The sequence below is a fragment of the Pantoea pleuroti genome (genome assembly GCF_014156615.1).
GTDB lineage: Bacteria > Pseudomonadota > Gammaproteobacteria > Enterobacterales > Enterobacteriaceae > Pantoea > Pantoea agglomerans.
On the sequence record NZ_SBFD01000001.1, the window covers coordinates 676099 to 733769 of the forward strand.

Genomic DNA, 57671 nt, shown 5'->3' on the forward strand with positions numbered 1-57671 from the left:
GGATTTCAGACCCTGATTAAAGATCTGAACATGCCCAGGACAGTTCATCGGTTTGATGCAATATTCACGGTTCTCAGATGAGGTGGTGAACATGGCTTCTTTATAGTTTTCCCAGTGCCCGGTTTTTTCCCACAGGACGCGATCCATCATGAATGGACCTTTAACTTCCTGGTACTGGTACTCTTTTAACTTGCTGCGGACAAACACTTCCAGCTCGCGGAAGATGGTCCAGCCGTCATTATGCCAGAAGACCATGCCTGGTGCTTCTTCCTGCATATGGTAGAGATCCAGCTGCTTACCAATCTTACGATGGTCACGCTTCGCCGCCTCTTCCAGACGCTGCAGATAGGCTGCCAGCTGCTTTTTATCTGCCCATGCGGTGCCATAAATACGCTGCAGCATTTTGTTGTTGCTGTCGCCGCGCCAGTAGGCACCGGAGATCTTCTGCAGTTTAAAATGATGGCAGAACCGCATGTTCGGCACGTGCGGACCGCGGCACATGTCGACATATTCTTCGTGATGATACAGGCCAGGCTTATCGTCATGGCTGATGTTTTCATCAAGAATGGTGGTCTTATAAATTTCGCCGCGCGCCGCAAAGACGTCACGAGCTTCCTGCCAGCTGACCTTCTTCTTCACCACATCGTAGTTGGTTTCAGCCAACTGATGCATGCGTTTTTCCAGCAGGTCGATATCTTCCTGGGTCAGGGTACGATCGATGTCGACATCATAATAGAAGCCGTTATCAATGACCGGGCCAATCGCCATTTTGGTATCCGGCCACAGCTGTTTAATCGCATGCCCTAACAGGTGCGCACAGGAGTGACGGATAATTTCCAGACCCGCTTCATCTTTAGCGGTAATGATCGCTACGGCGGCATCTTCGGTGATGGGATCAACAGCATCAACCAGTTCACCGTTAACACGACCGGCGATACAGGCTTTCGCCAGACCAGGACCGATGTCCAGCGCAATATCCATCACACTGACAGGGCGGTCAAACACGCGCTGGCTGCCATCAGGAAGCGTAATTACAGGCATTTCATATCCTTATTTGCAGTGGTAAGCCACACGAAAGCCTACATGCAACGTAATGTAAAATTAGTGACCTGGCGTGATATCAGACCCACATTGTCGGAATGTCGCCAGGATTTCAGTGCGGGGCCGATGATAGCAGTTTTCCCCGGCGAGAAAAACCCATCCCTTTTTCGCTAAGCCCTGGAGAAATCAAAAAAAAGCGGCCTGACATGCTGTCAGGCCGCTGTGAATGCTGCTGCAAAAATGCACTTACATTGCGTAAGAGAGCATGATTGAGGTTTTGGTATCGGTACGATCAGGTGCCGATTCCGGCGGATTGTTGTTCCAGCTGACGTTATAAGCCAGCTTCAGCGCGAAGTGGCTGTTGATAGCCACCTGCAGGCCGGTTTCGGAGTTCACCGTGGTGTCTTCTCCGAAGCTGCTCAGCACTGACACGCCCTGAATAAATTTAGTGGTGTCGGTGAGCTGCCACTGATAGCTGACTGCGCCATAGCCCAGCGCTTTAGTCTGATGACCGCCAGCGTGATAATCGTCATAACGTACACCCGGACCCAATTCCGCACGCAGCGAGTGCACCGGACCATTCAGAATCTGACGACCGTAACCGGCTGTCAGCACGTCGCGTGAATCGTAACCATTGAAACGATCGCTTAACCAGCTCGCCTGTCCAAACAGATAGTCATACGAGTTAAGGTTGTAACGTGAACGCCCCCCGATGTTGTACGTTTCAGAAGAGCGCTCATCGTTTGACGAGGTGTTGGCTGCGTTACCCCACAAGCTGTAAGCCATAGATGACTGATACCAGGTCATATTGGTCTGAGCCGTCATTGATGAACTGGTGGTGTTACCGGTTTGCGCCAGATATCCCGCAGCAGCAGACCCTTCAAACGGCTTTTTAGCTGTTGAAGGGTCATCCATTGACGTAAATACGGCGTTATCGGCCATTGCCTGGTGACAGAAAGCTCCGGCGGAGAGCAAAAGAACAGCAGACAGCTTGTTATAGGCTTTCATTAAATGTGATCCGTGCGACTGTTTAAAAAACGGAGAGTCTGAAGCGTTTTGCCGGGCATTCAATGCAATTTACGGTAAGTTTTGTAAAAAATTATTAACTTACACAAAATGCCTGGAATCACCCTGACAACCCCTGTTAATTGGGACTCATCTTATTAACGTCGCGCATTATAGTGCTGCCCAAACGAAAAGCCAGACGCAACGGCAGAAGATTTTTACGTTATGCTGCTGGCTCCTGACACGAATTTACGCTATGCATCACGTCACACACGCAGCATCTCCTTCATAATTCGCCTGATTTTTCACCATGGTCTACGCTCAGTTCAGTTTCCTTTCCCCGGAGGTGCCTCATGAGCAACACCTTAACCCGCTATATCGTGACCTTTCACTATCAGGAGTCGGGCTTAAGTGACATCCTGGAACTGACCAGCGCAATGACCGCCGCAGGTTTCACGACCACGATGACAGATGACGACGGCCATCCACATGAACTTGGTACAAACAGCTATGGCATCGTCAGCACGCTGGAGGCTGAGGAGCTGCGGCAGCAGGTCACTGCGGCCGGTGAAAGCGCGCTGGGTCAGGAACCCGAGGTGACCGTCACGACCTTCGAAGAGTATCTGCGCGATGCTGCCGATCATCGCCCTGCCACCTCAGCGCCAGAATAAAGGGTGCAATTGCGCGATTTTTGGTGAATATTTACGCAATACAATCGAACTTACGCAGCGAATAACGAGGATAGCCCAATGTGGTCAGCCATTAGTCGTCTGTTAAGCGAGCAGTTAGGCAACGCCGAAATCACTCAACGTCACGCCCTCGCGGGGGGTGATATCCATCCCACCTGGCAGATCCGCTACGGTGATCACGACGTCTTCGTCAAAAGTAACAGCCGCGATATGCTGTCGCTCTTTACCTGGGAAGCAGACCAGCTGGATTTGCTGGCGCGCACCGGCACGGTACGGGTGCCTAAAGTTTATGGTGTGGGTCATCATCGCGAGGAGAGCTTTCTGCTGCTGGAATATATCAGGCCACAGCCGCTTGATGAGCAGAGTGCGTATCAGCTCGGTCAGCAACTGGCGCATCTGCATCAGTGGAGCGAGCAGACGCAGTTCGGCCTCGATTTCGACAATAACATCACCACGACGCCCCAACCCAATAGCTGGCTGCGACGCTGGTCGGTTTTTTTTGCTGAACAGCGCATTGGCTGGCAGCTGCAGCTGGCGGCAGAAAAGGGAATTCAGTACGGGGATACAGAGCTGATCGTTGCCTGCGTGCAGCGGGTGCTCGCGTCACATCATCCGCAGCCGTCGCTGCTGCATGGCGATCTCTGGCCGGCTAACTGCGCCAGCAGTGAGAGTGGCCCCTGGCTGTTCGATCCTGCCTGCTACTGGGGCGACCGTGAGTGCGATTTAGCCATGCTGAGCTGGTACCCTGACCTGCCTCGCCAGATTTACGACGGTTATCAGGCGGTGTGGCCGTTACCGGATGGTTTTTCGCAGCGTCTGCCGGTCTACCAGCTCTACTATCTGCTCAACCGGGCTAACGTCTTTGGCGGGCACTGGCCTGGCGATGCACAGTTCGCCATTGGCCAGTTGCTGGATGAGGATGCGCTGGGCGCCAGTCAGGCCAGACCGGCCTGACAAAGCTCGCGGTCAGATAAAGCCCAGCAGCGACAGCGCAAAATAACCGGCTATCGCAATCACCACCGGCAGGACATAGAGCGGGAAGATCTGCAGGAAGATGGTGTGGCGAGGTACGCGCACCTTCTCTTCCAGTTGCTGACGGCTACGCCCTTCACTGCCTTTTGCCTGCTCCAGAATCATCTGATCCTCAATGCCCTCTTTGACGTGACGCGCCTGACGTCCCATCCGCGCGCCTGATGACTCCAGCGCCAGCCCGACAAAAATCAGAATGTAGATCAGCCAGAAACCCAGGTTCATCTGACCGTTAAATTCCGGTACCGGCGAGTTATGCCAGAAGACATTCAGGAATGGCGTGTTAAAGCGCAGCATATCGACGATGACGTGGACGAAATCGAGCATGACGGCATCAATGCCTGGCTGCTTTTCGCTATGCTTAAACATAAAGCTCAATACAGAAATAATGGTCGACAGCAGCGCCACTAAAAAGAGCACCCAGCCTGCCACTCGCTTGAGGATGGCAATACGGCCAGCCTGTTGATAGGTCATAATATCTCCTGAACCCGGAATCCAATTTGCCGTCAGTTTACCTGCCAACGGTGAAATTTCCCAAATAAAGCGTGGCCTGTCGGGCAGAGCGTGCGCCCGCAAAGAATGATGTTAAGGTAAAGCTGACTTTAAAAGGAGACCCCCTGATGCCTTATCACCGCCCTGTCCTTGCCGCCCTGTTTGATATGGATGGCTTACTCATCGATTCTGAGCCTCTGTGGGATCAGGCTGAGCTGGATATCTTTTCAACGCTGGATGTTGACCTGTCACGGCGCAGTGAAATGCCCGATACCCTGGGTCTGCGCATCGATCAGACTGTTCGGATGTGGTACGAAACGCTGCCGTGGCATGGCCCCTCTCAGCAGGAGGTCACTGAGCGGATTATTACGCGCGCCATGACGCTGGTGGATCAGACGCGGCCACTGCTGCCGGGCGTGGAAACGGCGCTGCAACTGTGCCGGGAACATGGGCTGAAAATCGGCCTTGCCTCCGCATCGCCGCGGAAGATGCTGGAACAGGTGCTGGAGATCTTCAATCTGCGCCCTTATTTCGACGTACTGGCTTCAGCAGAAGCGCTGCCCTACAGCAAGCCCCATCCCCAGGTCTATCTCAACGCCGCCGCCAGCCTTGCGATCGATCCGCTCAACTGCGTCACGCTGGAAGATTCGTTTAACGGCATGATCGCCACTAAAGCAGCGCGTATGCGATCGATTGTGGTGCCCGCCGCCGAACACCGTGACGATCCCCGCTGGGCACTGGCGGATGTCCGGCTGGACAATCTGACCCAGCTTAGCCTGCAGCATCTGCAGGGATAATATCAGCCCGCTTATGGCGGGCTTTTTATTGCCTGTTGCACCTGTCACTTGATCTGACCCGCAAAAAATAAAACAACGTTTCATTTTTATTGAATTCCCATCCCGCTCTGCCTAAGATGCCAAAAGCGTCCCCGTTTGGGGCATGAATAACCTGACCTGCAGAGAGGCCTGAGATGGACGTTCGTCAAAGCATTCACAGCGATCACGCTAAGCAACTCGACACTGAAGCACTGCGCCGCGAGTTCCTGATTGAGAAGATATTTACTGCCGATGATTACACCCTGACCTACAGCCATATCGACCGCATCATTATTGGCGGCGTCATGCCGGTGAATAATCCGGTCACTATCGGTGATGAGATGGGAAAGCAGCTGGGCGTCTCTTACTTCCTTGAACGCCGCGAGCTGGGCATGATCAATATTGGCGGCCCGGGTCTGGTAGAAGTTGACGGTAAAGCGTGGGAAATCGGTCACGAAGAGGCACTTTACATCGGCAAAGGTGCGCGCAACCTGCTGTTCCGCAGCCTGAACCCTGCGCAGCCGGCCAAATTCTATTACAACAGTGCGCCAGCACACAGCACCTACCCGGACAAGAAGATCACGCTGCAGGAAGCGGCCACCGCGACGCTGGGTGATGCCGCGACCTCCAATCGCCGCACCATTAACAAATTTATCGTGCCGGATGTGTTGCCCACCTGTCAGCTCACCATGGGCTTAACCAAACTGGATGAAGGCAGCCTGTGGAACACCATGCCCTGCCACACCCATGAACGCCGCATGGAAGTCTATTTCTACTTCGATATGAGCGAAGAGTGCGCCGTCTTCCACATGATGGGGCAACCGCAGCAAACCCGCCATCTGCTGGTACACAACGAGCAGGCGGTGATCTCACCCAGCTGGTCAATTCATGCCGGTGTCGGCACCCAGCGTTACACCTTTATCTGGGGCATGGTGGGTGAGAATCAGGTCTTTGATGACATGGACCACGTCAAAATCAGTGAACTGCGCTGAGCAGAGGAGAAATACCATGGTACTGAGTACGTTTAACCTGGAAGGTAAAGTCGCGCTGGTGACCGGCTGTAACACCGGTTTAGGGCAAGGTATGGCGCTGGGTCTGGCCCAGGCGGGTTGTGATATCGTCGGCGTTAACCGTGATGGCCCGGATGATACCCAAAGTAAAGTGGAGGCGCTGGGTCGCCGGTTCTGGCCGGTGCAGGCCGATCTGATGCAGACCAGCGTGGTGGCCTCAGTGGTTGAACAGGCGCTGGCCGCTGCCGGTAAAATTGACATTCTGGTCAACAATGCCGGCATTATCCGCCGTGAAGACGCACTGAATTTCAGTGAGCAGGACTGGGATGACGTGATGAATCTTAACAGCAAGAGCCTGTTTTTCCTGTCACAGCAGGTTGCCCGTCAGTTTATCGCGCAGGGTAATGGCGGCAAGATCATCAATATCGCCTCCATGCTCTCCTTCCAGGGCGGTATCCGGGTGCCCTCTTATACGGCGTCGAAAAGTGCCGTGATGGGGCTGACCCGTCTGATGGCGAACGAGTGGGCAAAACATGGCATTAACGTCAATGCCATCGCTCCCGGTTACATGGCCACCAACAATACGGAACAGCTTCGTAATGATGAGTCGCGCAGTGAAGAGATTCTGGGGCGTATTCCGGCAGGCCGCTGGGGCGTGCCGGATGACATGATGGGCCCGGTGGTTTTCCTGGCCTCTTCCGCATCTGACTACGTGAATGGCTATACCCTGGCAGTGGATGGCGGCTGGCTGGCGCGTTAATCTAAATGGCGGACAGTGTTTCATCGCTGTCCGCCTTGTTAATAATATTCATGCTTCGTTACAGCGTCACATGTTCTCATTTACTGGATAAATCCCTATACTGGATGCATCGACAGTTTTCTTTGCAACCAGGTTCTATCATGACGGGCGAAGGCCACATCATTTTTGCCATTGCCAGCGCTATCTTTGCGAAGCGTGCTGAGCTGACACCGGTGCTGGCGCAAGCCGACTGGTGGCATCTTGTTCCCTCAGCCCTGCTGACATGTCTGTTGCCCGATATCGATCACCCTAAATCTCTGCTGGGACAGCGACTGCGTTGGCTCTCTCATCCTATTGCGCGCGCGTTCGGCCATCGCGGCTTTACCCACAGTTTGCTGGCGATAGCCGCTGGTTTGTGGCTTTTTCAGATAAACCTGCCCCGGTCGTCGCCGATACCCCCTGATGTCCTGCAGGGTCTGACGCTGGGCTACCTTAGCCATATTGTGGCCGATATGCTGACGCCTGCCGGGGTTCCGCTGCTGTGGCCCTGCCGCTGGCGCTTCCGGCTGCCGATTCTGCGCAGCCAGAAAGGCAACCAGCTTGAGCGGGCATTGTGTCTGGGACTGGTGGGTTATGCGCTCTGGTTTCCGGTGGGCATGCCATCTTTTGGTGCAAACGGCTGGCCGTCACAGCTGTTCGATACGCTACAAAATGGCGTCGGACGGTTGATTTCCAGTCATACTGCGCAATAAATCAGCACAAAACAACTTAAAGTTATAAACCATGCCATTTGGATATAAGGCACCCTCTTCGCCTGCTGTTACCATTCCTGCTGTCTTAATTCGTGATTAACATTATGCGGCCTTTCCAGAGCGAAAGGCCGCATTACTCTGGAGTTTCAGTATGGACCTTCCTCTTACGCTTAATATCGTAGCCTTTGTGGTGCTGCTGGTATTGCTCTCTCGCTTCAGCCGTCAGAACTGGAGCCTGTCGAAAAAAGTGCTGACCGGTCTGGTGATCGGCGTGCTGTTCGGCCTGGTTTTGCAGTTGATCTACGGCGAAAACAGCGCAGTGGTCAAAGAGTCAATCAGCTGGTTTAACATCGTCGGTAATGGCTATGTCCAGTTGCTGCAGATGGTCGTAATGCCACTGGTGTTCGTTTCCATTCTGAGTGCGGTCGCCCGTCTGCATAACGCCTCGTCGCTGGGAAAAATCAGCGTACTGACAATTGGCGTACTGCTGTTTACCACTGCGATTTCGGCGCTGGTCGGCGTCTTTGTGACCGGCCTGTTTGGCCTGAGTGCAGAAGGTCTGGTTCAGGGCGTGCAGGAGACTGCGCGTCTCAGTGCGATCCAGAGCAACTATGTCGGCAAAGTGGCTGACCTGACCGTGCCGCAACTGGTGCTCTCCTTTATCCCGAAAAACCCGTTTGCCGATCTGACCGGCGCCAGTCCGACCTCGATTATCAGCGTCGTCATCTTCGCCGCCTTCCTGGGTGTAGCTGCACTGCAGTTGCTGAAAGATGATGAAGTTAAAGGTCAGCGCGTGCTGGTCGCGATCGATACGCTGCAGTCCTGGGTCATGAAGCTGGTGCGTTTAGTGATGAAGCTGACACCTTATGGTGTGCTGGCGCTGATGACCAAAGTGGTTGCCGGTTCTAACCTGCAGGACATCATTAAGCTGGGCAGCTTTGTGGTCGCCTCTTACCTCGGTCTGGCCATCATGTTTGGTGTCCACGCCCTGCTGCTGTCGGTAAATGGTATCAACCCGATGCGCTTCTTCCGTAAAGTGTGGCCGGTTATTACCTTCGCCTTCACCAGCCGCTCCAGCGCAGCAAGCATTCCGCTGAGCGTCGAGACCCAGACCCGTCGTCTTGGCGTGCCTGAGTCGATTGCCAGCTTTGCGGCCTCTTTTGGTGCCACTATCGGCCAGAACGGCTGTGCCGGTCTCTATCCAACCATGCTGGCAGTGATGGTTGCGCCAACCGTCGGGATCAACCCGTTTGACCCGCTGTGGATTGCGACGCTGGTCGGGATCGTGACGCTGAGCTCAGCAGGCGTTGCCGGTGTTGGCGGTGGTGCAACCTTCGCGGCGCTGATTGTCCTGCCTGCGATGGGTCTGCCGGTCACTCTGGTGGCGCTGCTGATCTCCATTGAGCCGCTGATCGATATGGGTCGTACAGCCCTGAACGTCAACGGTTCCATGACCGCCGGTTCTTTGACCAGTCGCTGGTTAGGTCTGACCGATAAGCGCGTCCTGGAAAGCGACGACAACGCCGAACTGGCGCATCGCTAATCTGCTTTGAACCTGGCGCGCCCGCGCCAGGTTATTCCCGCCCTTCTTCTCCATAATCTCCCCCATTAATGGCGACGCCGTTAAGAAAGCGTTAAGCGTGGTAAACAGGCGAAAAATCGCCGCTTTAGTGCTTGTCTTTACCGGGTAAAAAGCGAATTCTGCATCCAGTCTTATGAGGAGAACACCTGATGAAAAAGATAATCGCCTCGCTTCTGACGCTGACGCTTTTGACACCTGCTCTGGCTTTCGCCCATCCTGGCGACTGGGGCCCGCCGGGTGGATGGGGTCGACATGGCGGCCACGGGCCACGCTGGGGCGGACCCGGGCCGGTGCGCTTTTTGCCTGAAGCCGCAACCGCGGTGCTGATAGGTGGACTGACCTACTATCTGCTCAACGGCAATTATTATCAGCGTCACGGTGATGAGTATGTGGTGGCAGAGCCGCCTGCAGAGTCGCGGGTCAGCAGTGAAATGCGGGTACTCGACTTTAACGGCAAACGCTTCTATGTGCAGGCTGGCCACTTCTACCAGCGGCAGATAGATGGCGATTATGTTGAGGTGCCGCGCCCGGCAGGTTTGTAGTCAGCGCCACAACGAAAAACGGCCCGTCATAATGACGGGCCGTTTGCTATTCAGGGGTGCTAATAGTTACTGCTGAACCTGCGGATCGGTGTCATATTCCGCACAGCTCTGGAAGCCGTAGTTCATGACACGGCCGGTGTCGTTATAGCTCACGAAGTAAGTCTGAGCTTTACCGTCGCGCTGACCCAGTACATAAGTCTGGCAGGTGCCGCGCGCGTGAACCATGGTGATTTCAGTCGAAGGCGTACCGGCGATCTGACGAACCTGATCACGGGTCATACCCTTTTTAACATCCTTTACCACTGGCTTAGTCACGTAGCTTTCCGCACGATCGTAAGTCGTACAACCAGACAGTGCAGCCAGCGTCAGCGCCGCAGCGATACATCCCATCACTTTATTCATCTTGTTGTTCCTCATTTATTGTCCATGTGGAAACAAGCCTGGAACATAAATGCTGATTTATCAAGTTTATGACGAACAATTAGTGGCCTGTGAAATGTCAGGATTTCGTAAAGAAGGCTGTTTTGCTGTCAACGCAGACGTATACTGCCCGGCAAAACAGGTACCCGATAGCGCCCCGTTTTCCGAGACCGCACCGTCATCCGCGCAGTCGCAGACTGGCGTAAATGTCACGTTACCGGACGCTGTGTTTCACTGCCTTACCCGCTTTCTGTTTACCCCATCGCTGACAATCCCGAGGATAAATGACCCCTGTACACTCCAATCGCCTGGTTTATGCCATCACGCTGGGTCTGCTGGCCGCACTGGGCCCGCTCTGCATCGACCTCTATCTGCCTGCACTGCCACAAATGGCGCAGGATCTGCATACCGAAACCGCTACCGCGCAGCTGAGTCTGACTGCTGGCCTGCTAGGTCTCGGCTTCGGCCAGCTGCTCTTTGGCCCGATGAGCGATAAGTTCGGCCGCCTGCGCCCGCTGACCCTGTCACTGGTGTTGCTGTTTATCGCCTCAATGGGCTGTGCGCTGGCGCAGGATATTAACCAACTGCTGCTGGCGCGGCTGTTCGAAGGATTAGCGGGTGCGGGCGGCGCGGTGCTGTCACGGGCGATTGCACGCGATATGTATAGCGGCCACGAGCTGACGCGATTCTTCGCTCTGCTGATGCTGGTCAACGGTCTGGCACCGATCGGCGCACCGGTATTAGGCGGCGTGCTGATGACGATTTTAAACTGGCGCGGCATCTTCATGGTGCTGGGCGGCATTGCCATTCTGCTGATCCTGCTGGCGCGCTGGAAGCTGCATGAAACCCTGCCTGAGGCACGCCGCAGTAAAGGTTCGATATTCTCCGCCTACGCGGCATTGGGTCAGGTGATTACCCATCGCCCCTTTATGGGCTTCTGCCTGACCCAGGGGTTTATGATGTCCGGCATGTTCGCCTACATCGGTGCCTCGCCGTTCGTGCTGCAACAACTCTATGGTCTTTCGCCTCAGGCCTTTAGCTTCTGCTTTGCGGCCAATGGGTTTGGCCTGGTGATTGCTTCACAGACCAGCGCACGCCTCTGTCCATTGTGGGGCGAATATCGGGTGCTGAAAGGCGGACTGACGCTGGCCTTTGTCGCCTCCAGTCTGCTGCTGCTGGCCGCGCTGCTGCATGCCCCGTTAGCGCTGCTGCTGCTGGCACTGTTCTTTACCATTGCCAGCAACGGCGTTATCGCTACCACCGCTTCGTCCCTGGCGATGCAGAGTCAGGGCCATCGCGCTGGCAGCGCCTCCGCGGTGATTGGCGTCACGATGTTCACGCTGGGTGCGATTACCGTGCCGATTACCGGCATCGGCGGCACCTCGGTGCTGAGCATGTGCGCCACCATTTTTGGCTGTTTTATGACGGCGATTCTGATGTTTAGCGTGCTGGCGAAAAAACCGCTGCCGCAGGTAAAAACTCACTGATTTCGCAACGTTTCACGGCAATCAGTTACCGCTTTGGCTTGTTGTTTTCGCAAAGGCACGTTAGCTTTAATAAAACGTTCGCATCGAGCCGACAGGCCACTGACCTGAGGAGAAGTTCATGTCACTGCAGCAGGAAATTATTGAAGCCCTGGGTGTGAAGCCCACTATCGACGCCGACCAGGAAGTACGCGTCAGCATCGATTTTCTTAAAGCCTACCTGAAACGTCACAGCGGACTGAAAACGCTGGTGCTGGGGATCAGCGGCGGTCAGGATTCAACCCTGGCGGGCGCGCTGGCGCAGCGGGCGATCACCGAACTGCGTCAGGAGAGCGGTGATAACGACTACACCTTTATTGCCGTGCGTCTGCCCTATGGTGTGCAGGCGGATGAGCAGGATTGTCAGGACGCGCTGGCCTTTATCAAACCCGACCGTTCGCTGGTGGTAAACATCAAAGAGTCGGTGCTGGCCAGTGAGCGCGCGCTGAAAGAGGCGGGCATTACGCTTTCCGATTTTGTCCGCGGCAATGAAAAAGCCCGCGAGCGGATGAAAGCGCAATACAGCATCGCCGGCATGACCAAAGGCGTGGTGGTCGGCACCGATCACGCGGCTGAAGCCGTGACCGGTTTCTTCACCAAGTATGGCGATGGCGGCACGGACATCAATCCCCTGTTCCGCCTGAACAAGCGTCAGGGCAAGCAGTTGCTGAAACACCTTGGCTGCCCGGAGCATCTCTACCTGAAGAAACCGACTGCCGATCTGGAAGATGATCGTCCAGGCCTGCAGGATGAAGTGGCGCTGGGCGTCACCTATGAGATGATTGATGACTACCTGGAAGGCAAAAGCATCAATCCTGACAGCGCTCGCATTATCGAAGGCTGGTATCAGAAAACCGAGCACAAACGTCGCCCGCCGATCACGGTATTCGACGACTTCTGGAAGTAATCCTGCCCCTCCCTTGCCGCGGCAAGGGAGGCTTCTCTCACTGACTTTGTTGATCGCTGCATGCCTGCCACCGTTTCGCGCGCGACCCTCATCGGGCTTGTCGCCATTCTGCTCTGGAGTACGACCGTTGGCCTGCTGCGCAGCGTCAGTGAAGCCTTTGGCGCCACCGGTGGTGCGGCGCTGATCTACACCACCACGGCGTGTCTGCTCTGCCTGACCCGGGGCCTGCCCAGACCCGGCACACTGCCCGCCATCTACCTGTGGCTGGGCGGCGCACTCTTTGTCGGCTATGAAATCTGTCTGGCGCTGGCCATCGGGCTGGCCAGCGATCGCAGCCAGTCACTGGAGCTGGGGATGATTAACTATCTCTGGCCCTGTCTGACCATCGTGCTGGCCATTCCGTTTAATCAGCAGCGTTTCCGTGTCTGGCTGTGGCCAGGACTGCTGCTGTCGCTGCTGGGGATCGTCTGGGTAATGAAAGGCAGCGGCAGCGGATCGCCCGCGCTGTTGTGGCAGAATATGCTGCGCAACCCGGTCGCCTATGCGCTGGCCTTTATCGCCGCCCTGACCTGGGCGCTCTACAACAATCTCACCCGCCGCTTTGCCCGTGGTTCCAATGGCGTCACGCTGTTTTTTATCCTGACCGCCCTGGCGCTGTGGCTGAAATATGCTTTCAGCGATCACACTGCACCGATGACCTTTACGCTGGTGCCGCTGCTGGAGGTGCTGTTTGTCGGGCTCTCCACCGCCATCGCCTATTCCGCCTGGAATCACGGGATTCAGCAGGGCAATCTGACGCTGCTGGCCACCGCCTCCTACTTTACGCCGGTACTGTCGGCCCTGCTGGGATCGCTGTGGCTCGGCCTGACGCCACCGCTGGCCTTCTGGCAGGGCGTAGCGATGATCACGCTCGGCTCGCTGATCTGCTGGCGGGCAACACGGTCTCTGTAACCAGACGGCTGGCGATCATTTCACCTGCCTGTTATGCTGTATGGACAACCAGTAAATGGAGTCCATCTTGGTCAGACGTTCTGCCATACTTCGCCCCGAACCCGACGCGAATGCAATTTATCAATATCCCGAACACCTGCGTGAATGGCTGGAAGGCCTGCCAAATCATCCTGGCGTCTATACCTTTCATGGCGAAAGTGAGTCGCTGCCGCTCTATATCGGTAAAAGTGTGAATCTGCGTTCGCGGGTAATGTCCCATTTCCGCACCCCGGACGAGGCGAAAATGTTGCGCCAGTCGCGACGTGTGAGCTGGATCCCTACCGCGGGCGACCTCGGCGCGCTGCTGCTGGAAGCGCAGATGATCAAAACCCAGCAGCCGCTGTTCAATAAGCGACTGCGCAAAAACCGGCAGCTCTGTTCATTGCAGATTACCGATGGCAAACCGAATGTGGTCTACGCAAAAGACCTCGATTTCAGTCAGTCCCCCAACCTGTTTGGGCTCTATCGCAGTCGCTTCGCCGCGCTGGAACGGCTCAAGCAACTCGCGGATGAGTATCAGCTCTGTCATGGCCTGCTGGGTCTGGAAGCGCTGAGTGCGGGGCGAGGCTGCTTCCGCTCGGCACTGCGCCGTTGCGCCGGGGCCTGCTGTGGTAAAGAGCCGGTCAGCGATCATCAGGATCGACTGCTGGAGGCGCTGGAAAACGTGCGGGTGTTCTGCTGGCCGTGGCAGGGTGCCGTGGGGCTGGTGGAAGAAGGCAAAGAGATGACGCAGATCCACGTTATCGACCACTGGTTCTATCTCGGTTCGGTCAGCAGCATGGATGAGGCCAGAAAACTGCAGCGGCCCAAAGGCGGTTTTGATCATGACGGCTACAAAATCCTCTGCCGCCCGATTCTGTCAGGTGCCTACCCTATTCTGCCGCTATAAAAAAACCGCCGACGCTGCCCACTCACCTTCAGTGGACAGCGCCGGCGGTCTCAGAACGTTCGCTTAACGAGTGTTATTCAGCCGGTTCTGCTGGCGGTGCCATTTTGCCCTCGTGCGGGCCTTTCTCAGTCAGACGCTTTTCAAAGTTAGCGTTGTACTGTTTCTTCTGCTCCGGCGTCAGCACGTTATAGAGCTTGTTCTGGGTTTCCAGCATCTTCAGCGCATGCTCTTTGGCATTGGCGGACATCTTCTCTGCCTGCGCTTCTGCTTTGCTCTGGTCGAAGCTGTCAGAGGCAATAATGCTGTGGGCCGCACGACGCTCGTCCAGTGACGGGCGTTTCATATCTTTGTGGCTCTCTTTCATGATGTCGCGCATCTGAGTTTTCTGCGCGTCGGTCAGGTTCAGACCTTTAAACATCATCTCCATGCCGTGGCGCATTGGCGGCTTGTGCATCGCTTTTTCGCTGCCTGCTGGCGGTGGAGTCAGGTTGTCAGCGGCTGCATGGACGGCGCTGGCTGCACCAAACGCCAGCGAAGAAGCCAGTAAAAGGGAAGTCAGTTTGCGCATAATAGTGTCCTTATAATTCATGATAATGACGACAGCACTCTGTCGCGTCTTCGGAAACAAGCATACGACGCTGAACGTCAACTACTCAGAGTCTGAGTAAAGCCGTGAAAGCATAAAAGATAAAAATCGGGCAATCATGAAGAGAATAAGAAGAAAGGCGTGAGGAATTGAAAATGTTTATGAATTTAAAGCGAATTTGGCAGAAATCATGGAGGAGTGTAAGGGTTACGACAGGAAAGCGGAAGCCGATCTTCCACTTTTCCTGTCGGTTTTTTAGCGCCGATGGTCTGCGCTGTTAACAACCGTTATCAGACCGGCAGCGCCTGGGTCTGTTAGCTCTCTTCAATCAGCATCAGTCCGGCACGCAGCCCGGCGGCCACGTTGGGGTTAGGGAACAGCACATACTCCCGCGCCTGCTGCACGTAATAGCGGGTGCGACCATCTTCCGCCAGCAACGTCCCCTGTGGAAACGCGGTAAAGTTCAGCGTTTCCGGCGACATATGCAGCGTAAAGTGCTCACTCAGTCGGGTGATCTGCTGCGCGACCCGATAGTGACGCGGTTTAACCGCTGCCGCAGGCAACGCTTCGCCATAGAGTAAAGACGCCAGCGCCTGCTGTGCCGCACTGAACTGACTGAGGTCGTTTTCGCCAAACGGCAGCGCTTTGCCCAGCTCCAGGGTACAGCTGGCCGCACCGAAGTGCTCGCAGCTGAAGTGGGTAAAGGTGCCGCCCGGCGAGCGATGGAACACCAGCGCTTCCAGCCCGGCAGCGGCCAGCCAGTCAAGAAACGCGGGCGGCCAGGGGCGTTCATTGTGCGGCATTACGCCGAACTGAGGATGATAAGAGCCACGAATAGCCGTGTGCATGTCGAGATGCCAGCGCGTTTCATCGCACTCGCCCAGCTGCCAGAAGGTCTCCAGCGTCTGCTCCAGCCGCAGCACGCGGCGTGCCTCATCACCATCATCAATCTGCTGCCAGCGTCCGCCAAACAGCCGGTTAATGTCATAATGCACATAGCGCTTACCGGCGCGTAGCGCTGAGGGGTTACCCAGAATCACCAGCATGCGCTGCTGTAATGGCTTTTCGCCCCGCAGCAGCGGATTAACCAGCTGGTTTACCATTTCTACCGGGGCTGTTTCATTGCCGTGGATCCCGGCAGAGAGCACCAGCGCCTGTTTAACCGGCACCGTCGGCTCCATCAACAGTATGCCGTGATACAACCATTGCCAGCGAAGATGCGCCGTTTCACCACTACGCTTACGCGGCACCTCGCCGGAGAGCGTTTGCTGTAAAAAGTCCTGCATCGTTCCTCCTTTTCGCCCTGAGCAGGCGGCAGCCTGTGCTGCCCCCTCCTTCACTGCTGAAATGCATATACATTTCCTAAGTCTAGCAGCTTCGTCAGTTCATCCAGCGCGTCGCGTCCCTCACGCAGCAATTGTGGGTCGACCAGATCGGCCTGGGTCAGGCGATCGCGGTAATGACGGTCAACCCAGTTATTCAGCGTGCTGAAGAGCCGATCGTTCATCAGCACCGCCGGATTCACTGCCTGCTGCTCCTGTGGTGTCAGCACCACCCGCAAACGCAGGCAGGCTGGACCACCACCGTTATACATGCTTTCGCGCAGATCAAACACCTTCAGGGCTTTGAGTGGCGTGTCAGCCTCAACCTGTTCACACAGATAGCGCCAGACACCCGGATGCTGACGTGACTCCTCCGGCAGCACCAGCATCATGGTGCCGTCGGGACGGCTCAGCAACTGACTGTTAAACAGATAGGTCTCCACCGCATCTTTCACTGACACCCGATTTTCCGGCACTTCCAGCGCCACAAAACCGGGGACGCGCGACCGAAGCTGCGCCAGCAGTTCAGGCTGATTAACAAAGGCGTGCTGGTGACAGAAGAGCATCTGCTGGTTACTCACCGCAATCACATCGTTATGGAACACGCCCTGATCGATCACCGCAGGATTCTGCTGCGCATACAGCACGCTTTCCGGTGAGAGCTGATGCAGACGGGCGACCGCCTCGCTGGCTTCCCGGGTCTGACGTGCCGGATAGCGCTGCGGGGCTTTGCCCTCATGGCTGCTGTCGCGGCCATAGACAAACAGCTGCACGCCGCGCTCACCATAAGCGCCGCCCAGCCGGTTATGGTTCGCCGCCCCTTCATCGCCAAACATCGCCACCTGCGGCAAAGCATCATGCACCGCAAAATGGCGATCGTCGCGGAAGATGGAACGCAGCAGCCAGGCCGTTTCCGGCGCTTCTATCGCACGGTGGAATTTGTTGTTAAGGTTCGCCACCGTCAGGTGAACCCGGCCATCAAGGCTGTCCGCTGACGGCGAGACCGTGGCAGCATTGGCGACCCACATCGCCGAGGCTGAACTGACGGCGGAGAGTAATCCCGGCGCAGTTTTCCCGGCCGCAGCCAGCACCTGCTCATCGCTGCCACCAAAGCCGAGCTGGCGCAGCGCCGCAATATTGGGCCGCTCATGCGGCGGGATCACCCCCTGCACATAGCCCATATCGGCCAGCGCTTTCATCTTGAGCAACCCCTGCTTTGCCGCCAGACGGGGGTTCGACGGCTGCAGCTGATTGCGGGTCGAGGCTTCGTTGCCAAACGACAGCCCGGCATAGTGGTGTGTTAACCCCACCAGCCCATCAAAGTTGGCCTCGGTTGCCTTCATGACGTCGTCTCCTGGGTGGAGAAATCGAGGCCCGGCGACAGCGTGGCGGGCAGCGTCAGGTCAGGCGTCTCCAGCGAGGCCATTGGCCAGGCGCAGTAATCCGCCGCATACCAGGCGCTGGCGCGGTGGTTGCCCGAGGCACCAATGCCGCCAAACGGCGCGGTACTGGCTGCGCCGGTCAGCGGTTTGTTCCAGTTAACGATACCGGCACGTGCTTCAAGCAGCAGCTGATCAAACTGCTGACGTGACGGTGAGATCAACCCACACGACAGGCCGTAACGGGTCTGGTTCGCCAGCGCTATCGCCTCTTCAAATGTCTCATAGCGGACTACGCCTAACAGCGGACCAAAGACCTCTTCATCCGGAATGCCCTGCACGCCGGTTAAATCGATAATACCTGGCGTCAGGATGGCACTGTGGCGATCCGGCCAGCGCATTTCCAACAGCACCTCGCCGCCCGCCTCAACCCGCCGTTGCCACTCACCCATAATCTTCTCTGCCGCGCCGGTGGAGATCACGCTGCCCATAAACGGCTGCGGTTCAGTATTCCAGGCGGCGGGTTGCAGTCGCCCCGCCACCTCCACCAGCCGCCGCAGAAACGCATCCCCTGCATCGCCCCGTCGGACCAGCAGACGCCGCGCGCAGGTGCAGCGCTGACCGGCGGTAATAAAGGCTGACTGCAATGTGATGTTGACAGCCGCATCGGTGTCCGCCGGATCTTCAACAATCAGGGCATTGTTACCGCCCATCTCCAGCGCCAGCATCTTTTCAGGCTGACCGGCAAACTGGCGATGCAGCTGATAGCCGGTATGGGCGCTGCCGGTAAACAGTAGGCCATCAATCTGCTGACAGTTGGCCAGCGCCTGACCGGTCTCACGTCCGCCCTGTAACAGTGCCAGCACGCCGGCAGGCAGGCCCGCAGCCAGCCAGAGCTCAACGGTTTTTTCGGCGGTCAGCGGCGTCAGTTCACTGGGTTTAAATACCACGCAGTTGCCCGCCAGCAGCGCCGGAACGATATGGCCGTTTGGCAGATGTCCCGGGAAGTTATAGGGACCAAACACCGCCAGCACCCCATGCGGGCGGTGGCGCAGCGAGCTTTCGCCTTCATGCTGCTCACCGGTGCGGCTATGGTATGCCTTCACCGAAAAGCCGATTTTGTTGATCATCGCGCCCACTTCGGTCAGCGCTTCCCAGCGCGGCTTGCCGGTTTCACGGGCGATGGTTTCCGCCAGCGCCGTTTTATGCGCCTCAAGCCCGGCGGCAAATTTCTCAACGATCGCCTGCCGTTCCGCCAGCGGGTGTCTGGCCCAGGCTGGAAATGCGTCGCGCGCCGCCTCGCAGGCTGCGGTGACCTGAGCGGCTGAGGCCGCGTGGCCCTGCCATAACGTCTCGCCGCTGACCGGATCCGCTTTCGTCAGAATCTCAGCATCACCGTCCAGCCATTGTCCATTTATCAGATGTGTCATGCTGTTTTCTCCTCTTTGCAGAGCGTCACCACGCGCAGGCTGTCGCCCGGCTGGCAATGGAGCGCCTGCATCTGTTCATCCGTGAGTTGCACGCTGTCGCTGTCAGCCTTTGCCGGAATCAGCGCCACACGGAACTGGCGATAATCGCTATTGGCAACCAGACAGAGCGGGCCATCAGCCGGGTTTTCGCCCCGTTCTGCGCTGCGCAGCCGGCTTTTACGCACGGCGCGGATATGATCGATGTCGCACTCCAGTGTCGGGCCGCCATCAAAAATGTCGACATAATTGAGGTAGCGGAAGCCCTCTGCTTCCAGCACCGCCCGCGCAGGCGCGGTTTGCGGATGGACCTGTCCAATCACCGCCTGCGCTTCCGGTGTCAGATAGTCGATGTAGAGCGGATGTTTCGGCATCAGTTCAGCGATAAACGATTTCTGTCCGGTACCACTAAGGAAGTCCGCTTTGCTGAATTCCATAGAGAAGAAGCGGCTGCCAACGCTCTCCCAGAACGGCGAATGGCCCTGCTCATCGCTGACGCCACGCATCTCGGCCACCACCCGGTTCGTAAAACGTTCACGGAAATTGGCCATAAACAGGAAGCGTGACTTCGACAGCAGATAGCCGTTTTTGCCATCACGGTAATCGGGATCGAGAAACAGCGTGCAGAGCTCACTGCTGCCGGTATGGTCGTTACTCAGCGACAGGGTGGGCAGCGCGGCATAAACATTCAGCTCTTTTGAGGCGTGCACCTGGGTACCGACGCGAAAGTTGTACCAGGGATCCTGCAGCCCCACCGCCACCTCAATGGCGCAGATGCCGACGGCGCGGTTATCTTCGCTATCGGCCAGCACAAAGACATAGCCCTGCTCGGCACGTGGCAGAGAATCCTCCCAGGTCTGCAGCGATCGATCGATACGCGCCTGTAGCGTGGCGCTATCGACCGGCAGCGAGGTCAGCCCGCCACCGGTTTTGCCCGCCAGCGCCATCAACTGGCTTAAGTCATCGCGTTCAACCGGACGGATTACCATCATGATGTTGACCCTCGCACCAGGCTTTCACACACCTCGGCAAAGCGGGCCATGCCCAGCTTCACTTCCAGCTCACTGATATTCAGCGCCGGGGCAAAACGCACCACATTGGCACCCGCAATCAGCACCATGACGCCCATTTCCGCGGCGGCAAGGTTGATCGCTTTGGCTTTACCGGCAAAATCGTCGCTGAGCACCGCGCCAATCAGCAGGCCAAGACCGCGCACTTCTTTGAACAGATGCAGACGCTGGTTGATCTCATCCAGTGCCGCCACAATCCACTGGTGACGTTCTGTTACACCCGCCATCAGTTCAGGCTGGTTGATCAGCTCCATGACTTTACCTGCCACTGCGCCCGCCAGCGGATTGCCGCCATAGGTGGTGCCGTGGGTGCCAACGCCCATCACCAGCGCCAGATCTTCGCGCGTCAGCATCGCACCAATCGGGAAGCCGCCGCCCAGCGCTTTGGCGCTGGTGAGCACATCCGGCGTGACGCCATAATGCATGTAGGCATAAAGCGAACCGGTACGGCCAACGCCGCTCTGCACTTCATCAAAAATCAGCAGAGCCTGATGCTTATCACAGAGTTCACGCAATCCACGCAGGAACGCCGGATCGGCAGGCAGCACGCCGCCTTCACCCTGAATGGGTTCAACAATGACTGCGCAGGTATGGTCATTAATCAGTTCAGCCGCCGCAGCCAGATCGTTAAACGGGGCATGCTGGATCTCTGGCGGCAGCGGCGCAAAATCTTTTGAGTAAGCGGGCTGACCACCGGCTGTTACCGTAAACAGGGTGCGGCCATGAAATGCATTCTTAAACGCCACGATGCCACTTTTATGCGGACCGACACGATCATGTGCCACCTTGCGCGCCAGCTTCAGCGCCGCTTCGTTCGCCTCCGCCCCGGAGTTACAGAAGAACACCCGGTCAGCGAAGGTGGCATCGATCAGCTGCTTCGCCAGTCGCAGGATCGGTTCGTTGGTATAGCCATTACCGGTGTGCCATAAACGTGCGGCCTGTTCCTGCAACGCCTGTTGTAATGCCGGATGCGCATGCCCTAACGCATTGACAGCAATGCCACCGGCGAAGTCGATATAATCTTTGCCGTTTTGATCCCAGACGGTGGAGCCTTCCGCGCGAACCGGTATAAAAGTCGCAGGCGCATAAACCGGCATCATCCATTGATCGAAATCGTGACGTGAAACGTGCAGTGCCATAACCCACTCTCCTGCTTTACTTTACCGGCCGGGTAAAGCTTATGTTTTAGAATTGTTAAAAGATGTTGTAGTGCAGCCCTACTGTAGAGTGCAGTTAACGTGCCAGCCAGAGAATTAATGCATAAAATGGTCTTCACGACGTAATATCAATGAGTTACACGCTGACAATATTCACTTAATTTGCATATATAGTGAATAATTGTCTGATTGCAGCGCCAGAAGCGGGTTTTAAATAGCGGAATTATGCATTCACGGGATGAAATATCGCTTTTGTGATCGCTGATAAATTATCTCTCCAGAAAAGCCCCTCCACTGCCCTGTTTTAGCGCAGTTTGCCTCGCGATGGTGCAGCGATTACGCGGGGGAACTCGTCCGGAAATGTCAGAACAACCTGGCTTTATTTAACAAAAGTTTTTCATTTACCCCTGCAGACACATTAATCCACGTATCTTTTTCAGGCTATTTTATAAACAGGGTGATTAATATTTAATCAGCAACTCTGACTATTATTCCGGAGGTGATTATCGGGCCAGAAAGAATATTCCATAAAGATGAACAAATATTAATACGCAGACTAATGGTTAGGATAAAAGCCTTATAAGGTTATTCTTATCGGATAATCATCCATAATTTAATCAGGGGTTACATTGATTTAAAAACGTACAAAAAAAGCCTCTTTAAGACCACCATTTAAAAGAATAAACTATTGATAAATATAGATATAAAATCATATTACTCATAATTACTTATTAGAAGAAAATCTTATTACTTTACTATTTAATCTTCTGTTCCTCGCTGTTATCCATCAGCTGAATATAGACATCACATTTTGTTACTTTTATTGCACTTTGTACTTTTGTCTTTTTGTGTCATTTTCTTTTCACCCCACATCAGGGGAATAATAATTAATGAATACAGGGTAATAATTAAATGATGAAGCGCACTTTACTGGCGGCTGTCATGCCGTTACTGATCGGTCTCTCCTCCGCGCAGGCCGTAGAAGTTTATAACAAGGATGGCAATAAGCTGGATCTGGTCGGCAAGATTAACGTGTCACACCTCTTTTCTGACGATAACAACAACGATGGTGATACCTCCTCTTATGCCCGCTTTGGCTTTAAAGGCGAGACAAAGATTACTGACCAGCTTACCGGCTACGGTTTCTGGCAGTATCAGTACAGTCTGCATAACTCCGAGGGCAGTGACGCACAGGCCACCAACCGTACCCGTCTGGGCTATGCTGGCCTGAAGTTTGGCGAGGCAGGTTCGCTGGATTACGGACGTAACTACGGCCTGGTCTATGACGCGCTGAGTTATACCGATATGCTGCCGTTCTTCGGCGGCGACTCCGGTTATACCGACGCCTTCCTCTCTGGCCGCTCAACCGGTGTGCTGACCTGGCGTAACAGCAATTTCTTTGGTCTGGTCGACGGCTTAAACCTTGCCGCGCAGTATCAGGGCAAAAACGATCGCAGCAGTAACATTGACGGCGTACGTCGTTCTAACGGCGACGGCTTCGCCCTCTCCGCTTCCTATGACTTCGATTTCGGCCTGAGCTTTGCCGGCGCGTTTGCCAGCCTGGATCGCACCACGGCGCAGAACGCTGCCGCACGCGGAGAAGGCGAAAAAGCCCAGCACTGGGCGACCTCGGTGAAATATGATGCGAACCAGGTCTATCTGGCTGCCATGTACGGTGAAACCCTGAATGCCACGCCGATAACCGGCGGTTTCGCTAACAAAGCGCAGAACTTTGAAGCCGTGGCGCAGTATCAGTTCCTGAACGGCTTCCGTCCGTCCGTGGGTTACGTCTCATCCAAAGGCAAGGAAATTGAGAATATCGGCGATGCCGACATCATTAAATACACCGCCGTGGGTGCCACTTACTACTTCAACAAGAACATGTCGGTCTATGGTGAATACCGCATCAACCTGTTGAAAGATAACAATCCGCTTCGCCTGGCGACCGACGACATCACAGCCCTGGGTCTGATTTACCAGTTCTGATGTGACAGCGGGCCCGGCTCTGAACGCCGGGCCCGTTTATTGTTTTAATCCCGGCCACAGAGTGTGTTACGCGCTTTCAGCCCAGCGACCTGACTAAGCTAACGGCCACCGCCTCTTCCTGCATCAATTCCTCCACGTTAGCGGACGCCAGCAGCGTGGTGGCCTGCCCGGCAGGTACCGGACGGCTGAAGAGATATCCCTGACCGTAATCACAGCCGCGCTTTCTCAGCCACCTCAGCGTGGCGACATCCTCAATGCCCTCTGCAGTAATAATCACATTAAGCCCCTGACAGAGTGCCAGCAGCGTTTCCACCACTTTTCGCTGCTCAGATCCGGTCACGATTCCGGCGATAAACGTCTGGTCAATTTTGATTTTGGTAATACCCAGCCCCAGCAAAACCGACAGGTTGGAGTAGCCGGTGCCAAAATCATCCAGCACCACTCCGATACCGGCCTCTTTCAGCAGACGGATCGCCTGGCGGGCATCGTCAGATATGGCCATGACATTCTGTTCGGTGATTTCAAGTTCCAGCATTACCGGCCCGGCATGCTGCATAATACTGGACAGACAGCTGGTCAGCGACGGTCTCAGCAACTGCTCCGGGGTAATGTTCAGCGACAGGCAAAGGCCGGCTGGCCATGCCCGGGTTGCACTGACAGCATCCTGCAGCAGCGCCACAGTCATGCTGTCCATCAACCCCAGCCGCTCCACCACTGGCAGAAACTCTGCAGGTGAAACCGTCTGACCGGACGCAGTGATCCAGCGCGCCAGTATCTCAAAGCCGGTAATGTTACCGGTGCGCAGTGAAACCAGCGGCTGCAGAAAGGGAACGATGGCATGACCGCTAACGGCGGCAACAACTTCCTGCTCCAGCCTTTCCCGCTGGCGAAAGCGCAGCTCCATGTCAGGGGAGAATCGTGCCAGACCGGCGCACTTATCCTGCTTCGCCTCGTACAGCGCCAGATCCGCCGCCCGCACTACATCGGCCTGACCCGTGCAGGCTGAACTGGCAATGCCTGCGGAAAGGCTCAGGAAGGTGTGCGGACCGGTCCGGATGGATGCCGCATGCTGGCAGAAGCTTTCGGCGGCGGCAAGCGCCTGCTCTGCCTGTGAAGCCTGGGCAACAATGGCAAATTCATCCCCACCGATGCGAAACACCTGACTCCCGGTACCCGCCGAAGCGATCAGCAGATTGGCCAGCGCGACCAGCGTGGCGTCGCCCTGAAGATGACCGTTCAGGTCATTGATATTCTTAAAGTCATTGATGTCGAGCAGCGTCAGGGTGTAGGGCGTCCCGTCGGCATCAAGCGCAGCAATGTGTGCAGTGAACGATCGGCGGTTCATGACTCCCGTCAGCGCATCAGTTCCGGCCAGCCTGAGCGCATTTTTTTCCGCACGCAGCGTGTTGCGGATCAGACCCGCGATAAGCAGCGCCGGAATAATCATTGCCAGTCCGGCAAACGAGGTGGAGGTCAGGATAAACCGCAGCCGCTCGCTGGTTTCAAAATCGGGATCATAGCTCAGGCCCAGCAGGCTGGAGATCCACGCCTCGAGCCCGAATTCCCACAGCGTGGAGAGTAAAATGATGGTCGCAATATTCAGCATTGCGAGCCAGAAAAGTTTCAGGCGCATGCGTTAGTTCCCGGTGATGGAAAGTGTCAGAGTTTTGTTTTAATTTTCAGTAAGAAACCGGGGCGTACTTCTCATACAATGCCTGCTAAGCAGCCGACAATTATCACCCCTCCGCTATTTTTACTCATCGCATTCGCACGTTCTCACCCGCCTTACGGCAGTGAGACAGACGTTCTGCGAAGCCCGATGCGTCTCGGTTACGTCATCAATGTCGAATAGTGTTCTATCGGCAGCAGCGGCCAGATTAACAGGGCCGTCCGGTTAAATTTGTGCATTACGGCGGTTTTGACGGGTTACGCCGCTGGCGTATCGCGCCGCTGCACCGCGCGAAAAGGCGTACACTCACCAGGCAATAAACAGCGATTTATCAGGATATTGGCCGGATTTTTACTCTTACCCCGAATATAATTTTTGAACTAAATGGGTGAGAAGGCGTGCGATTTTTAATCGCACGAAATTAAATAGTGATCAATTTAGTTAAACGTAACTCTCCAGAAGTGCTCTCTCCTGCCGATACCGGTTTATCCAATAAACTTTCCCGGAAAGAGAGATGAAAATTTCAACGCGCCTTAGCGCAGGTTTTGGCTTGCTTATTCTGCTGTTTATTATCTGTACCGGCACCGCGATTCACGCGCTGGATAGCGCTCGCGATGGTATGGATGAGGTGGTTAATGTCCGTTTGAAAAAGTACCAGACGGTGCTGGATATGCGCGGTGGCGTGCGGGATATGGCAATCGCGGTGCGTAACCTTGCTCTGCTGACCGATCCTGCTGCCATGAAGCCAGAATGGGAACGTCTGCAAAAACAGCGGGCGCTTTATATCAGCAACCGCGAAGCACTCTCAGGCATGATGCAGACCGACTCCGGACAGGCTGGACGTGAGGCGATGAGCAGAATCGAGTCCACTGAAGAGGCCGCCCTCTCCACGCTGATGACCGCCGGAAAACTGGGGATGGAAAATCGTCAGCAGGAGGTCACCGACTATCTGTTAAAGGTAGCGCGTCCGGCTCAGCAGATCCTGCTGAAGGCGATAAACGATCTGACCGAGCTTGAGATGCGCAGCAGCCGGGATGCGGTAGTGGATAACGGCATCGCCATCGCCCGCACCACCTGGATACTGATCATCCTGGCGGTGCTCTCCGTGCTGGCTGCCGTCGTCACCTGCGCGTTTATTGTGCGGATACTGATGCGCCAGCTGGGCGGCGAACCGGTGCAGGCTCAGATGCTGGCTGCTGCGATTGCCGCCGGTGATCTCACCTCGCCGGTCACGCTGCGCCGTGGCGACAGCACCAGCCTGCTTGCCTCGCTCAGCGGCATGCAGACCAACCTGCGCGAACTGGTTACGCAGATTAAAGGGGCATCCGCCTCTGTGGCGCTGGCGGCCGATGAGATTTCGCAGGGCAATACCGAGCTTTCATCCCGTACCGAGCAGCAGGCTGCTGCGCTGCAGGAAACGGCCGCCAGTATGGAGCAACTCACCGCCACGGTAAAAAGCAACGCCGCGGGCGCGCAGCAGACTGCCGGTTCAGCGCGCGAGGCCGCCACCCTGGCCCATGCGGGCGAAGCAGATGTCCAGCGCCTGTCAGAAACCATGCATGACATTTCGCTGAGTGCCGTTCGGGTGCGCGATATTACGTCAGTGATTGAAGGCATCGCTTTCCAGACCAATATTCTGGCGCTCAACGCCGCCGTCGAAGCGGCACGCGCCGGTGAAGAGGGTCGCGGATTTGCCGTGGTCGCGGGTGAAGTCCGCTCGCTGGCCCAGCGCAGCGCCACCGCAGCACGCGACATTAAGCAGCTGATTGAGCAGGCCGTGACGCAGGTCGAAGATGGCGTGACCGTGGCGGCCGGAACGGGTGAGCGCATCCTGAAGATTGTCAGCCGCGTCGGTGAACTGGCCGATGCCATGGACAACCTCTCCCTCTCCTCCGGAGAACAGATGCAGGGCATCTCCCAGGTCAGTATTGCGGTGAGTCAGATGGATGGCGTCACGCAGAATAACGCCGCGCTGGTGGAAGAGTCCTCTTCTGCGTCGCAGTCACTGCTGGCCCAGGCGCGCGACCTGCGCGGCATGGTAGAGACCTTCACCGTATAAGCCCTATCGGCGGGCGGCTTCAGCCTGGGTTAAATGCTGAAATTGTCCTGCCGATCTTCGCGGCGTTGCACCCGGCGCACGTTGCGCGCAAGGGTTGCGACCGGTTATATTGACTTCAATTTAATTTGACTCAATACTGTGCCGACTTTCAATCGGCGTCGCAGCTAAAGGCTTTTTCTCCCGCTGCGATAGCGCTTAAAGGTCTGGTGTTGTAAACCAGAAAAGAGATGCTGCCGAAATCAACATCTCCCCGAGATACTATTCGCGAGACTTCACGGCTGTCCAACAGCCTGGGGTCTGGCTGTCCCACCCCGGACTCAGAATGAGTAAAGATATGAATGATGAACCCGCGGGGTTCTCCGATACGCCTCCCGCCAGTGCAGCGCCTGAAACCATCGACCAGTTTCTCTGTTTTGCGCTCTATTCCGCCTCACTTGCCATGACAAAGCTCTATCAGTCGCGGTTAAAACCGCTGGGTCTGACCTATCCGCAATATCTGGTGCTGCTGGTGCTGTGGGAAAAAGATCGCCTGACCGTCTCTGATATTGGTGCACGCGTCCGGCTTGATTCCGGCACGCTCAGCCAGCTTCTGAAGCGGCTGGAAAGCGCGGGCATTATCTGTCGCCAGCGTGACACGGGAAATGATGAGCGCCGGGTGCTGGTCTCTCTGACAGAACAGGGCCACCAGCTTAAAGTCGCGGCGGCTGGCGTCCCGGCTGATATGATCTCGGTGATGGATACCGCCTGTAGCGAACTCGGTGATCTGACGACTCAGGTGGCAACGCTGCGTGAAAAGCTGCTTAAGGCCCTGCCATGATGCCGGCTTATCATAAACCTGTGAGCAGGCTGATAAAGCTGAATCGCCTGAGTGTTGCCCCTTCAGATGCTATTCAGCAGAACGGTTGCGCTGGAGTTTCTATTGAGTACTGATAAACCGGCAGATATGGCTGACGTCCATGCCGTAGTAGGAGAGGCTGTGTCGAGCCTGCTGAAGTCAGGCAAGACGGCAGGCATACAGGAAATAATCGCATTCCTGCAGCATCAGCAAGCACGGTCGGTAAACGGTCAGCGAGAGGTCTACGCCAGAGCCGTGCGTATTGTGATGGCCATGATTCGCTGAAGTGTCACTGACCGGCTGAACGACGGCTTTTTAATCGCCTGAACACCTATCAGCTGCGATATTTTTGCGCGGAATACATAAAAGCCCGGGTGCAGCCGGGCGGTCCTGTTTAACAGCATAACACTCGCCTGTTAATTCCTTTTAGGCAGGACCACCCCTCTACCGGCCCTTTCATCTGCCCGGCTTAAACGCCTTTATTCACCCTGTGCCGCTCGGGCAACCTCTTTCACGGCATTCTCCACGCGCTCTGAATCTTTCTGAATGCTCGCAATCACCTCTCCCGCTTCACGCATCAGCATAACGCCCTGACTGGTACTCGCCAGCGAGGTTTCAATCCCCCGCAAAACCTCTCTGGCCAACTGATTATTCCCCGCCACTACCCGTTCAATCTCCTCAGTCGCGCTACTGACTGAGGCTGCCAGGTTACGGACTTCTGCCGCCACCACAGCAAAACTGCGGCCCGACGAGCCTGCCCGCGCCGCTTCAATAGCGGCATTAAGTGCAATAAGTCGGGTCTGCATGGCAAAACGTCTGATGGTTTCAACCATGCCATCAATGCTGTCAGACTGGCTGTTAAGGCGGGTAACATCTGCCGACACAACGCTCATCTCTGCGGCAATCTGGCTGATCATCTGAATGCTGTTGTCGATAACATCCGCGCCCGACTGTGCGCTTCCCCGCGTCTGAGCGGCCATATTCCATGCCTTTAACGCCGCATCAGACTCCTGCTGATTACGTAGCACCTGTTCCGTAACATCGCTGGCGAATTTAACAATTTTAGTGAGCTGTCCGTCACTGTTAAACACCGGATTGTAGGTCGCTCTGAGCCAGAGCGGTTCGCCACGCCGGTTAAGGCGGGGAAACTGACCCGAGAAGAATTCGCCCTGATTCAGTCGCGCCCAGAACTGGCGGTATTCATCGCTCTGAGAGAGGCTCTTTGAACAGAATAACCGGTGATGCTGACCTATTACCTCAGTAGCCTGATAACCAGTGGCCTTGAGAAAGTTGTCGTTTGCTTCGAGTACGTGCCCGTCAGGGCTGAAGGCGATCACCGCCATGGAGCGGCTGATGGCATTAATGATCGACGTCTGCTCCAGGGATGACTGCATCCTTTCAGAAATATCAGCGGCAATTTTAATAATTTTAAAGACCCTGCCGCGTCGGTCAGTCACCGGAATATAGCTCGCCTCAAGCCAGACCGGACGCATGCCGCTGGCCAGCCGCAGAAATTTGTCACTGTAGCTTTCGCCTGCCGCCAGGCGCTGCCAGAAACGTTGATATTCTGGTGAGTTAACCAGTGCAGCCGGACAGAACATGCTGTGATGCTGACCCACGATTTCATCTGCCCGGTATCCCATGGTGGCCAGAAATAGCGGACTGGCTTTCTGAATAATTCCAGCAGGCGTGAACTCAATTACGGGCATAGCGCGCCCCAGCGACTGGAATGACGCGGCAGAATGCAAGCCACGCTGACGATAAAAAGAAGGGAGAAGGCATTTCAGAAAATTCAGACGCATCAGCAGGACCAGAAGAAGTTGGAATTGCTGTAGTTATCGGCATTCAGGCGACGCGCGTTATACATCGCTGTGATAGTCACGGATGATGATTGAAACATGATGTTACTGATAGCGCGGTGCAGGATCGGCCCGCCCACCATCCGGGCAAACACATCCGGCAACGTGCGTCGTCCTGCTCGCTACAGTGTGGCGCCACCGGGAGCCATCAAATCATAGCGATCGTTCTGCGGGGCCTCGTCCACGGTCATCGGTGGCTGAATTTTCAGGGTGATCCAGTTAGAGGTCACACGCTGCTGCTTGCTGTCCTCCAGCGTTACCGACAGGCGATATTCGTTGCTGGCGTCTGGCGACGGATCCCACTGCGGTAAGATCACACTCCAGCCCTGCGGATCGGCGTTATTGGCCGGAGGTGTCAGGCTCAGCGCCTGCGTATCGCCCTGCCAGCTTACCGCCTTGATAGCATTGCTGGCGCGCACCTGCAGCTTCAGCGGCAGACTCTCGCCACTGCTTAACTGCCAGGGCGGTGTTGCCAGAAACACGGACAGCGTTTTGCGCTGACGGAAAGCGAGCACCGGCGTATCGCTGCGCGTGACGGTATCGTAACGGCTGCCGCGCAGGGAGTGCGCCTCTGCGACGTTTCCGGCATCGAGCTGACGACGCAGCGCCACGCCAAAGCGGTAGTTGAGTTTCAGCCCCAGCTGATCCTGGCTCTCACCGGCGCTGCTGGTTTTATGGGTAGCAGACAGCGTCACCAGCGGCACGGGGGTGTAAGAGAGACCAAAAGACATGGCGGAGGGATTGTGATAGCGGTTGCCGCTGTTAAACAGATCGACATTCTCACCCAGATATTGCTGATAGCTCACCGAAACGCCCAACTGACGATAAAAGGGCAGATAGCTCTGGCTGGTAATATCGTAGCCGCGCGCCATGCGCTGCTGCTGCGAATCGCCCAGATTTTTCCAGCCGGAAAGCGGCTGATAGTAGTTGGCCGAGAAGCGCATTGAATCGCTCCACGCTTCCGTGCCCACAGAGGCGCGCTGCAGACCGCTGCTGAACACGCGGTCAACAAAGCCGTTGTAACCCAGCAGCCAGTCACCGGCATCCCAGCGTTGCCCCAGTCCCGCATTGCCAACCAGGCCATCGCCGGTATCGTGCAGACCAAGCTGGCTGAAGGTGAGCCGGCTGTTTTCGTCGGCCAGTGCGCTGAAGAGATCGCCGCCGGTACCGGTGAAGTTTCCGTTCATGTCGACTTTCAGATCCAGCTGCGCGGTGCCGTAAGGGGAAAGCAGTGACTGCCCTTCGCTCTCAACCCGATCGGCCACTTCATCGCGCAGATGATTGAACGCCCAGACGCCCGCCTGCTGACCAAACGTGACATTGCTGTCGCTGTTGTTACTCGCTTCACCGATACTTTTGGCCACGGCCGCCAGCTTTTTGCTCCACTCTTCATCCTGATCGCTGGCACCGCCGAGCGTCGGCAGCGACTGACTGTAGCGCGCAGGATCGTCGAATGGCGTCTCTGACACCGCTGTTTCAGTCTGAAAAGCGCGGGCGCTCTGCGTGGCAGTCAGCGACAGCGCAATCAAAGAGAGAACCCCTGTTTTCCGTATCATGTCACCCGGCACATTGATTAGTTCGTAGCTGCAATTAAAGAAAAATCATCAGCTATTACCTTAACATATTGTGACGGCGATGCAGGACAGCAGCGGCGAATTGTGCATATAACAGAAAAGTCCGGGTCAGAAAAAGGCCTGCGTTTATAGCAGGCCTGCGATCTCTCACCGCATCAGGAGAAGATTAAACCGCCATCCACATTGATGGTCTGCCCGGTGATGTAGCGCGCATCCTCTGATGCCAGAAACGCCACCAGGCCGGCAACATCTTCCGGCTGACCAGCACGCTTCAGCGGAATGTTTTGCACCCACTCCGCCATCAGTTCCCCTTTGCCGTAGGTTTTCTCCTCGCTGCTGAGGATCTCGCCCCAGACGCGATCGTTGTAATCCCACATCTCACTCTCAATGATGCCGGGACAAAAAGCGTTGACCGTAATGTTCCACGGCGCCAGTTCCAGCGCCAGACTCTGGGTAATGCCTATCACCCCCATTTTGCTGGCGGCGTAGTGCGGCGTGTAGATAAAGCCCTGTCTTCCCTGCCCCGATGAGGTGTTGATCAGGCTGCCGCTGCGCTGCTGCACCATATATTTCGCCGCTTCACGGCAGCAGAGCCAGACGCCGGTGGTGTTAACCGCCAGAATCCGCTCAAAGTCGCTTTTCGGCATGGTGTCGAAGCGATCGATGGTGATCACGCCCGCATTCTGTATCGAGACGTCGATCTGACCAAAGCGTTCAAAGGCCTGCTGATAGAGCTGCTGCACCGCAGCTTCATCCGTGACATCGACCTGCAGCGCCAGAATCTCACTGCCATACTGCTGCTGAAGCTGGTCAGCTGTAGCGAACACCCGGTCAGCATTCGACACCATCACCAGCCTGGCCCCGTCGCGGGCGAAACGCGCCGCTATCCCGGCCCCGATGCCACGACAGGCACCGGTTATCACCACTGTTTTTCCACGTTGTTCGCGGCTCATAATAGCTCCTGTTAACTGTGACGAACATCAGTAAGGGGGGCTGCCTGCTGCTTTTTTTCATGGCGACGCAGCAGCACCACTTTGCTTTGCAGACGTTGCTGGAACTGGTCGATGACCACCGCAGTCACAATCACCAGACCTTTGATTACCATCTGCCAGAAATCGCTGACGCCCATCATCACCATGCCATCCGCCAGGAAGACGATAACGAAAGCGCCAATAATCGAGCCGGAAACCCGGCCACGTCCGCCCGCCAGCGCCGTGCCGCCCAGCACGGTGGCACCAATGGCGTCCATCTCAAACATGTTGCCGGTCATCGGGTGCGCGGTCTGCAACTGAGAGGCCACCACCAGCCCGACGAGTCCGGCGCAGAGGCCGGAAAAGGCGTAGACAAAAACTTTCACCTTGATAATCGGCACGCCCGCCAGTCGCGCGGCGGACTCATTGCCGCCAATGGCGTAGATATAACGACCCAGCGGGGTTTTGCGCGTCAGGTAGAGGCCGAGCAGTAAAAAGCCGAGCATCAGCCAGATCGGCAGGTAAACGCCCAGTACGGTGCCGGAACCGAGCAGCGAAAAGCCGGTGTTGCCCAGCGCGGGCACTCCCACCAGGTTGGCGTAGGTGCCGCCGTCGTTGAACAGCAACGCCGCACCGCGCGCCACATACATCATGCCCAGGGTGCAGATAAAGGGTGCAACGCCCAGCCGGGTGATCACCGTGCCGTTAATCAGTCCCACCAGCACGCCAAAGATGGCCACGACCAGAATCACTTCAGGCACGTTGAGAAACAGCGTATTGCCGCCCCACAACGGGATGCCATTGGTGAGCAGTGCGCCCGCCACCATGCCGCAGATCCCGGCGACCGCACCCACCGAGAGATCGATACCGCCGGTCAGGATCACCAGCGTCATACCAATGGCCAGCAGGCCGGTAATCGCCACGTGCTGCGTCATGATCAGCAGGTTAGAGGGGGTGAGAAAGTTCGGCACCATCACGCTGAAAAAGCCGACCACAATCAGCAACGCAATAAAGGTGCGGGCCTTCAGCAGGTACATATAGAGCAGATATTTTTGGTTCATGAAATTCTCCGGCCAGCTTAGAGCCTGGCCCGCCAGGCGTAATGGTTTCAGGCAGTCTGGACACGGACAGCGCGGAACAACCGGCACGTACACGCAGTACGTAAGGATTACTCGCTGTGCTCGCCCCTTCAGGGCCGCCCTGACGGGCGTTCAGGTTGCTAAAGCAGCCTGTGTGACCTCTGCTCAGGTTCAGACGGACAAATAAAATAGCCTGATGGGTCAGGCTATTAATCCTGCGGGGTTGATGCCGCAATCAGATGTTCTCGCGTCGCCGCTGCGCGCGGCAGATCGGCAGTAATCCGGCCATCGGCCATCACTAAAATGCGGTCCGCCAGCGCCATCACCTCATCCAGTTCAGAGGAGGAGAACATCACTGCCAGCCCCTGCTGTGCCAGACTGCCAATCAGGTGATAGACGTCGGTTTTGGCACCCACGTCGATACCGCGCGTTGGCTCATCCAGCAGCACCACCTGCGGCCCGGTCATCAGCGCTTTACCCAGCACCACCTTCTGCTGATTACCGCCGCTCAGCGCCGTGACCGGCAGGTCGGGATCGCTGACTTTAATCGCCAGATGGCCGATCATCTCACTGACCCGCTGCTGCTCCCTGGCAGGATTCAACAGCCCCAGCGCACGTCGAAAACCGCGCAGGCTGAAGTCAGAGAGCGTCATGTTGGCGGTGACCGACATCAGTTCAATTACCCCTTCGCCTTTGCGATCTTCGGGCACCAGCGCTATGCCACTTTTCAGCCGCTGCTGGAAGCTGCGTTTCGCCAGATCCCTGCCCGCCAGCCGAACCCGGCCAGACTGACAGGGCATCAGGCCAATCAGCCCCTTAAACAGCTCGGTGCGTCCGGCCCCCAGCAGGCCATAAATGCCGATCACCTCGCCTTTGCGCAGCGTAAAACTGACCTCATTCAGCTTGTAACCGCCGTTCTGATGCAGCGCAGTCAGGCCCTCTACCTCCAGCACCGTTTCCCCCTGTGGCGCAGGCTGATAGTCGAACTGCTTTTTCTTGTCACCCACCATCTGGGCGATAATCCACGGCACGCTGGCGTCCCGAACCTCGCGCTCACTAATAAAACGGCCATCGCGGAAAATGGTGATGTGATCGCCAATCTCCATCAGCTCTTCGAGCCGGTGAGAGATGTAGATAATGGTGACACCGCGCCGCTTAAGCTGATCGATGACGTTAAACAGCACTTTCACTTCAGACTGGCTCAGGGCGCTGGTCGGTTCATCCATGATCAGCACCCGGGTATCCTTCGACAGCGCCCGGGCGATCTCCACCAGTTGCTGATGACCAATACCCAGCTCACCCAGCGGCGCGTAAGGATCGACATCCAGCTGCAGCCGCTCCAGCAGCGACTTTGCCAGCGCGTACTGATACTTTTCATTGATCACCCCGCGCTGGAAAAACTCATTGGCGATAAAGATGTTGTCCATCACGTTCATGTTGGGAAACAGATTCAGCTCCTGAAAAATGATGCTGATCCCCTGCTTCTCCGCCTGATGCGTGGAGCTCAGCGACACCACCTTGCCATCCAGCAGAATCTCGCCCGACGACGGCGTCTCCACCCCTGCCAGCATCTTCATCATGGTGGACTTACCGGCGCCGTTCTCACCGATGAGCACGTTGACTTTATTGCGGTAGACCCGATAACTGACCTGATCGAGCGCGGTCACGCCGGGATAAAGACGCGACACGTTGCGCGTTTCGATAATCACGTCGCCGGGCTGTTGCGGTTGAGGATTTTGCATCTGCCGCTCCTTATTGCCGGGTGATCGCAGCCGGAGTGATATCCGGCAGCTGCTGCGGAATGTCCCAGCTGCTGAACACGCCGGAGACCCTCACTTTATCGCCCACCTTCGGCGCAAACTGCTGCATCAGAGTGGAGGCGTGCTGGTTGATCGCCTTGCCGTAATCACCAAACAGCACCTGGTCATTGAAGTCCTGATAGCTCACGCCTTTGTAGACATCCCGTAAAGCGGTGCCACGAATGATTGGCCCGACCTGAATAGTGACACTGTCACCTGATTCATCTTTCACGGTCATCTTCCCGCTGCGTGACGTGGTATTCACGGCGGTCACCTCGCCGCTGACCGAGACGCTGAAGACACAGGGATTCTCAGCCTGACTGCGATAGCCGTAGCTCTGACAGGCACTGTCGAAGTCTTTGGCAGACTGCAGCGACTTCATCAGCGTCGCCAGCGGTTTAGCCTCTGCCTGAACCTGTGGCACCAGTTTCTGCTGCCAGAGCTGGTCGATGTTCGCCATTTTCGGATTGGGGGGATTTTTCAGGGCAGCCAGCTCCTGCTGCGACACAATTTTGCAGCCGCTTAACAGCAAGACCACCAGCGTCAGCCAGACTCTTCGGGACATCATCTTCTCCCTGGCGCCCGCTTTCGCAGGCGCGACAGCGTTTAATTACGACTTGTAGTTAAAGTCCTGTACACCTTTAGCGTTTTCCGGGGTAATCAGAATGCCGCGGAACATCACCCGCTGTTTTTCCGGCTTCACGCCCTTCTGAATGAAGTTATCGAGATCGGTCACCCCTTCAGCGGCAATCGCCTGCGCCTGCAACATCACCGTGGCTTTCAGCGTGCCCGCTTTCACCGCATCGCGTTCGTCGTTGCTGCCATCAATGCCCACCACGATCACATCGTTGCGACCAGCCGCCTTCAGCGCGGCAATGGCGCCCAGCGCCACCGGGCCGTTACCGCAGATCACCCCTTTCACATCCGGATGTGCCTGCAGGATGCTGTCCATAATGCGCTTGCCGTCGATCAGGGTGCCTTTGGCATCCTGACGCGCCACGCTCTGCATATCAGGATACTGATCCAGCACCTGATGGAATGATTTCGAGCGTGTCACGCAGTTGTTGTCCGCCAGGTTACAGGCGAGTTCGGCGTACTTGCCCTTTTCGCCCATCTTTTCAACAAAGACGTTGGCAACGTCTGAACCCGCCTGGAAGTTGTTGTGGGTGATCTGCGCCAGCGCCACGTCATCCACCGGGATTTCGCGGTTGATCAGCACCACCGGAATTCCGGCATCTTTGGCTTTTTTAATCGCCGCCACGCTGGCGGTGGAGTCGGCGTTATCCAGCACGATACCCTGCACTTTTTTACCGATAGCGGCGTCGATCAGTTCGCTCTGCTTTTTCACATCTTCGCCGTGCGACAGCACCGTTGTTTTGTAACCCAGTTCCTGCGCTTTGAGATTGGCGCCTTTGGCTTCGGAGGCGTAGTAGGGATTATCGAGTGAGTTAACCAGAATCATAATGGTGCCCTTTTCGGCGGCAAACGCCGCCTGCGAAACCAGACAGGCAGCCACGGCAGTGCACAGCAAGGTACGGTTTTTCATGATGTTCTCTCTTATCGTTATGGCAGGGTATGAATTCCCGGGTGCTGGATTGGCCTTACCAGATGGTAAAGCCCCCATCGATCATCAAATCGGCGCCGGTGATCATGTCGCTGCCGTTGCTGGCGAAAAACAGCACCGCAGCGGCGATCTCATCGGTATAGGCAAAGCGTCCGAGCGGAATCAGCTTCTTCATCTGCTCGCCCTTCTCGCCGCGCCAGGCCTTTTCGCCCATCGGCGTCAGCACCACGGTGGGCGACAGGGTGTTAACGTTGATGCGATGCGGAGCAAACTCTTTGGCCATCACTTTGGTCATGCCCAGCAGGCCCGCTTTGGCTGAGGTGTAGGCGACATGGTTGTCGATAGCGATGGATGCCGCCTGGGAGGCGATATTAATAATTTTGCCGCCCGCACCGGCACGGATCATCAGCCGTGCGGCGGCCTGTGAGCAGAGAAAAGGCCCGGTGAGATTCACCGCAATCTGCTTCTGCCACTCGGCAAAATCGGTTTCGATCACCGGCTGCAGCATCACGTAGCCTGCGCAGTTCACCAGGATATCGATCCGGCCATAGTGGGAAACCACATCGTTAAAAGCCTGTTCAACCGACGCGGGATCGGTAACGTCACAGCAGACAAACTGCACCCGCTCGCCGGGGAAGTCTGCCTTCAGACTGGCGACCTTCTCTGCTTCAAACGGCGGATAGAGTAGTGCCAGACTCGCTCCCTTCTCCAGCAACATGCCATTGGTCGCCATCGCGATACCTCCCAGCCCGCCGGTCACGACGGCCACTTTGCCGGCCAGATTCATTGCGGTATCCACGCCGTAGCGCAGGTTTACGTCATATTCACCACTCATCCCACTCTTCCCCTCAGATTTTTGCCGATGCCGCTGACTCACTCATTTTCGAACAAAAATATAAGCTATCGAAAAGAAACGTTGTGTGGAGCAGATCAAATTTCGACCATCTGCCCTGCAAAGCGGCTTATCTGATTGAAAAGACGTGATCTGGCTTCCAGTCCCGAAATAAAGGCAGCTGGCTGCAAACCGGAAAGCATGAGAGATTCAATAACCTGCACATTTTATATTTTCGTTCGAAAACCAAAGGCAGATCAGGCTATCTCGCATTCATAAAAATGGCGCGTTAAACTCAGCCACAAAGACCTTGTTCGCCCGACTTCTCAGGTTATTGGAAAAGGGAGCATTTCGATTGAAAAGCAAAAGTGAGCAGCTCGCTGACATGCAGCAACGCCGCGAGAAAATTCTGGAGATGATCCGTGAGGATGGCACGGTCACGGTGAAAGCTTTGACGGAGACCTTTGGACTGACCGAAGCCACCTTACGCAGCGACCTGCGCATGCTGCAAAAACAGGGCTTTGTGCAGCGCTACCATGGTGGCGCGACGCTGATGACGGGCAAACAAAATACCGGAGCGATGCTGCTGGAGCGGCAGACGCATCTGGAAGAGAAAGAGGCGATAGGCCGGCTGGCGGCGCAGCATATCGAAAATGGCGACACGGTGATTTTCGATTCCGGTACCACGACCACCGCGATCACCGATGCCATCAGCCACATCCGCCGCCTGTCAGTCGTGACAACCGCGGTGAATATCGCCCTGAAACTGGGCGGCGAGCCGGGGATCAACATCCTGCTGACCGGCGGTACCTTTAAATTTCCGACGCTCTCTACCTCCGGCGAAAAGGCGGCCAGCTTCTTCGAAAACGTGCTGGCCGGTAAACTCTTCCTGGCGACCGCCTGCATCTCGCCGCGTCTGGGCCTGAGCTTCCCCAGTGAAACTGACATCAAGGTAAAACTGGCGATGATCAAATCTGCCAGCACGGTTTACGTGGTCGCTGACTCCAGCAAAATAGACAAGGTTTCGATGTTCGCGCTGCCCTGTGACTGGAGCAATATCCACTACCTGATCACGGACAGCGGCATCAGCACTGCGCAGGTCAAAGCGTTTGAAGCACTAGGCGTGAAAGTGCTGGTGGCCCCGCTGCCGCTGAAGCGGGCGATGTAATGCTTGTTGAAACAACATCGATTCAGCCACTCGCTGTCATCAGACAGCCACAGGATTAAGTTACGCTCCAGAGCGAATGCTAAGCAGGGATGTAACGGATGATAAAACGATGAAAAACGAGATTTTCGAGCGCAGGAAAGCGCGGGCTTTAGCCCTGATGGCAGCGAAGAAAATGTGGCCGAGTAACTCTGCTCCGCCATTACATCGTTTGTTATGGAAAATGAATATCCATCTTCCGCCCCCGGGTTTCACTCCGTTCTGGCTCAATCTTGTGGTGTTTGCCAGCATGTACACGCTGATGATGCCACTGCTGCTCTTATTGCCTTCTCTTCCGGGCGTGTCTGACGACAATTATTCGCTGATACCCAATCTGATCGCAGGCCTGTTCTTCGGTACGACAATGGCACTGTTTCACGCATATCGAAAAAAAGTTCACAACCTGCCTGCGTGGGAGGAGCTTTAAAGCCAGCTAAAGCTCCGTCGTCTTTTATACAGTTCACCTGCACGACGCACCGTCTTGCCAACCCCAGCCTGCCTTCCCACACTTCACTGCCCTTTTCGCCCTGCTCGGGCACTTCCACTCTCATCAACCGCACTCAATCCAGACCTGATCCCGCAAAACCCCGCACCAATGCCAACAGTGCAGGTAAGGCCTGCCTGAAAAGCAAAGTGTGCGAGCCAGGGATGGCGAGCCCAGTCCGCAGGGATGCGGGATCCCTTTGCGATCAGGCAGGTCTTACCTGCACGCCGCACCGTCTTGCCACACCGTTCCTGCCTGCCAGCAAAAGCCCGCACCTGCAGCCCCGTCACCCCACCGCCTGCACCTGCATCCGCACCTGCAAATCAGCCCGATAAAACCGCACCACTTCACCCACCATCAGCAACGACGGAGACACCGGCTTATCCCGCGCCACCGTCTCCGCTAATCCCCCCAGCGTGGTAATCAACACCCGCTGATCGGGCCGGGTCCCATTCTCAATAATCGCCACCGGCGTCTCCGCATCACGTCCCTGCGCCTGCAACTGCACACTAATCGATGCACTCCAGCTCAACCCCATATAAAATACCAGCGTCTGATTCACCGCCGTCAGCGCAGCCGCCTCCAGCTGCGGCTCGCCGTTCCGCCCATGCCCGGTAATCAACCGCAAAGACTGCGCGCAATCCCGATGCGTCAACGGAATCCCGCTGGCTGCCGCACAACCCACAGCCGCCGTAATCCCTGGCACGACCTCACAGCGAATCCCGGCCTGCTGCACGCTCACCATCTCCTCGCCTCCGCGACCAAAAACAAACGGATCGCCCCCCTTCAGCCGGATCACATTGCGTCCACTGCGCGCGAGTTCCACCAGCAACTGATTAATCTGCGCCTGCTTCAGACCATGCTGCCCCGGCTGCTTACCCACATCGATACACAACGCCTGCTCCGGCACCTCCGCCATCACCGCGTCACTCACCAAACGGTCATATACCACCACCTCAGCACACTGCAGCAACCGCAACGCCTTAACGGTCAGCAGTTCCACATCGCCAGGGCCCGCACCCACCAGCCACACCGCGCCCTGCGGCGACCCGGCATCCACCGGGGCCAGTAACTTATCCAGAGAATCAATTGCTCGTGTCATCATTCCTCCGACATCACTTCGGACAGCAACAACTGCTTCAGCTCCGGAATACAGGAGCCACACTGCGTGCCGCACTTTAGCTTCTCGCCCAGCGCCTGAGTCGTACGACACCCCTGCGCTACCGCCTGCAAAATCGTCTGCTCACCCACCGCCATACAACTGCAAATAATTCGTCCCGAGGCCCCGCCCTGCGCGGCCTGTCCTGCCAGTACACTGTGCCGCCCTGCCGCATCCTGCGGCGCATGACTAAAGGCCTCGGCGACCCACGCGCTATCAATCGACGGCAACACGGAGCCGGCATAAAACGCCAGCTGCAACTCGCCGTCACGCCATGCCAGCAACCGGTAATCATTGCCGCTGCCGGTCGCAACCTGCCTGTGACAGCCTGAAAGAACAACCTGCTTGTCCAGCCAGACCTGCGGCGCCCCCTGGCCCGCTACCGCATAACGCTGCACCGCCGGATAGGGGGTACGCGCCCAGTAACGCAACCCTGTGGGCTGCGCTATCTCGCGCTGCCACAGCCAGCCCTGCCAGCTCACCGTCAACGGCAGAATCCGCACCGACGTCTGCTTCAGCGCGGGCTGCCCCGAAAACGGACAGGCACGGGCGGCCACCAGCAAATCAACGTGACTCTGCTGACTGAACTGCCGGTTCCAGTGCATCGGCACAAACAGCTCGCCCCGACGCATCCCGGCATCGACACGCACCCGCACGCTAATCCAGCCCTGAACAGACTGTACCCGCGCCAGTCCGCCCGCCGTCACGCCATACGCTGCCGCATCAGCCGGATGCAGCGAGACAAACGGTTCATCGCAATGCTGCATCAGACGCGGCACCAGCCCGGTACGCGTCATGGTGTGCCACTGATCGCGCACCCGTCCGGTATTCATCAGCAACGGATACGACGGTTCGCGCGGGGCGACTACGGGCGTGGCCGGCACCCGCAACCGGGCCTTACCATCCGGATGAAAAAACCGACGATTGCCAAACAGCCGGGCGCTGCCCTGCGGACAGTCAGCGTTAACCGGCCACTGCACCGGACGCAGCGCATCCCAGTCAGCGTTACTCAATTGCGCCAGGCCGCTGATATCAAACGCCCGATCGCCCCGGTTCTCAAAACCTGACAACGCCGCATGCTCACGGAAAATCTCTGCCGGATGCTGCCAGTTAAAGCCTTTATCAAACCCTAAACGCTGGGCCACCTGCGACAGCAACCACCAGTCAGGCCGGGCGTCACCGGGTGCGGCGGCAAAAGCGCGCTGACGTGAAATCCGCCGCTCGGAATTGGTCACCGTGCCGTTCTTCTCGCCCCATCCCTGGGCGGGCAGCAGAATATCGGCAAAGGCGCTGGTATCGGTCTGCGCCATCACATCTGACACAATCACCAGCGGACAGGCCGCCAGCGCCTGCGCGACGCGGTTGCCCTCCGGCATCGACACCGCCGGATTGGTGCCCATAATCCACACTGCTTTCACCGTGCCATCCGCCAGTGCCTGGAAAAGATCCAGCGCAGTCAGCCCCGGTTCCCGGGCAATGGCCGGACTGCGCCAGAAACGCTGCACCCGTTCGCAATCCGCTTCAGTAAAATTCATGTGCGCCGCCAGCTGATTCGCCAGGCCACCCACCTCCCGTCCGCCCATGGCATTTGGCTGTCCGGTCAGCGAAAAAGGACCACAGCCCGCGCGGCCTATTTTGCCCGACAGCAGATGCAGATTAAGAATCGCCTGGTTATTGTCGCTGCCGGTGGCCGACTGATTAATCCCCATGCACCACAGCGTCAGCACCCGATCGTGCTGGCTGAACAGCTGGAAAAAGTGCGCGACCTGCTGCACGGTTAAGTCACATGCCTCTGCCACTTGCGCCACATCCCACTGCGCTGCGGCGGTCAGCGTCTCGTCCACGCCATTCAGATGCGGCAACATGCTGGTATCAATGCCATCCTGCTGCGCCAGCCAGTGCAGCAGACCGGAAAACAACGCCGTATCGCTGCCGGGCCGCAACGGCAGGTGGAGATCGGCCTGATCGCAACTCGCCGTACGCCGCGGATCGATAACGACAATACGCATCGCCGGACGTTGCAGCTTCGCCTGCATCAGCCGCTGCCACACCACCGGATGCGCCCAGGCAGCATTAGACCCCACCAGCAGCACCAGGTCGGCCTGCTCCAGATCCTCATAGCAGCAGGGCACCGCATCGGCCCCCAGCGCCCGCTTATAACCGACCACCGCCGACGCCATGCAGAGCCGCGAATTAGTATCGATGTTGGCTGCACCGATGTAGCCCTTCATCAGCTTATTGGCGACGTAGTAATCCTCGGTCAGCAGCTGGCCGGAGCCGTAAAACGCCACCGCCTGCGGGCCATACTGATCGATAACCGCCCGCAATCCCGCCGCCGCCGCATCCAGCGCAGCGTCCAGGCTGACGCGCTGCCCGTTAACCTCGGCGTTCAGCAAACGCCCTTGCGGCGTCAGGGTCTGGCCCAGCGCTGCGCCTTTTACGCACAACCGACCTGCATTCGCGGGATGGTGCGGATCGCCGATCACGTTTGCCTGATGCGCCCCCTGCGGGGTGACGCAGACGCCACAGCCGACGCCGCAATAGGGACAGGTACTGTTCATGATGCCTGCGCCAGCTGATCCAGCGGACGATTTGCCAGCCAGATCTGACCCGCTTCCAGCTTCACCGGCCAGCAGCGCAGCTGATGCTGCGGGTTATCCAGGCTCTGTCCGTCACGCAACCGTATCCGCTGCTTATAGAGCGGAGAGATCACCACCGGCTCGCCGCCCACATCGCCCAGAATCCCACGTGACAGTACGCTGGCGTCGCTGCCGGGTTCGCGGTCTTCCAGCGCAAAAAGCGCATCGCCAAAGCGGAACAGCGCAACACGTTCGCTACCCAGTCGCGCCCCGATCCCCGCCTGCTGAGGAATCGCCTCCAGTGTACACACCGCGCTCCACGGCTCGGCTGGCGGCGGTAACAGCGGACGATCGGTAACGGCCTCCGGCTGACGCTGACCGCGCACCCGGCTGTAGTGCAGCGTCTCATCCGGGCGATCGCTGTTGACCGTAGGGGTAAACAGCGCAAGTCGTGAAGGATCCGCCAGCGTGGTCTGCCACTCGCACTGATAAGCGTCCACCACCCGCTGCATCTCCTGCTCCAGCGTCTCGCCCAGACCGAGGCTATCCTCAATCACCACCTGACGCAGATAGTCCAGGCCGCCTTCCAGATTGTCCATCCAGACGCTGGTGCGCTGCAGCCGGTCTGCGGTGCGGATATAGAACATCAGCAGGCGGTCGACATAACGCAGCAGCGTGGCATCATCGAGATCGCTGGCGAACAGGTCGGCGTGGCGCGGCTTCATGCCGCCATTGCCACACACATAGAGATTCCAGCCCTTTTCCGTGGCGATCACCCCGATATCTTTGCTCTGTGCTTCCGCACACTCGCGGGTACAGCCCGATACCGCCATCTTGATCTTGTGTGGGGCGCGCAGCCCTTTGTAGCGGTTCTCCAGCGCAATGGCGAAAGCGGTTGAATCCTGCACGCCGTAGCGGCACCAGGTCGACCCCACACAGGACTTCACGGTGCGCAGCGACTTGCCGTAGGCGTGACCGGTTTCAAAACCCGCCGCCAGTAGCGTCTGCCAGATATCAGGCAGTTGATCGAGCCGCGCGCCAAACAGGTCGATACGCTGACCGCCAGTGATTTTGGTGTAGAGATCGTAACGCGCCGCCACCTCGCCAATCGCGATCAATCCCTGCGGCGTGATTTCGCCCGCCGGGACGCGCGGCACCACCGAATAGGTGCCATCTTTCTGGATATTGGCGAAATAGCGGTCGTTGGTGTCCTGCAACGGCAGATGCGCCGGTTCTAGCAGATAGTCGTTCCAGCATGAGGCGAGCAGTGACGCCACCAGCGGTTTGCACACTTCACAACCCTGCCCCCGCCCATGCGACGCCAGCAGCGCATCAAAGGTTCTGAACTCACCGGCCCGCACCAGGTGATACAGCTCCTGGCGCGAATAGCTGAAATGTTCACAGATATCTTTTTTCACCTCGACACCGAGGTTTTCCAGCTCAAACTCCATCACCTGTTTTACCAGTGCCGCACAGCCGCCGCAGCCCGTGGCCGCTTTGGTGCAGCTTTTGATGCTGCTCATCTCACCGCATCCGCCTTTCACCGCCGCGCAGATTTCGCCCTTGCTGACGTTGTGACAGGAGCAGACCTGGGCGCTGTCAGGCAACGCCGCGACGCCTGGCGCTTTCGGCGCCCCCGACAGCGCAGGCAGGATCAGGCTTTCTGGTGCGGCAGGCAGCGGTAACTCATTGAGCATCATCTGCAGCAGCGTGGCGTAGTCGCTGCTGTCACCGACCAGCACGCCGCCCAGCAGCCGGGTGCTGTCGGCAGAAACCACGATTTTCTTGTAGATGCCTTTTGGCCCGTCGGTCCAGTGATAGTGCTGACTGCCCGGCGTGCGGCCATGCGCGTCACCAAACGACGCCACCTCCACCCCCAGCAGTTTCAGTCTGGTACTCATGTCCGCGCCGCTGAAAGCGGTGGATTCAGCCGCCAGATGCCCGGCCAGCACGCGTGCCATCTGATAGCCTGGCGCGACCAGACCAAAGATCTGACCGTTCCACAGTGCGCATTCACCAATGGCAAACACCTCTTCATCGCTGGTCTGGCAGCGATCGTTAATCTCAATGCCGCCGCGCGGTCCCAGCGTCAGGCCCGCTTCACGTGCCAGCTCATCGCGCGGCCGGATACCGGCGGAGAACAGCACCAGATCGCCGGGTAAATTGCTGCCGTCAGCAAAGCGCAGCACCACGCTGCCGTCGGTCTGACGCTCAATCAGTTCGGTCTGTTTTGAGGTGTGAACCGTGACGCCCAGCGCATCGATCTTCTGGCGCAGCATCAGCGCCCCGCCCTCATCGAGCTGCACTGCCATCAGGCGTGGCGCAAACTCCACCACGTGGGTTTCCAGCCCGAGCTGCTGCAGCGCATTCGCCGCCTCCAGACCCAGCAGGCCGCCGCCAATCACGATGCCGCGCTGGCTATTGCGGGCGCATGCGGCTATGGCATCAAGGTCGTCCAGCGTGCGGTAGACAAAGCAGCGTTCGCCATCGTGGCCCGGCACCGGCGGTACAAAAGCACGCGAGCCGGTAGCCAGCACCAGCTTATCCCACGCCAGCTCATTGCCCGCGCTGTCACGCAGACTGCGCTGCTGACGATCGATCGCTACGACTGCGCAGCCGCTGCGCAGTTCGATGCCGTGCAGGGTAAAAAAGTCCGCGCTGACCAGCGACAGATCGTCGGCCGTTTTGCCGTTGAAATAGTCCGACAGATGCACCCGATCGTAAGCCTGCTGACGCTCCTCGCCGTAAACCACAATGTGGTAGTGCTGATGCAGTTCGCGGGCAACCAGCTGTTCAAGAAAGTGGTGACTGACCATGCCGTGACCCACCACGGCTAATACCGGTTTACTCATCTCAGGACTCTCTGCAGCCTGCGGCTGCGGTTCAGGTTGACGGGAATCGAACAGGGCTTCGAGCGTGACAGCTTCGGTGCGCAGCAGACGCGCCAGCAGCGCGGGACCCTGCCGGGTGTCGCCAGAGAGCAATACGCCACAGAGGCGGCCCTGACGAAGAAACAGACGGCGGTAGTCGCCGGAGATCGGATCAAAACTGCTGATGGAGGGTGCCTCACTGACATCCCCGGCGCTGAACAGCGAAATGCCACTTACTTTGAGCCGCGTCGCCTGCGGCTGGCTGACAAAGTCCGCCAGTGGCGACCTCGCCAGCTGCGCGGCCAGAATCTGCGCCTGCGTCAGGCAGGGTGCGACCAGGCCAAAGGTTTCGCCGGCAATTTCGCAGCACTCGCCTACGGCGTACACCGACGGGAGCGCTGTGCGTAACTGCCCATCGACCAGAATGCCGCGCTGACACGGCAGCCCCGCTGCCTGCGCCAGCGTTATCTCCGGCTGAACGCCGATGGCAATCACCACCTGCGTGGCGGCGCAGTGACGACCGCTGGTCAGCGTCACACCCGCCTCGTCAATCGCCGTGAGTCCGCTGTTCAGCACGCAGCGGATACCGCGCTGCTGGAGTGACGTCAGCAACAACTCGCCCGCCTTTGCATCCAGCTGGCGATCCAGCAGCCAGGGCTTGTGATGAACCAGCGTAACCTCACGTCCACGGGCACCGAGTGCCGCCGCCGCTTCAATGCCGAGAAAACCGCCGCCCAACACCACCACCGGTCCCTGGCCCGTCAGGAGTTGCCGGACGTCGGCGATACTGCGAAAACCCAGTACGCAATCCGCGTTGATGCCGGGAATGGCGGGCAAACGGGGCTGTGAGCCGGTGGCAAACACCAGCCGATCCCAGCCCAGCTGGCGATAATCGGTCTGCACTGTACGTGCCGCCAGATCGACCTGCAGCACGGTTTCGCCGGATAGCAGCGTGACGCCGTGCCGCTCATACCAGTCGCGATCGTGGATCAGCGTTTCACTGAACGGCGTTTCACCTGCCAGCACCGGCGACAGCAGCACACGGTTGTAGTTGCCGTGCGGCTCGCGGCCAATGACCGTGATGGCGTAGCGCTGCGGCGCACGTTGCAGCAGGCTCTCCACCATCTGCATTCCCGCCATGCCATTACCTATCACCAGCAACCGTTGCTTCATGGTCTGTTCCTTACGCCGCAGTGGTCTGTTTTTCATAGAGGAAATGCAGCACTTTCTGTCGCAACTGGTGGTAGCGCGGCTCATCCGCCAGCGCCACCCGTGAACGCGGACGTGGCAGATCGACAGTGAGGATCTCGCCAACCTGCGCCGCCGGGCCGTTAGTCATCATCAGCACCCGATCTGACAGCAGCACGGCTTCATCCACGTCATGGGTAATCAGCACGATGGTGGTGTTCAGCTCCTGCTGAATGCGCATCACGCTGTCCTGCAGATGGGCGCGGGTTAAGGCGTCCAGCGCGCCAAACGGCTCATCCAGCAGCAGCACGCGTGGCTTCATCGCCAGCGCCCGCGCAATACCGACGCGTTGCTTCATACCGCCGGATATTTCGCCGGGCCGCTTGTGCATGGCATGGCTCATCTGCACCCGGTTAAGGTTGTGCTCGATCCAGTCACGCATCTCCGCTTTGCTGAAGCGTCCTTTAAACACCTGTTGCACCGCCAGTTCGACGTTCTGAAATGCCGTCAGCCACGGCAGCAGCGAATGGTTCTGAAACACCACCGCGCGCTCCGGGCCGGGGCCGGTGATTTCGCGGTTATCACACAGCAGCACGCCGCTGCTGGGCCGGGTTAAACCGGCAATCAGGTTCAGCAGCGTCGATTTGCCGCAGCCGGAGTGGCCGATCAGGCTCAGGGTTTCCCCTTCGTGAATATCAAAACTGACATTGTCCAGCGCCAGAAACTCGCCGCTGGCGGTGGCAAAACGCTGGCTGACCTGCTGGACGCGAATAATCTGTTGCATCGTGCTCTCCTTATTTATCCCAGCTAAAACGACGGACCAGCAGCATCAGGCCCTGTTCCAGCAACAGCCCGATTACGCCGATGACCAGAATGGCGACCAGAATGTTTTCCACGTTGAGGTTGTTCCACTCATTCCAGATCCAGAAGCCGATGCCCAGTCCGCCGGTCAGCATTTCGGCGGCGACGATCACCAGCCAGGCGATACCGATAGAGAGACGGACCCCGGTCAGCACCGCGGGCAGCACGGCGGGCAGCAGGATCCGGCGCATTACCGTCCACTCAGAGAGCTGTAACACCCGCGCCACGTTGAGGTAATCCTGCGGGATACGCTGAACTCCTTCGGCGGTGTTGATGATCATCGGCCAGATCGAACAGATAAAAATGGTCCAGCTGGCGGCAGGCTCGGCGCGCTGAAACAGCAGCAGGCCAATCGGCAGCCAGGCCAGCGGACTCACCGGCCGCAGCAGGGCGATGACGGGATTGAACATCTGCGCCATAAAGCTAAAGCGACCGATTAAAAAGCCCGCCGGAATGCCGACCAGCGCGGCCAGGCCGAATCCAATGCCGACGCGTTGCAGCGACGCCAGCACGTTCCAGCCGATGCCCTGATCGTTGGGGCCGTTGCTGTAGAACGGATCAGCAAACAGGACCTGAGCGGCCTGCCAGGTGGCGTAAGGCGAAGGGAAACCCGGTTGCGACAGCGCCGCGATCTGCCACACCAGCAGCATTAATAACAGGCCACCGGTGGCGGGAATGGCGCGCTGCAACAGCGGACGCAGACGCGCCGGACGGGCTGCGGCTTTCGGGGTGACCTGTAACGGAATAACGGTGGCACTGTTGTGACTCTGCACCGGCTGCGCCAGGGCGCGCGCGTCAGTTTTCATAGCAACCTCTCTTAACGTTTGATGGCGAAACTGGCGGCGTAGGCGGCAGGATCGCTGCCATCCCAGACCTTGCCGTCGATGAAGGTACTACTGCGCATTTCACTGGCGGGCAGTGCAACCTGCCCGACTGCGCTGGCGGCCTGTTTGTAGATGTCGATGCGGTTGATCTGGCGCGCCACCGCGAGGTAGTCGGGATCGCTGGCCAGCAGGCCCCAGCGTTTCATCTGGGTCAGGAACCACATGCCGTCTGAGAGCCAGGGAAAACTGACGTTGCCGTTGTCAAAGAAGCGCATCGGGTGAGCGTCCTGCCACGACTGCCCCAGGCCGTTCTGATACTGACCGAGCATCCGCCCCTGTAACGTCTCCACTTTGGTATTGATCCAGGCGCGACCGGCTAACACCTGCGCGGTTTCGCGGCGGTTGTCGTCCGAGGCATCAATCCAGCGCGCTGCCTCCAGCACAGCGGCGGTGAGTGCACGGGCCGTGTTGGGGTTCTCTTTCACCCACTCCGCGCGGGTGCCAAGCACTTTTTCCGGATGCTCCGGCCAGATCTGCTGACTGGTAGCGGCGGTAAAACCGATGTTGTCGCTGATGGCGCGCTGGTTCCACGGCTCACCAACGCAGAAGCCGCTCATGTTGCCAATTTTCATGTTCATCACCATCTGCGGCGGTGGCACGACCACGGTGCGCACGTCATCAAACGGGTGGATGCCCGCATTGGCGAGCCAGTAGTAGAGCCACATGGCGTGGGTGCTGGTCGGAAAGGTATGGGCGAAGGTAAAGCTGCCTTTAGCGCTGCCATCAATGGCCTTTTTCAGGCTGGCCGCATCGGTGACCCCACTGGCTTTCAGCTGGTTCGACAGGGTAATCGCCTGGCCGTTATGGTTGAGCGTCATCAGGTTCGCCATGTCGTGCTGCGGGCCCGCTACGCCCAGTTGCAGGGCGTAGATCATGCCGTAGAGCACATGCGCCGCATCCAGCTCACCGGAGGTCAGTTTGTCGCGCACCGCCGCCCAGCTCGCCTCTTTGCTGACCTGCAATGTGAGACCATACTTTTTGTCGAAGCCTTTCACAGAGGCCATCACCACCGGCGCGCAGTCAGTGAGCGGGATAAAGCCGACCCGCACCTGCGCTTTTTCTGGCGCATCCGATCCCGCTGCCCAGACCGCATTTCGTAATCCCGGAACGATCCAGGCCGCACCCAGCGCGGCGCCGGAGATCAGCGCCTGACGTCGTGTCAGTGAAAATGGCGTTTTGCTCATCATGTTGCCCCTGAACAGAAATAAAAAAAGGCGTCCTCCGACAAGCCGAAGCCTGCGGATGGACGCCTTTATCCAAAGCACTGACCCCACCGCCATTGGCGGGAGCAATGCGTACTCTCTGTAGGGATTAAGCAAAGGGTGTGCCAGATCCCCGAAACCGCCATAATGCCGACCTGCGGTGACGCACTGTTGAAAAATTAACCGTTTTTGCACATTTCTGACGCAGATCACGCACAACGGTTGTGCAGCTACCTCGTCCGGGTTAGTTACTCAGGGTCTTCGCTACCGCCAGTACCGCCTGCGCGATCTCCAGTACCCGCTTATTCTGATTCATCGCACTTTTGCGTAATGCCTGCCACGCGGCCTCTTCCGTGAAACCCTGCTGCTGCATCAGCCAGTGTTTGGCCTGATCGATCACCCGCCGCTCGTCCAGTGAGGCGCGCATCGCCGCCAGTTCATCTGCCTGCTGCTGCAAACGCTGCGACTGTTCGCCAATCAGCGAGAGCACCGAGCGCCCCAGCTGCGGGGCCAGACCGTCGCTGTCGAGCGCCGCCGCGCCAGGCAGCCAGTCCGCCCCGGAGACGTAAAGCGAAAAATTGCTGTCGCCCTGCACCACTTTTCCTGCCGCCTGCTGTTGTGCCTGATCAATGGCAGCCCGGCAGCGCTGCATCAATGTCGCCGTCAGGGCATCCTCCAGCATTTTCATCTGATCCAGCCGCTCTGAGAGCAGCGAAAACCAGTGCAGCGCGCCGGTCTCATCACAACGGCCGCCGGTGCAGGCGATGCGACGAAGGCGTTCGATGTCGCGGCTGGCCTGAGCCAGCGGCTGCCAGGATTCACACGCGGCGCTGTCGGCAAACTCCCGAAAGGTGATAAAGCTCTGCTCCTGTGCCGCAATCAGGGCGACCATCTGGCTGCGCTGGTCGGGGGTGAACTGACGCGCCGCAAAGCCGGCTGAGCCGATGGCCCGCTCCTGCCCGGCCAGTTCTTTGCCCTGCATAAAACTGAACAGGGCGATCAGTGCACGGGAGATGCCGGGATAGCTGGCGGTGTCGGCTGCCTCAAACACCAGATTGAGTAAAGTACGGATGACCTGGTTAAAGGCGGCCATCGCCGCGGCCTGATCAAGCTCACGCTGGCTGATTTGCTGGCGCAGCGCAGGCAGTCCGGCCAGTGCCTGCAGGGCAGCGGCAATCAGGTTACAGAAGCGGCTGTAGCCGGGCTGCGCTATGGCGGGCGGTAGCGCCTGATAAAAATGCTCCAGGCCGGCGCTGACCTCCTGCTGGCGGGCATGACGCTCGGCGCTGAACAGCGCTCCGCCAGAGCAGATCCAGAGGTTGTTTGCGCCGCGTTCCCGCTGCAACCGATGGACCAGTTCACTGACGGCAGCCATCAGCTCACCGGTTTCCAGAAGACGTTGCAGGCTGGCGATATCGCTCGCGCGTGATGCCTGCAGCCAGGTCAGGGCGTCCCTCATTGCTCACCTCAGTGCGGTTAAAACCTTTCAGAAGCAAAAGGCGTGCCGCTTTCCGGAAAAAAGAGGGTCTGAGCAGGGGCGTAAAATCTGATTTTGATAAGTTTCTTAACGCAAATTGATAAATTTTTTCGGCAATAATTTATTAGTAAATCTTAATAGTTTCCAATCGGATTCATTGCATGTCAGAATGCGCGGCACTGTTCTCAACCAGTTTGTCTCTGCGATAATTCAGTTCGATTTAACTATCATCTTAGCTGGCGCTTTTCTTATACCGAAACCCGCCCGTAAAGCGCCTGCTATCACGCATCGGCAGCGGGTGCAATGGTTTGAATTCTCAAAAGTCTTAGGTAAACTGAATGCGTTACTATCCCGATGTAATCTGACCCTTTTTTTAAAAACAGAATTTCGGCACGATGCGGCGCGATAAAGATCGCCTCCTGGCATCGGGCCTGGCAATATGCAGATACTTTGATGAGATCACGAGGAACATGGTGAAAAAGAGTCTTGCGTTAACGCTGCTGGCGGTTCTTACCCTGGCAGGCTGTAAGGCCCCGCCGCCGCCCGTCACTGACGATACGCTGGTCACCAGCGAAATTAACGGCGTCAAACTGGTCCATCGACACGCTGTCGCGGCACCGACTGAATTTGAGCCGGTCAATCAGACTTGGCGGGCGCTTTATGGTGCATCCGTCATGACCTCGCCTGATTACGGCGGCAAAGTGGTTCGCTATCTCGAAACGGGTAAGCCGTTCGAAGTATTAGGTAATGTGGAACATAGCTGGCTGGCGATTGCTGACCAGGCTGACGGCCCGTTGATCGGTTATGTGCCGTTAAAAGCGGGTGTAGAGAGCAGCCGTTACGATGCCACCGTGCAGAGCGATCGTCCCCGTCCCCGCAAAACGAAACAGGTCTGTGTGGCCGTCGGCGGCGCCAGCAAAGCCTGCCGGACTAACGATACCGCGACCTGGATCTTAGACTGAATATGAAATCCGGCGCATATTGCCCGCAGAACCGTCCCGGGCTGCGGGTACAGGGATTTGCCATTGGCTGGAAGATCACGAATTAATGACTGTGGAATCCCCTGCGCGTGAGGCGACCCCCTCAGGCAATGAGAATCTCTTACTTCAGGCTGCGGCGCCACTGCTGAACGCGGTGGTGCAAATTCGTCAGGCAGCCACCCACGATGACCCTGCGGGTCTGCGCCAGTCTCTGATCGATGAAATCCGCCAGTTTGAACAACGCTGTAAACAGGCAGGGCTGCCGTTTGAGATGATTATCGGCGCGCGTTACTGCATCTGCAGCGCGCTCGATGAAGCGGCGGCGCAAACTCCATGGGGCACGCGCGGCGTCTGGTCTGGCAACGGCATGCTGGTGACCTTCCATAATGAAAGCTGGGGCGGCGAAAAATTCTTTCAACTGCTGTCGCGCATTTCACAAAGTCCGCAACAACACCTCTGGCTGCTGGAAGTGGTGCAATACTGTCTGCTGCTGGGCTATGAAGGCCGCTATCGCGGCAGTGAAAATGGTCGCACCCAGTGCGATGGTATCCGTAAACGCCTGAAAACCCTGATTGACGAAACGCGCGCCCAGCGCCAGACAGCGCAACCGCCACTGGTGGAAGTGCATCCGCTGGTGAGTACCCTCGCCCGCCCGATGGTGCCGCTCTGGGCCTGTGCCATGCTGGTCGCATTGATCGGCTGCCTGATCTACAGCGGCCTGAACTGGCGTCTCGGCAATGCCGCCGAACCGCTGCTGCGTACTATCTATCAGACGCCGCTGCCGCAGATTACCGCGGGCCGTCGTCCCTCTTCCCCGCAGGCGCTGCTCGATCTGCGTCAGCGCCTGAATGATGTGATTGCAGCCGGGCAGCTTGAGGTCAGCGATGGTGCCTTTGGCAGCAAAGTGATCATCCCCGCGGACAAACTGTTCGCCGAGCAGGGCACGGTGATCAATCCGGTGGGGCGCGCCCTGCTGGCCCGCGTCTCAACCGCAATGAAAGATGTCAAAGGGACCATTCTGGTGTCGGTGTTTACCGATGATCATCCGGTGGATAACAGCCGCTTTGCCTCCAGCTATGAGTTCTCATTTGCTCGCGCCCGCGCCATCACCCAGTTGTTACAACTGCAACTGGCTGATGGTCATACGGTTCGCTCCGAAGGCCGCGGCGACAGCGACCCCTTGCTGCCCAACGACAGCAGCGAAAACCGGACCCGCAACCGCCGCGTTGAAATCACCCTGTTTGCCGCGCCTGAAACGCTCAGTAATCATCAAGGAGCACAATAATGCGCGCCTCCCTTCGCCTGCTGCTAACGCATCGCCTGCTGTGGAGCTTTATTGGCGTCACGGCGCTGAGCTGCCTGGTCTGGATGCTGGGACCGTTCTGGTCATGGGGCGAATCGCGCCCACTGGAACCCGTACTGCCTCGCCAGCTTACCGTGAGCGCCCTCTATTTTCTCTGGATCCTGTTCCAGCTGATCCCGTCGCTCTATCGTGCCTGGTTCAACAGCCGCTTACTGACACAGCTTCAGCTGTCGGGCAACGACGACCCGGCGGAACGTCAGATGACCGAAGAGCGGCTCAACCAGCGCTTCAGCGAAGCTGCGATGCAGCTGAAACGCACCCAGTTTGGCCGTCGTCACAGCGGGAACCTGCTCTCACGCTTTAACGCTAATTATCTCTATCAGCTGCCCTGGTACCTGGTCATGGGTGCCCCCGGCGCTGGTAAAACCACCGCGCTGTTTAATGCCGGCCTCGATTTCCCGCTGACCGATACGCTGGGCAAAAATGCGGTCCGCGGCGTCGGGGGCACCCGCAACTGTGACTGGTGGTTTACTGACAGCGCGGTGCTGATTGATACCGCCGGTCGTTATGCATTGCAGGAGAGCCAGCGCGTGCGAGATGCCGCGGAATGGCACAGCTTTATCAACCTGCTGAAACGCTATCGCACCCGCCAGCCGATTAACGGTGTGATCATGACCATCAGCGTCGCCGATCTGCTGAGTGATTCAGCCGAGGCGCGTTTCGCCCAGGCCAGCGCGCTGCGTGAGCGCATGGCAGAACTGCATCAGCAGACCGGTATTCACTTCCCGGTTTATGTGATGGTCACCAAAACCGATCTGCTGAAAGGCTTTATGAGCTACTTCGGCTCGATTGATAAAGCGCGGCGTGACGCTATCTGGGGCTTCACGTTCAACTGGGAGCTGGGCAAGCCGCACAAAGATGACTGGCATCGCCATTTTGGTCAGCAGTTTCAGCGGCTGGAACAGCAGCTCCAGCAGCAACTGGCGGAGCAGATGACCCATGAGCGCGACCTGAATGAGCGCGCTGAGTGCTTCCTCTTCCCGCAGGAGTTCGCCTCGCTGCGTCCACTGCTGAACGAATATCTGGATATCGTTTTCTCTGATCACCAGGATGCGGTCGCCTGGAGCCCGCGCGGCCTCTTCTTCACCAGCGGCACCCAGGAAGGCCTGCCGTTTGATCGGGTGATGGGTGAACTGAGCCGCAAACTGCAGTTGCGTCAGGCGGGCGATCACTCGATTGCGGCCTGGGACAGCGTTAACCGCAACAGTCCGATTCCCGGCAACAAAGGCCAGAGCTTCTTTATTCGTGACCTGCTCAGCGATCTGATATTCAAAGAGAGCGGCCTGGCCGGCAGTAATCGCCGCTGGGAGTACCGTAATCAGCTGTTCCACTGGATTGGCTACGGCGTGCTGGCAGGCGCCCTGCTGATCGCCTCCAGCCTGTGGGGCATCAGTTACTATCAGAATCAACACTATCTGCAGCAGGTAGCTGCGCGCGTCCCGATTATCCGTGAGCAAAGTCAGCAGGTGATTCATCAGCCTGCTGATAATATTTTTGATCTGCTACCCTTTCTGAATAACCTGGTGAAGTTGCCGCTCTCGGCGCGCTTTTCCCTCGATAATCCGCCGCTTACTATGCGGGCGGGCTTATACCGGGGTAATCAGATCAGCGATGCCGCCTGGGTGCTTTATCAAAATGCGCTTAAGTCTTTGTTGCTGCCGCGTGTGGCGCAGCAGATCACGAATATCCTGCGCAACGACCCGGGTGATGATAACGCCTACAGCCGCAATGCGCTGCGCGCCTATCAGATGCTCTATCAACCGCGTAATTATGATGGCGAGTTTTTACGGGCCTGGCTGCTGCAAAATTTACAGCGCTCCCTGCCCGATACGGTAAGCGCCCGCGACCTGCAGCAGCTTGACTGGCACCTGAGCCAGTTGCTGGATCAGCAGATTCAGTCGTCGCCTTATGCACGTGATAATGCATTGATGATGCGCAAGCTTGCAGAGAATCTGAAAATTGCGGATCAGGCGGGCGGCATGCTGGCGGTAGCGCCGCGGCACCCGGCCCCGCAATCAAACTCGCATAGCGAGTAATGGTGAGGTGAACATGGCTGCTTACACGGCCCCCGGCTGGTATGGCAAGCTGCCGTCGACCGGTGACTTTCTGCACCATCGACTGAGCGAGCAACAGATTAGCCCGTGGAATCACTGGTTCCAGCAGGGATTAATGCACTGGCATCAGCAGGCGTATTCCTACAGCGCGGACTTTCTCCACGCGCCAGTGTGGAACTTTGTGCTGCCGGTTACCGCGACCCGACCGCAGATACAGATGGGCTGTCTGCTGCCCTCCTGTGACCGCGTCGGACGCGCCTGGCCGCTGCTGGCCCTGCACAGCTTCACGCTGGCTCAGTGGCATCCTGCTCAGCTGACCATTTCCGGCGACTGGTTTCAGGATCTGGGCGCGACACTGTTACGGGCGGTTCAGACACCGCTGAACGGCGAGCAGTTAGAGCAGCAGATACAGGCTTTGCCACCGCTGCTGGTGCCGGCCAGGAAGCCCTCTGAAATCATGGATGTGATCGGTTTTCAGGATCTGCCCTGCACGCTGAGCTGGCGTGAAGTGGCTGAACGTTTCGACCCTCAGCAGCATATGAGCTACTGGTGGAGTAACCGCAGTGATGGTTTTGCCCACGCGACCCACAAGCACAGCGGCAACCTCACCGCGCAACTGTTTTCGTTACTGTTTAACCCGGCGGCAGGTTCACAGCCGGGACGTAATGGCCTCTATCCTCCCATGTTCGAGTGAGGCCGGAAGCGTTTGCCGTTCAATCTGGGATAACTCATGCAATTTACCATTGTGCAATGCACTACGGATGTTCCGGTCAGAAGCGTCGCGTTTCAACCGCCTGGCGGCACCATTGGCCGCAGTCAGGACAACGATCTGGTGCTGCCAGATGAGACTCGGGCCATTTCGCGTCTGCAGGCGCTGGTTCACCTGTCGCATGACGGGGAGTGCCGTCTGACGAACCAGGGCAGCGTGACCCCGGTGGAGCATAACGGCATTACCCTGGGTCGCGGCATGCAGGTCGTGCTGAAGCATGGCGATGCGTTGCGCATCGGTGACTATGCGCTGGAAGTACGAGACCCCGCCTGCCAGGCCACGCAGAGCGATCCGCTGGCGCTGTTTGCTGGCGACAGCGCTCAGCCCGCAAATCCGCTGGGCATTCACGAACATCATGAGGTTGAGGACCGGCTGCTGGTCAGTGAGGTAACGCCTTCACGCCACGAGCGCCACAACGATGCGCGACTGGCTATCGACCCCCAGGCCAGCGAGCCGCGTCGGGCGCTGACGGCGCAGCCGGTGGATCAGGATCGGCTGATTGCCGCACTGCTGGAGGGGATGGGGCTGAGCAACGGTCACGCCACACCGGTAGATGAAGAGCAGATGCGCATTACTGGCCGGATGCTGAGCCTCTTTTCCCAGGGCACCGTCGCGCTGCTCTCTTCCCGATCCATTCTCAAGCGTGGTGTCAAAGCGGACATGACGATGATCCTGAATGAGGCCAACAACCCGTTCAAGATCCTGCCCTCCGGCAAAACCGTGCTGATGCAGATGTACCAGAGCCAGATGCCCGGGTTTATGCCGCCGGAACAGGCGGTACGCGATGCCCTGGTCGATTTGCAGGCCCACCAGCTGGGGATGATTGCCGGTATCCGCGCCATTATTGCGGCGATGCTGCAATCCTTTAATCCGCAGCGGCTGGAGGAGCAGGCGCGTGCCGATGGCGTGGTGTCAAAAATGCCCTTTTCCGCCATGAAGAAGGCGGCGCTGTGGGACTATTTTAC

At 57.6% G+C, this 57671-nt stretch carries 49 protein-coding genes (2 of these 49 only partly in view); 23 read left to right on the top strand and 26 right to left on the bottom strand.

Annotated features, from left to right (window positions below):
- Window positions 1–1041 carry the 5' portion of a threonine--tRNA ligase gene (gene thrS, locus EPG66_RS03325; protein ID WP_010245687.1) on the bottom strand. It extends 888 nt beyond the left edge of the window, so 1041 of the gene's 1929 nt are visible here — the first part of the coding sequence; its start codon is at window positions 1039–1041; the stop codon falls past the left edge of the window.
- A 246-nt stretch (window positions 1042–1287) separates the two neighbouring features.
- The gene (locus EPG66_RS03330) at window positions 1288–2049 is read right to left on the bottom strand and encodes a DUF481 domain-containing protein (RefSeq protein WP_031590484.1); all 762 of its coding nucleotides are present in this window, start codon (window positions 2047–2049) and stop codon (window positions 1288–1290) included.
- Between the two features lie 350 nt (window positions 2050–2399).
- On the opposite strand from EPG66_RS03330, the gene ghoS reads away from it, so the two are divergent.
- Window positions 2400–2717: a type V toxin-antitoxin system endoribonuclease antitoxin GhoS gene (ghoS, locus tag EPG66_RS03335; RefSeq protein ID WP_159226373.1), complete on the top strand. Its 318-nt coding sequence runs from the start codon at window positions 2400–2402 to the stop codon at window positions 2715–2717.
- 78 nt (window positions 2718–2795) lie between these two features.
- Entirely contained in the window at window positions 2796–3689 is an 894-nt protein-coding gene (locus EPG66_RS03340) for a fructosamine kinase family protein (protein ID WP_033757473.1), read from the top strand.
- Window positions 3690–3701: 12 nt separating this feature from the next.
- Here the strand turns inward: EPG66_RS03340 and EPG66_RS03345 are convergent, their stop codons facing one another.
- Window positions 3702–4238, bottom strand: a complete 537-nt coding sequence (locus EPG66_RS03345) for a YniB family protein (RefSeq protein WP_010245694.1) — start codon at window positions 4236–4238, stop codon at window positions 3702–3704.
- 146 nt (window positions 4239–4384) lie between these two features.
- Between EPG66_RS03345 and hxpB the strand changes: the two genes are divergently transcribed.
- The 6 genes from hxpB (at window position 4385) to EPG66_RS03375 (ending at window position 9696) form a co-directional block, all read left to right on the top strand.
- A complete protein-coding gene (hxpB, locus tag EPG66_RS03350) occupies window positions 4385–5053 on the top strand; it encodes a hexitol phosphatase HxpB (protein ID WP_031590487.1) in 669 nt (222 codons plus the stop codon).
- 173 nt (window positions 5054–5226) lie between these two features.
- Window positions 5227–6063, top strand: coding sequence for a 5-dehydro-4-deoxy-D-glucuronate isomerase (gene kduI, locus EPG66_RS03355; protein ID WP_109653588.1), 837 nt, complete (start codon window positions 5227–5229; stop codon window positions 6061–6063).
- Between the two features lie 16 nt (window positions 6064–6079).
- Window positions 6080–6841: a 2-dehydro-3-deoxy-D-gluconate 5-dehydrogenase KduD gene (gene kduD, locus EPG66_RS03360; RefSeq protein ID WP_010245706.1), complete on the top strand. Its 762-nt coding sequence runs from the start codon at window positions 6080–6082 to the stop codon at window positions 6839–6841.
- 140 nt (window positions 6842–6981) lie between these two features.
- Entirely contained in the window at window positions 6982–7572 is a 591-nt protein-coding gene (locus EPG66_RS03365; protein WP_031590489.1) for a metal-dependent hydrolase, read from the top strand.
- A gap of 151 nt (window positions 7573–7723) precedes the next feature.
- Window positions 7724–9115 carry an L-cystine transporter gene (locus EPG66_RS03370; RefSeq protein WP_010670021.1) on the top strand — a complete coding sequence of 464 codons (1392 nt, stop codon included), beginning with the start codon at window positions 7724–7726 and terminating at the stop codon, window positions 9113–9115.
- A gap of 188 nt (window positions 9116–9303) precedes the next feature.
- Window positions 9304–9696: a DUF6515 family protein gene (locus EPG66_RS03375; protein WP_039391785.1), complete on the top strand. Its 393-nt coding sequence runs from the start codon at window positions 9304–9306 to the stop codon at window positions 9694–9696.
- Window positions 9697–9762: 66 nt separating this feature from the next.
- On the opposite strand, the gene osmE is transcribed toward EPG66_RS03375, so the two are convergent.
- A complete protein-coding gene (gene osmE, locus EPG66_RS03380; protein ID WP_010245718.1) occupies window positions 9763–10098 on the bottom strand; it encodes an osmotically-inducible lipoprotein OsmE in 336 nt (111 codons plus the stop codon).
- Between the two features lie 302 nt (window positions 10099–10400).
- On the opposite strand from osmE, the gene EPG66_RS03385 reads away from it, so the two are divergent.
- The 4 genes from EPG66_RS03385 to cho all read left to right on the top strand — a co-directional run bounded on the left by EPG66_RS03385 (window position 10401) and on the right by cho (window position 14425).
- A complete protein-coding gene (locus EPG66_RS03385) occupies window positions 10401–11603 on the top strand; it encodes a multidrug effflux MFS transporter (protein ID WP_182685949.1) in 1203 nt (400 codons plus the stop codon).
- Between the two features lie 118 nt (window positions 11604–11721).
- Entirely contained in the window at window positions 11722–12546 is an 825-nt protein-coding gene (nadE, locus tag EPG66_RS03390; RefSeq protein ID WP_010670018.1) for an ammonia-dependent NAD(+) synthetase, read from the top strand.
- 60 nt (window positions 12547–12606) lie between these two features.
- Complete coding sequence (yddG, locus tag EPG66_RS03395; RefSeq protein WP_115765438.1) at window positions 12607–13497, top strand: aromatic amino acid DMT transporter YddG; 891 nt, start codon at window positions 12607–12609, stop codon at window positions 13495–13497.
- A 67-nt stretch (window positions 13498–13564) separates the two neighbouring features.
- Entirely contained in the window at window positions 13565–14425 is an 861-nt protein-coding gene (gene cho / locus EPG66_RS03400) for an excinuclease Cho (RefSeq protein ID WP_010245728.1), read from the top strand.
- Between the two features lie 73 nt (window positions 14426–14498).
- On the opposite strand, the gene spy is transcribed toward cho, so the two are convergent.
- The 6 genes from spy to EPG66_RS03430 form a co-directional block, all read right to left on the bottom strand.
- Window positions 14499–14993, bottom strand: a complete 495-nt coding sequence (gene spy, locus EPG66_RS03405; protein ID WP_010245731.1) for an ATP-independent periplasmic protein-refolding chaperone Spy — start codon at window positions 14991–14993, stop codon at window positions 14499–14501.
- Between the two features lie 332 nt (window positions 14994–15325).
- Window positions 15326–16297, bottom strand: coding sequence for a succinylglutamate desuccinylase (gene astE, locus EPG66_RS03410; protein WP_182685952.1), 972 nt, complete (start codon window positions 16295–16297; stop codon window positions 15326–15328).
- A 50-nt stretch (window positions 16298–16347) separates the two neighbouring features.
- The gene (gene astB, locus EPG66_RS03415; RefSeq protein WP_033757456.1) at window positions 16348–17676 is read right to left on the bottom strand and encodes an N-succinylarginine dihydrolase; all 1329 of its coding nucleotides are present in this window, start codon (window positions 17674–17676) and stop codon (window positions 16348–16350) included.
- Window positions 17673–19142, bottom strand: a complete 1470-nt coding sequence (gene astD / locus EPG66_RS03420; protein WP_115758402.1) for a succinylglutamate-semialdehyde dehydrogenase — start codon at window positions 19140–19142, stop codon at window positions 17673–17675. The genes astB and astD overlap by 4 nt, the downstream gene beginning before the upstream one ends.
- Complete coding sequence (gene astA / locus EPG66_RS03425; protein ID WP_031590495.1) at window positions 19139–20170, bottom strand: arginine N-succinyltransferase; 1032 nt, start codon at window positions 20168–20170, stop codon at window positions 19139–19141. Before astA ends, astD begins: the two co-directional genes overlap by 4 nt.
- Window positions 20167–21387, bottom strand: a complete 1221-nt coding sequence (locus tag EPG66_RS03430) for an aspartate aminotransferase family protein (RefSeq protein WP_115758403.1) — start codon at window positions 21385–21387, stop codon at window positions 20167–20169. The genes astA and EPG66_RS03430 overlap by 4 nt, the downstream gene beginning before the upstream one ends.
- 930 nt (window positions 21388–22317) lie before the next feature.
- Here EPG66_RS03430 and EPG66_RS03435 point away from each other — a divergent pair.
- A complete protein-coding gene (locus EPG66_RS03435) occupies window positions 22318–23391 on the top strand; it encodes a porin (protein ID WP_281369249.1) in 1074 nt (357 codons plus the stop codon).
- Between the two features lie 76 nt (window positions 23392–23467).
- Here EPG66_RS03435 and EPG66_RS03440 read toward each other — a convergent pair whose 3' ends face one another.
- Window positions 23468–25024: a putative bifunctional diguanylate cyclase/phosphodiesterase gene (locus EPG66_RS03440; protein WP_182685954.1), complete on the bottom strand. Its 1557-nt coding sequence runs from the start codon at window positions 25022–25024 to the stop codon at window positions 23468–23470.
- 550 nt (window positions 25025–25574) lie between these two features.
- Here EPG66_RS03440 and EPG66_RS03445 point away from each other — a divergent pair.
- The 3 genes from EPG66_RS03445 to EPG66_RS03455 all read left to right on the top strand — a co-directional run bounded on the left by EPG66_RS03445 (window position 25575) and on the right by EPG66_RS03455 (window position 28239).
- Entirely contained in the window at window positions 25575–27119 is a 1545-nt protein-coding gene (locus EPG66_RS03445) for a methyl-accepting chemotaxis protein (RefSeq protein ID WP_083068199.1), read from the top strand.
- A 322-nt stretch (window positions 27120–27441) separates the two neighbouring features.
- Window positions 27442–27936: a MarR family winged helix-turn-helix transcriptional regulator gene (locus tag EPG66_RS03450; protein ID WP_031590500.1), complete on the top strand. Its 495-nt coding sequence runs from the start codon at window positions 27442–27444 to the stop codon at window positions 27934–27936.
- Window positions 27937–28038: 102 nt separating this feature from the next.
- Window positions 28039–28239, top strand: a complete 201-nt coding sequence (locus tag EPG66_RS03455; protein WP_223265937.1) for a hypothetical protein — start codon at window positions 28039–28041, stop codon at window positions 28237–28239.
- 194 nt (window positions 28240–28433) lie between these two features.
- On the opposite strand, the gene EPG66_RS03460 is transcribed toward EPG66_RS03455, so the two are convergent.
- The 8 genes from EPG66_RS03460 to EPG66_RS03495 all read right to left on the bottom strand — a co-directional run bounded on the left by EPG66_RS03460 (window position 28434) and on the right by EPG66_RS03495 (window position 37635).
- Window positions 28434–29663, bottom strand: a complete 1230-nt coding sequence (locus tag EPG66_RS03460; RefSeq protein ID WP_246379100.1) for a methyl-accepting chemotaxis protein — start codon at window positions 29661–29663, stop codon at window positions 28434–28436.
- Between the two features lie 272 nt (window positions 29664–29935).
- Window positions 29936–31369, bottom strand: a complete 1434-nt coding sequence (locus EPG66_RS03465; RefSeq protein ID WP_182685958.1) for a YchO/YchP family invasin — start codon at window positions 31367–31369, stop codon at window positions 29936–29938.
- Between the two features lie 173 nt (window positions 31370–31542).
- On the bottom strand, window positions 31543–32340 hold the full coding sequence (locus EPG66_RS03470) for a glucose 1-dehydrogenase (RefSeq protein ID WP_022625770.1): 798 nt from the start codon (window positions 32338–32340) through the stop codon (window positions 31543–31545).
- Window positions 32341–32351: 11 nt separating this feature from the next.
- Complete coding sequence (locus EPG66_RS03475; RefSeq protein ID WP_010245772.1) at window positions 32352–33419, bottom strand: ABC transporter permease; 1068 nt, start codon at window positions 33417–33419, stop codon at window positions 32352–32354.
- Between the two features lie 227 nt (window positions 33420–33646).
- Window positions 33647–35179, bottom strand: a complete 1533-nt coding sequence (locus EPG66_RS03480) for a sugar ABC transporter ATP-binding protein (RefSeq protein ID WP_182685960.1) — start codon at window positions 35177–35179, stop codon at window positions 33647–33649.
- A gap of 10 nt (window positions 35180–35189) precedes the next feature.
- The gene (locus EPG66_RS03485; protein WP_010245779.1) at window positions 35190–35801 is read right to left on the bottom strand and encodes a DUF2291 family protein; all 612 of its coding nucleotides are present in this window, start codon (window positions 35799–35801) and stop codon (window positions 35190–35192) included.
- A gap of 45 nt (window positions 35802–35846) precedes the next feature.
- Window positions 35847–36782: a D-ribose ABC transporter substrate-binding protein gene (locus EPG66_RS03490; RefSeq protein ID WP_010670004.1), complete on the bottom strand. Its 936-nt coding sequence runs from the start codon at window positions 36780–36782 to the stop codon at window positions 35847–35849.
- A gap of 55 nt (window positions 36783–36837) precedes the next feature.
- Window positions 36838–37635 (bottom strand): GolD/DthD family dehydrogenase, encoded by a 798-nt coding sequence (locus EPG66_RS03495; RefSeq protein ID WP_069026140.1) that lies wholly within the window; start codon window positions 37633–37635, stop codon window positions 36838–36840.
- A 352-nt stretch (window positions 37636–37987) separates the two neighbouring features.
- Here EPG66_RS03495 and EPG66_RS03500 point away from each other — a divergent pair, with 352 nt between their 5' ends.
- Together EPG66_RS03500 and EPG66_RS03505 are read left to right on the top strand one after the other, a co-directional pair.
- A complete protein-coding gene (locus tag EPG66_RS03500) occupies window positions 37988–38800 on the top strand; it encodes a DeoR/GlpR family DNA-binding transcription regulator (protein ID WP_083068211.1) in 813 nt (270 codons plus the stop codon).
- Window positions 38801–38876: 76 nt separating this feature from the next.
- Entirely contained in the window at window positions 38877–39263 is a 387-nt protein-coding gene (locus EPG66_RS03505; RefSeq protein ID WP_081325936.1) for a DUF6404 family protein, read from the top strand.
- Window positions 39264–39606: 343 nt separating this feature from the next.
- On the opposite strand, the gene cobA is transcribed toward EPG66_RS03505, so the two are convergent.
- The 7 genes from cobA to EPG66_RS03540 all read right to left on the bottom strand — a co-directional run bounded on the left by cobA (window position 39607) and on the right by EPG66_RS03540 (window position 51522).
- Window positions 39607–40422, bottom strand: a complete 816-nt coding sequence (gene cobA, locus EPG66_RS03510) for a uroporphyrinogen-III C-methyltransferase (RefSeq protein ID WP_182686040.1) — start codon at window positions 40420–40422, stop codon at window positions 39607–39609.
- The gene (locus EPG66_RS03515; protein WP_182685961.1) at window positions 40422–43040 is read right to left on the bottom strand and encodes a nitrate reductase; all 2619 of its coding nucleotides are present in this window, start codon (window positions 43038–43040) and stop codon (window positions 40422–40424) included. The genes cobA and EPG66_RS03515 overlap by 1 nt, the downstream gene beginning before the upstream one ends.
- The gene (gene nirB, locus EPG66_RS03520; protein WP_182685963.1) at window positions 43037–47101 is read right to left on the bottom strand and encodes a nitrite reductase large subunit NirB; all 4065 of its coding nucleotides are present in this window, start codon (window positions 47099–47101) and stop codon (window positions 43037–43039) included. The genes EPG66_RS03515 and nirB overlap by 4 nt, the downstream gene beginning before the upstream one ends.
- A 10-nt stretch (window positions 47102–47111) precedes the next feature.
- Window positions 47112–47900 carry an ABC transporter ATP-binding protein gene (locus tag EPG66_RS03525; protein ID WP_010245808.1) on the bottom strand — a complete coding sequence of 263 codons (789 nt, stop codon included), beginning with the start codon at window positions 47898–47900 and terminating at the stop codon, window positions 47112–47114.
- Between the two features lie 10 nt (window positions 47901–47910).
- A complete protein-coding gene (ntrB, locus tag EPG66_RS03530) occupies window positions 47911–48783 on the bottom strand; it encodes a nitrate ABC transporter permease (protein WP_010245811.1) in 873 nt (290 codons plus the stop codon).
- Between the two features lie 11 nt (window positions 48784–48794).
- The gene (locus EPG66_RS03535; protein WP_010245814.1) at window positions 48795–50045 is read right to left on the bottom strand and encodes a CmpA/NrtA family ABC transporter substrate-binding protein; all 1251 of its coding nucleotides are present in this window, start codon (window positions 50043–50045) and stop codon (window positions 48795–48797) included.
- Window positions 50046–50307: 262 nt separating this feature from the next.
- Window positions 50308–51522 carry a nitrate regulatory protein gene (locus tag EPG66_RS03540; protein ID WP_039391751.1) on the bottom strand — a complete coding sequence of 405 codons (1215 nt, stop codon included), beginning with the start codon at window positions 51520–51522 and terminating at the stop codon, window positions 50308–50310.
- 488 nt (window positions 51523–52010) lie between these two features.
- On the opposite strand from EPG66_RS03540, the gene EPG66_RS03545 reads away from it, so the two are divergent.
- From EPG66_RS03545 to tagH, 5 genes are all read left to right on the top strand, one after another.
- Complete coding sequence (locus EPG66_RS03545) at window positions 52011–52502, top strand: hypothetical protein (protein ID WP_010245819.1); 492 nt, start codon at window positions 52011–52013, stop codon at window positions 52500–52502.
- 85 nt (window positions 52503–52587) lie between these two features.
- Complete coding sequence (icmH, locus tag EPG66_RS03550) at window positions 52588–53805, top strand: type IVB secretion system protein IcmH/DotU (RefSeq protein ID WP_115758411.1); 1218 nt, start codon at window positions 52588–52590, stop codon at window positions 53803–53805.
- Window positions 53805–55919: a type VI secretion system membrane subunit TssM gene (gene tssM, locus EPG66_RS03555; protein WP_039391748.1), complete on the top strand. Its 2115-nt coding sequence runs from the start codon at window positions 53805–53807 to the stop codon at window positions 55917–55919. Before icmH ends, tssM begins: the two co-directional genes overlap by 1 nt.
- Window positions 55920–55932: 13 nt before the next feature.
- Window positions 55933–56631 carry a type VI secretion system-associated protein TagF gene (gene tagF, locus EPG66_RS03560; protein WP_010245828.1) on the top strand — a complete coding sequence of 233 codons (699 nt, stop codon included), beginning with the start codon at window positions 55933–55935 and terminating at the stop codon, window positions 56629–56631.
- Window positions 56632–56667: 36 nt separating this feature from the next.
- Window positions 56668–57671, top strand: the 5' portion of a protein-coding gene (tagH, locus tag EPG66_RS03565) for a type VI secretion system-associated FHA domain protein TagH (RefSeq protein WP_031590517.1). 133 nt of this gene lie beyond the right edge of the window; the window shows 1004 of its 1137 coding nt (coding positions 1–1004); it begins with the start codon at window positions 56668–56670; its stop codon lies beyond the right edge, outside the window.

Bases quoted from the DNA above. Each gene is read 5' to 3' on its own strand.
- EPG66_RS03535 (WP_010245814.1), bottom strand. From the start codon at position 50,045: ATGAGCAAAACGCCATTTTCACTGACACGACGTCAGGCGCTGATCTCC.
- EPG66_RS03430 (WP_115758403.1), bottom strand. From the start codon at position 21,387: ATGGCACTGCACGTTTCACGTCACGATTTCGATCAATGGATGATGCCG.
- EPG66_RS03330 (WP_031590484.1), bottom strand. From the start codon at position 2,049: ATGAAAGCCTATAACAAGCTGTCTGCTGTTCTTTTGCTCTCCGCCGGA.
- tssM (WP_039391748.1), top strand. From the start codon at position 53,805: ATGCGCGCCTCCCTTCGCCTGCTGCTAACGCATCGCCTGCTGTGGAGC.
- kduI (WP_109653588.1), top strand. From the start codon at position 5,227: ATGGACGTTCGTCAAAGCATTCACAGCGATCACGCTAAGCAACTCGAC.
- EPG66_RS03340 (WP_033757473.1), top strand. From the start codon at position 2,796: ATGTGGTCAGCCATTAGTCGTCTGTTAAGCGAGCAGTTAGGCAACGCC.
- EPG66_RS03515 (WP_182685961.1), bottom strand. From the start codon at position 43,040: ATGAACAGTACCTGTCCCTATTGCGGCGTCGGCTGTGGCGTCTGCGTC.
- nadE (WP_010670018.1), top strand. From the start codon at position 11,722: ATGTCACTGCAGCAGGAAATTATTGAAGCCCTGGGTGTGAAGCCCACT.
- ghoS (WP_159226373.1), top strand. From the start codon at position 2,400: ATGAGCAACACCTTAACCCGCTATATCGTGACCTTTCACTATCAGGAG.
- tagF (WP_010245828.1), top strand. From the start codon at position 55,933: ATGGCTGCTTACACGGCCCCCGGCTGGTATGGCAAGCTGCCGTCGACC.
- osmE (WP_010245718.1), bottom strand. From the start codon at position 10,098: ATGAATAAAGTGATGGGATGTATCGCTGCGGCGCTGACGCTGGCTGCA.
- astE (WP_182685952.1), bottom strand. From the start codon at position 16,297: ATGCAGGACTTTTTACAGCAAACGCTCTCCGGCGAGGTGCCGCGTAAG.
- kduD (WP_010245706.1), top strand. From the start codon at position 6,080: ATGGTACTGAGTACGTTTAACCTGGAAGGTAAAGTCGCGCTGGTGACC.
- EPG66_RS03505 (WP_081325936.1), top strand. From the start codon at position 38,877: ATGCTAAGCAGGGATGTAACGGATGATAAAACGATGAAAAACGAGATT.
- EPG66_RS03445 (WP_083068199.1), top strand. From the start codon at position 25,575: ATGAAAATTTCAACGCGCCTTAGCGCAGGTTTTGGCTTGCTTATTCTG.
- astA (WP_031590495.1), bottom strand. From the start codon at position 20,170: ATGATGGTAATCCGTCCGGTTGAACGCGATGACTTAAGCCAGTTGATG.
- EPG66_RS03345 (WP_010245694.1), bottom strand. From the start codon at position 4,238: ATGACCTATCAACAGGCTGGCCGTATTGCCATCCTCAAGCGAGTGGCA.
- EPG66_RS03450 (WP_031590500.1), top strand. From the start codon at position 27,442: ATGAGTAAAGATATGAATGATGAACCCGCGGGGTTCTCCGATACGCCT.
- hxpB (WP_031590487.1), top strand. From the start codon at position 4,385: ATGCCTTATCACCGCCCTGTCCTTGCCGCCCTGTTTGATATGGATGGC.
- EPG66_RS03435 (WP_281369249.1), top strand. From the start codon at position 22,318: ATGATGAAGCGCACTTTACTGGCGGCTGTCATGCCGTTACTGATCGGT.
- EPG66_RS03365 (WP_031590489.1), top strand. From the start codon at position 6,982: ATGACGGGCGAAGGCCACATCATTTTTGCCATTGCCAGCGCTATCTTT.
- yddG (WP_115765438.1), top strand. From the start codon at position 12,607: ATGCCTGCCACCGTTTCGCGCGCGACCCTCATCGGGCTTGTCGCCATT.
- EPG66_RS03540 (WP_039391751.1), bottom strand. From the start codon at position 51,522: ATGAGGGACGCCCTGACCTGGCTGCAGGCATCACGCGCGAGCGATATC.
- EPG66_RS03480 (WP_182685960.1), bottom strand. From the start codon at position 35,179: ATGCAAAATCCTCAACCGCAACAGCCCGGCGACGTGATTATCGAAACG.
- EPG66_RS03495 (WP_069026140.1), bottom strand. From the start codon at position 37,635: ATGAGTGGTGAATATGACGTAAACCTGCGCTACGGCGTGGATACCGCA.
- EPG66_RS03375 (WP_039391785.1), top strand. From the start codon at position 9,304: ATGAAAAAGATAATCGCCTCGCTTCTGACGCTGACGCTTTTGACACCT.
- EPG66_RS03440 (WP_182685954.1), bottom strand. From the start codon at position 25,024: ATGCGCCTGAAACTTTTCTGGCTCGCAATGCTGAATATTGCGACCATC.
- EPG66_RS03460 (WP_246379100.1), bottom strand. From the start codon at position 29,663: ATGCCCGTAATTGAGTTCACGCCTGCTGGAATTATTCAGAAAGCCAGT.
- EPG66_RS03545 (WP_010245819.1), top strand. From the start codon at position 52,011: ATGGTGAAAAAGAGTCTTGCGTTAACGCTGCTGGCGGTTCTTACCCTG.
- EPG66_RS03485 (WP_010245779.1), bottom strand. From the start codon at position 35,801: ATGTCCCGAAGAGTCTGGCTGACGCTGGTGGTCTTGCTGTTAAGCGGC.
- ntrB (WP_010245811.1), bottom strand. From the start codon at position 48,783: ATGAAAACTGACGCGCGCGCCCTGGCGCAGCCGGTGCAGAGTCACAAC.
- EPG66_RS03490 (WP_010670004.1), bottom strand. From the start codon at position 36,782: ATGAAAAACCGTACCTTGCTGTGCACTGCCGTGGCTGCCTGTCTGGTT.
- EPG66_RS03475 (WP_010245772.1), bottom strand. From the start codon at position 33,419: ATGAACCAAAAATATCTGCTCTATATGTACCTGCTGAAGGCCCGCACC.
- EPG66_RS03470 (WP_022625770.1), bottom strand. From the start codon at position 32,340: ATGAGCCGCGAACAACGTGGAAAAACAGTGGTGATAACCGGTGCCTGT.
- astB (WP_033757456.1), bottom strand. From the start codon at position 17,676: ATGAAGGCAACCGAGGCCAACTTTGATGGGCTGGTGGGGTTAACACAC.
- EPG66_RS03370 (WP_010670021.1), top strand. From the start codon at position 7,724: ATGGACCTTCCTCTTACGCTTAATATCGTAGCCTTTGTGGTGCTGCTG.
- nirB (WP_182685963.1), bottom strand. From the start codon at position 47,101: ATGAAGCAACGGTTGCTGGTGATAGGTAATGGCATGGCGGGAATGCAG.
- cobA (WP_182686040.1), bottom strand. From the start codon at position 40,422: ATGACACGAGCAATTGATTCTCTGGATAAGTTACTGGCCCCGGTGGAT.
- spy (WP_010245731.1), bottom strand. From the start codon at position 14,993: ATGCGCAAACTGACTTCCCTTTTACTGGCTTCTTCGCTGGCGTTTGGT.
- icmH (WP_115758411.1), top strand. From the start codon at position 52,588: ATGACTGTGGAATCCCCTGCGCGTGAGGCGACCCCCTCAGGCAATGAG.
- astD (WP_115758402.1), bottom strand. From the start codon at position 19,142: ATGACACATCTGATAAATGGACAATGGCTGGACGGTGATGCTGAGATT.
- EPG66_RS03465 (WP_182685958.1), bottom strand. From the start codon at position 31,369: ATGATACGGAAAACAGGGGTTCTCTCTTTGATTGCGCTGTCGCTGACT.
- EPG66_RS03525 (WP_010245808.1), bottom strand. From the start codon at position 47,900: ATGCAACAGATTATTCGCGTCCAGCAGGTCAGCCAGCGTTTTGCCACC.
- EPG66_RS03385 (WP_182685949.1), top strand. From the start codon at position 10,401: ATGACCCCTGTACACTCCAATCGCCTGGTTTATGCCATCACGCTGGGT.